At 62.3% G+C, this 56035-nt stretch carries 58 protein-coding genes and 1 tRNA gene (1 of these 59 cut by a window edge); 49 read left to right on the top strand and 10 right to left on the bottom strand.

Annotated elements, in window-relative coordinates; genetic code table 11:
* The 12 genes from cyoB to ABE456_RS15025 form a co-directional block, all read left to right on the top strand.
* Positions 1-1802, top strand: the 3' portion of a protein-coding gene (cyoB, locus tag ABE456_RS15080; protein WP_346644626.1) for a cytochrome o ubiquinol oxidase subunit I. 217 nt of this gene lie to the left of the window's left edge; 1802 of the gene's 2019 nt are visible here — the last part of the coding sequence; its start codon lies off the left edge, out of view; its stop codon occupies positions 1800-1802.
* 3 nt (positions 1803-1805) lie between these two features.
* A complete protein-coding gene (gene cyoC, locus ABE456_RS15075) occupies positions 1806-2432 on the top strand; it encodes a cytochrome o ubiquinol oxidase subunit III (protein WP_012051225.1) in 627 nt (208 codons plus the stop codon).
* Positions 2432-2764, top strand: coding sequence for a cytochrome o ubiquinol oxidase subunit IV (cyoD, locus tag ABE456_RS15070; RefSeq protein ID WP_003248599.1), 333 nt, complete (start codon positions 2432-2434; stop codon positions 2762-2764). The genes cyoC and cyoD overlap by 1 nt, the downstream gene beginning before the upstream one ends.
* Before the next feature lie 11 nt (positions 2765-2775).
* On the top strand, positions 2776-3663 hold the full coding sequence (gene cyoE / locus ABE456_RS15065) for a heme o synthase (RefSeq protein WP_346644625.1): 888 nt from the start codon (positions 2776-2778) through the stop codon (positions 3661-3663).
* Between the two features lie 336 nt (positions 3664-3999).
* Complete coding sequence (gene alaC, locus ABE456_RS15060) at positions 4000-5208, top strand: alanine transaminase (RefSeq protein ID WP_201198563.1); 1209 nt, start codon at positions 4000-4002, stop codon at positions 5206-5208.
* A 115-nt stretch (positions 5209-5323) separates the two neighbouring features.
* Positions 5324-6451 (top strand): hypothetical protein, encoded by a 1128-nt coding sequence (locus ABE456_RS15055; protein WP_346644624.1) that lies wholly within the window; start codon positions 5324-5326, stop codon positions 6449-6451.
* A gap of 126 nt (positions 6452-6577) precedes the next feature.
* Complete coding sequence (locus ABE456_RS15050; RefSeq protein ID WP_172221163.1) at positions 6578-6961, top strand: YkgJ family cysteine cluster protein; 384 nt, start codon at positions 6578-6580, stop codon at positions 6959-6961.
* Between the two features lie 485 nt (positions 6962-7446).
* Positions 7447-7668, top strand: coding sequence for a hypothetical protein (locus ABE456_RS15045; RefSeq protein WP_346644623.1), 222 nt, complete (start codon positions 7447-7449; stop codon positions 7666-7668).
* Entirely contained in the window at positions 7665-7916 is a 252-nt protein-coding gene (locus ABE456_RS15040; RefSeq protein ID WP_346644622.1) for a DUF3077 domain-containing protein, read from the top strand. The genes ABE456_RS15045 and ABE456_RS15040 overlap by 4 nt, the downstream gene beginning before the upstream one ends.
* Before the next feature lie 177 nt (positions 7917-8093).
* Positions 8094-8657: a GNAT family protein gene (locus tag ABE456_RS15035; protein ID WP_201198571.1), complete on the top strand. Its 564-nt coding sequence runs from the start codon at positions 8094-8096 to the stop codon at positions 8655-8657.
* Between the two features lie 12 nt (positions 8658-8669).
* Complete coding sequence (locus ABE456_RS15030; RefSeq protein ID WP_346644621.1) at positions 8670-9209, top strand: hypothetical protein; 540 nt, start codon at positions 8670-8672, stop codon at positions 9207-9209.
* 20 nt (positions 9210-9229) lie between these two features.
* A complete protein-coding gene (locus ABE456_RS15025) occupies positions 9230-9616 on the top strand; it encodes a lysozyme inhibitor LprI family protein (protein ID WP_346644620.1) in 387 nt (128 codons plus the stop codon).
* An 84-nt stretch (positions 9617-9700) separates the two neighbouring features.
* Here ABE456_RS15025 and mnmH read toward each other — a convergent pair whose 3' ends face one another.
* Together mnmH and selD are read right to left on the bottom strand one after the other, a co-directional pair.
* Complete coding sequence (gene mnmH / locus ABE456_RS15020) at positions 9701-10813, bottom strand: tRNA 2-selenouridine(34) synthase MnmH (protein WP_346644619.1); 1113 nt, start codon at positions 10811-10813, stop codon at positions 9701-9703.
* On the bottom strand, positions 10813-11847 hold the full coding sequence (gene selD / locus ABE456_RS15015) for a selenide, water dikinase SelD (protein WP_346644618.1): 1035 nt from the start codon (positions 11845-11847) through the stop codon (positions 10813-10815). The genes mnmH and selD overlap by 1 nt, the downstream gene beginning before the upstream one ends.
* Before the next feature lie 138 nt (positions 11848-11985).
* Here selD and ABE456_RS15010 point away from each other — a divergent pair, with 138 nt between their 5' ends.
* The 4 genes from ABE456_RS15010 to phnE are packed head-to-tail and all read left to right on the top strand — an operon-like array spanning position 11986 to position 15231.
* A complete protein-coding gene (locus tag ABE456_RS15010; protein WP_346644617.1) occupies positions 11986-12840 on the top strand; it encodes a putative selenate ABC transporter substrate-binding protein in 855 nt (284 codons plus the stop codon).
* A complete protein-coding gene (locus ABE456_RS15005; RefSeq protein WP_346644616.1) occupies positions 12837-13646 on the top strand; it encodes an ATP-binding cassette domain-containing protein in 810 nt (269 codons plus the stop codon). Before ABE456_RS15010 ends, ABE456_RS15005 begins: the two co-directional genes overlap by 4 nt.
* Positions 13640-14467 (top strand): ABC transporter permease subunit, encoded by an 828-nt coding sequence (locus tag ABE456_RS15000; protein ID WP_346644615.1) that lies wholly within the window; start codon positions 13640-13642, stop codon positions 14465-14467. The genes ABE456_RS15005 and ABE456_RS15000 overlap by 7 nt, the downstream gene beginning before the upstream one ends.
* Positions 14464-15231, top strand: coding sequence for a phosphonate ABC transporter, permease protein PhnE (gene phnE, locus ABE456_RS14995; protein WP_346644614.1), 768 nt, complete (start codon positions 14464-14466; stop codon positions 15229-15231). The genes ABE456_RS15000 and phnE overlap by 4 nt, the downstream gene beginning before the upstream one ends.
* Positions 15232-15259: 28 nt before the next feature.
* Here the strand turns inward: phnE and ABE456_RS14990 are convergent, their stop codons facing one another.
* Positions 15260-16147 (bottom strand): bestrophin family ion channel, encoded by an 888-nt coding sequence (locus ABE456_RS14990; RefSeq protein ID WP_346644613.1) that lies wholly within the window; start codon positions 16145-16147, stop codon positions 15260-15262.
* Between the two features lie 211 nt (positions 16148-16358).
* Between ABE456_RS14990 and ABE456_RS14985 the strand changes: the two genes are divergently transcribed.
* The gene (locus ABE456_RS14985; RefSeq protein WP_346644612.1) at positions 16359-16655 is read left to right on the top strand and encodes an addiction module antidote protein; all 297 of its coding nucleotides are present in this window, start codon (positions 16359-16361) and stop codon (positions 16653-16655) included.
* Here the strand turns inward: ABE456_RS14985 and ABE456_RS14980 are convergent.
* Positions 16652-17131: a GNAT family N-acetyltransferase gene (locus ABE456_RS14980; RefSeq protein ID WP_346644611.1), complete on the bottom strand. Its 480-nt coding sequence runs from the start codon at positions 17129-17131 to the stop codon at positions 16652-16654. The two genes, ABE456_RS14985 and ABE456_RS14980, sit on opposite strands and share 4 nt — an antisense overlap.
* Positions 17132-17294: 163 nt before the next feature.
* On the opposite strand from ABE456_RS14980, the gene ABE456_RS14975 reads away from it, so the two are divergent.
* The 3 genes from ABE456_RS14975 to ABE456_RS14965 all read left to right on the top strand — a co-directional run bounded on the left by ABE456_RS14975 (position 17295) and on the right by ABE456_RS14965 (position 21339).
* A complete protein-coding gene (locus tag ABE456_RS14975; protein ID WP_346644610.1) occupies positions 17295-17801 on the top strand; it encodes a sigma-70 family RNA polymerase sigma factor in 507 nt (168 codons plus the stop codon).
* Positions 17801-18742, top strand: coding sequence for a FecR domain-containing protein (locus tag ABE456_RS14970; protein ID WP_346644609.1), 942 nt, complete (start codon positions 17801-17803; stop codon positions 18740-18742). The genes ABE456_RS14975 and ABE456_RS14970 overlap by 1 nt, the downstream gene beginning before the upstream one ends.
* A 116-nt stretch (positions 18743-18858) precedes the next feature.
* Positions 18859-21339 (top strand): TonB-dependent siderophore receptor, encoded by a 2481-nt coding sequence (locus tag ABE456_RS14965; protein ID WP_346644608.1) that lies wholly within the window; start codon positions 18859-18861, stop codon positions 21337-21339.
* A gap of 62 nt (positions 21340-21401) precedes the next feature.
* On the opposite strand, the gene ABE456_RS14960 is transcribed toward ABE456_RS14965, so the two are convergent.
* The 3 genes from ABE456_RS14960 to ABE456_RS14950 form a co-directional block, all read right to left on the bottom strand.
* Positions 21402-22304: a nucleotidyl transferase AbiEii/AbiGii toxin family protein gene (locus ABE456_RS14960; protein WP_346644607.1), complete on the bottom strand. Its 903-nt coding sequence runs from the start codon at positions 22302-22304 to the stop codon at positions 21402-21404.
* On the bottom strand, positions 22291-22845 hold the full coding sequence (locus ABE456_RS14955; protein ID WP_346644606.1) for a hypothetical protein: 555 nt from the start codon (positions 22843-22845) through the stop codon (positions 22291-22293). Before ABE456_RS14955 ends, ABE456_RS14960 begins: the two co-directional genes overlap by 14 nt.
* Before the next feature lie 175 nt (positions 22846-23020).
* Positions 23021-23105 (bottom strand) — tRNA-Leu (locus ABE456_RS14950).
* Positions 23106-23212: 107 nt separating this feature from the next.
* Between ABE456_RS14950 and queA the strand changes: the two genes are divergently transcribed.
* The 6 genes from queA to ABE456_RS14920 all read left to right on the top strand — a co-directional run bounded on the left by queA (position 23213) and on the right by ABE456_RS14920 (position 29276).
* Positions 23213-24262 (top strand): tRNA preQ1(34) S-adenosylmethionine ribosyltransferase-isomerase QueA, encoded by a 1050-nt coding sequence (gene queA, locus ABE456_RS14945; RefSeq protein WP_346644605.1) that lies wholly within the window; start codon positions 23213-23215, stop codon positions 24260-24262.
* Between the two features lie 14 nt (positions 24263-24276).
* Complete coding sequence (gene tgt, locus ABE456_RS14940) at positions 24277-25392, top strand: tRNA guanosine(34) transglycosylase Tgt (protein WP_346644628.1); 1116 nt, start codon at positions 24277-24279, stop codon at positions 25390-25392.
* A 42-nt stretch (positions 25393-25434) separates the two neighbouring features.
* Positions 25435-25770, top strand: a complete 336-nt coding sequence (gene yajC / locus ABE456_RS14935) for a preprotein translocase subunit YajC (RefSeq protein WP_008092587.1) — start codon at positions 25435-25437, stop codon at positions 25768-25770.
* 63 nt (positions 25771-25833) lie between these two features.
* On the top strand, positions 25834-27696 hold the full coding sequence (secD, locus tag ABE456_RS14930) for a protein translocase subunit SecD (protein WP_346644604.1): 1863 nt from the start codon (positions 25834-25836) through the stop codon (positions 27694-27696).
* A gap of 10 nt (positions 27697-27706) precedes the next feature.
* On the top strand, positions 27707-28615 hold the full coding sequence (gene secF / locus ABE456_RS14925; RefSeq protein ID WP_346644603.1) for a protein translocase subunit SecF: 909 nt from the start codon (positions 27707-27709) through the stop codon (positions 28613-28615).
* A gap of 118 nt (positions 28616-28733) precedes the next feature.
* On the top strand, positions 28734-29276 hold the full coding sequence (locus ABE456_RS14920) for a glycine zipper 2TM domain-containing protein (RefSeq protein ID WP_346644602.1): 543 nt from the start codon (positions 28734-28736) through the stop codon (positions 29274-29276).
* A 103-nt stretch (positions 29277-29379) separates the two neighbouring features.
* On the opposite strand, the gene suhB is transcribed toward ABE456_RS14920, so the two are convergent.
* A complete protein-coding gene (suhB, locus tag ABE456_RS14915; RefSeq protein WP_016713212.1) occupies positions 29380-30198 on the bottom strand; it encodes an inositol-phosphate phosphatase in 819 nt (272 codons plus the stop codon).
* Between the two features lie 151 nt (positions 30199-30349).
* On the opposite strand from suhB, the gene trmJ reads away from it, so the two are divergent.
* The 21 genes from trmJ (at position 30350) to ABE456_RS14810 (ending at position 49074) form a co-directional block, all read left to right on the top strand.
* A complete protein-coding gene (gene trmJ, locus ABE456_RS14910) occupies positions 30350-31105 on the top strand; it encodes a tRNA (cytosine(32)/uridine(32)-2'-O)-methyltransferase TrmJ (protein WP_346644601.1) in 756 nt (251 codons plus the stop codon).
* A gap of 3 nt (positions 31106-31108) precedes the next feature.
* Positions 31109-31894 carry a serine O-acetyltransferase gene (cysE, locus tag ABE456_RS14905; protein WP_016501401.1) on the top strand — a complete coding sequence of 262 codons (786 nt, stop codon included), beginning with the start codon at positions 31109-31111 and terminating at the stop codon, positions 31892-31894.
* A 179-nt stretch (positions 31895-32073) separates the two neighbouring features.
* Entirely contained in the window at positions 32074-32565 is a 492-nt protein-coding gene (gene iscR, locus ABE456_RS14900; protein WP_008092572.1) for a Fe-S cluster assembly transcriptional regulator IscR, read from the top strand.
* 46 nt (positions 32566-32611) lie between these two features.
* Entirely contained in the window at positions 32612-33826 is a 1215-nt protein-coding gene (locus tag ABE456_RS14895) for an IscS subfamily cysteine desulfurase (protein ID WP_346644600.1), read from the top strand.
* Between the two features lie 46 nt (positions 33827-33872).
* Positions 33873-34259, top strand: a complete 387-nt coding sequence (gene iscU, locus ABE456_RS14890) for a Fe-S cluster assembly scaffold IscU (protein ID WP_003248539.1) — start codon at positions 33873-33875, stop codon at positions 34257-34259.
* A 28-nt stretch (positions 34260-34287) separates the two neighbouring features.
* Positions 34288-34611, top strand: a complete 324-nt coding sequence (gene iscA, locus ABE456_RS14885; protein WP_003248536.1) for an iron-sulfur cluster assembly protein IscA — start codon at positions 34288-34290, stop codon at positions 34609-34611.
* Positions 34612-34619: 8 nt separating this feature from the next.
* Positions 34620-35141, top strand: a complete 522-nt coding sequence (gene hscB, locus ABE456_RS14880) for a co-chaperone HscB (protein WP_346644599.1) — start codon at positions 34620-34622, stop codon at positions 35139-35141.
* Positions 35142-35183: 42 nt separating this feature from the next.
* Positions 35184-37046, top strand: a complete 1863-nt coding sequence (hscA, locus tag ABE456_RS14875) for a Fe-S protein assembly chaperone HscA (RefSeq protein WP_346644598.1) — start codon at positions 35184-35186, stop codon at positions 37044-37046.
* Between the two features lie 3 nt (positions 37047-37049).
* The gene (fdx, locus tag ABE456_RS14870) at positions 37050-37391 is read left to right on the top strand and encodes an ISC system 2Fe-2S type ferredoxin (protein WP_346644597.1); all 342 of its coding nucleotides are present in this window, start codon (positions 37050-37052) and stop codon (positions 37389-37391) included.
* A gap of 10 nt (positions 37392-37401) precedes the next feature.
* Entirely contained in the window at positions 37402-37602 is a 201-nt protein-coding gene (iscX, locus tag ABE456_RS14865) for a Fe-S cluster assembly protein IscX (protein ID WP_025337774.1), read from the top strand.
* Positions 37603-37690: 88 nt separating this feature from the next.
* A complete protein-coding gene (ndk, locus tag ABE456_RS14860) occupies positions 37691-38116 on the top strand; it encodes a nucleoside-diphosphate kinase (RefSeq protein WP_008092560.1) in 426 nt (141 codons plus the stop codon).
* 28 nt (positions 38117-38144) lie between these two features.
* Positions 38145-39290: a 23S rRNA (adenine(2503)-C(2))-methyltransferase RlmN gene (rlmN, locus tag ABE456_RS14855; RefSeq protein WP_346644596.1), complete on the top strand. Its 1146-nt coding sequence runs from the start codon at positions 38145-38147 to the stop codon at positions 39288-39290.
* 14 nt (positions 39291-39304) lie between these two features.
* Complete coding sequence (gene pilW, locus ABE456_RS14850; protein WP_346644595.1) at positions 39305-40066, top strand: type IV pilus biogenesis/stability protein PilW; 762 nt, start codon at positions 39305-39307, stop codon at positions 40064-40066.
* Positions 40063-41103, top strand: coding sequence for a RodZ domain-containing protein (locus ABE456_RS14845; protein WP_346644594.1), 1041 nt, complete (start codon positions 40063-40065; stop codon positions 41101-41103). The genes pilW and ABE456_RS14845 overlap by 4 nt, the downstream gene beginning before the upstream one ends.
* Before the next feature lie 3 nt (positions 41104-41106).
* A complete protein-coding gene (ispG, locus tag ABE456_RS14840) occupies positions 41107-42216 on the top strand; it encodes a flavodoxin-dependent (E)-4-hydroxy-3-methylbut-2-enyl-diphosphate synthase (protein WP_346644593.1) in 1110 nt (369 codons plus the stop codon).
* A 25-nt stretch (positions 42217-42241) separates the two neighbouring features.
* Positions 42242-43531 carry a histidine--tRNA ligase gene (gene hisS, locus ABE456_RS14835; RefSeq protein ID WP_003248516.1) on the top strand — a complete coding sequence of 430 codons (1290 nt, stop codon included), beginning with the start codon at positions 42242-42244 and terminating at the stop codon, positions 43529-43531.
* Between the two features lie 39 nt (positions 43532-43570).
* Positions 43571-44212: a tetratricopeptide repeat protein gene (locus ABE456_RS14830; RefSeq protein ID WP_346644592.1), complete on the top strand. Its 642-nt coding sequence runs from the start codon at positions 43571-43573 to the stop codon at positions 44210-44212.
* Positions 44213-45355: an outer membrane protein assembly factor BamB gene (gene bamB, locus ABE456_RS14825; RefSeq protein WP_346644591.1), complete on the top strand. Its 1143-nt coding sequence runs from the start codon at positions 44213-44215 to the stop codon at positions 45353-45355.
* Between the two features lie 116 nt (positions 45356-45471).
* Complete coding sequence (gene der / locus ABE456_RS14820; protein WP_346644590.1) at positions 45472-46935, top strand: ribosome biogenesis GTPase Der; 1464 nt, start codon at positions 45472-45474, stop codon at positions 46933-46935.
* 211 nt (positions 46936-47146) lie between these two features.
* The gene (locus ABE456_RS14815; RefSeq protein WP_346644589.1) at positions 47147-48295 is read left to right on the top strand and encodes a pyridoxal phosphate-dependent aminotransferase; all 1149 of its coding nucleotides are present in this window, start codon (positions 47147-47149) and stop codon (positions 48293-48295) included.
* A complete protein-coding gene (locus ABE456_RS14810; protein ID WP_346644588.1) occupies positions 48283-49074 on the top strand; it encodes an amidohydrolase in 792 nt (263 codons plus the stop codon). The genes ABE456_RS14815 and ABE456_RS14810 overlap by 13 nt, the downstream gene beginning before the upstream one ends.
* Positions 49075-49204: 130 nt before the next feature.
* Here the strand turns inward: ABE456_RS14810 and ABE456_RS14805 are convergent, their stop codons facing one another.
* Both ABE456_RS14805 and ABE456_RS14800 read right to left on the bottom strand, forming a co-directional pair.
* Positions 49205-51760, bottom strand: coding sequence for a sulfite reductase flavoprotein subunit alpha (locus ABE456_RS14805; RefSeq protein ID WP_346644587.1), 2556 nt, complete (start codon positions 51758-51760; stop codon positions 49205-49207).
* Between the two features lie 257 nt (positions 51761-52017).
* The gene (locus ABE456_RS14800) at positions 52018-54291 is read right to left on the bottom strand and encodes a TonB-dependent siderophore receptor (protein ID WP_346644586.1); all 2274 of its coding nucleotides are present in this window, start codon (positions 54289-54291) and stop codon (positions 52018-52020) included.
* A 222-nt stretch (positions 54292-54513) separates the two neighbouring features.
* Between ABE456_RS14800 and ABE456_RS14795 the strand changes: the two genes are divergently transcribed.
* Positions 54514-55194 (top strand): Fe2+-dependent dioxygenase, encoded by a 681-nt coding sequence (locus tag ABE456_RS14795; protein ID WP_346644585.1) that lies wholly within the window; start codon positions 54514-54516, stop codon positions 55192-55194.
* Between the two features lie 3 nt (positions 55195-55197).
* Positions 55198-55965, top strand: coding sequence for a tetratricopeptide repeat protein (locus ABE456_RS14790; protein ID WP_346644584.1), 768 nt, complete (start codon positions 55198-55200; stop codon positions 55963-55965).
* Positions 55966-56035 lie beyond the last annotated feature (70 nt).

The raw sequence follows: 56035 nt of genomic DNA, 5'->3' as shown, positions 1-56035 counted from the left end.
TTGCCGACGCCATCATGATGCGTACCCAGCTGGCTGCCGCAACCGGTGGCTCCGAAGGCTACCTGCCGCCTGAACACTATGACCAGATCTTCACCGCTCACGGTGTGATCATGATCATCTTCATGGCGATGCCGTTCTTCACCGGCCTGATGAACCTTGCGGTTCCTCTGCAGATCGGTGCACGTGACGTTGCCTTCCCGTTCCTGAACTCCCTGAGCTTCTACCTGCTGCTGGCAGGCGTGCTGCTGGTCAACATCTCGCTGGGCGTTGGTGAATTCGCCAAGACCGGCTGGGTTGCCTATCCGCCGCTCGCGGGCATTCAGTACAGCCCTGGGGTGGGCGTTGACTACTACATCTGGGCGCTACAGCTATCCGGATTGGGTACGACGCTTACCGGCGTGAACTTCCTCGTCACCGTGATGAAGATGCGCGCACCTGGCATGAAGCTGATGGACATGCCGATCTTCACCTGGACCTGCACCTGGGCCAACGTACTGATCGTTGCTTCGTTCCCGATCCTGACTGCTGCACTCGCGCTGCTGACTGTTGACCGTTATCTGGACTTCCACATTTTCACCAACGAGCTTGGTGGGAACCCGATGATGTACGTCAACCTGTTCTGGGCGTGGGGTCACCCTGAGGTTTACATCCTGATCCTGCCGGCCTTCGGCGTGTTCTCGGAAGTAACTTCGACGTTCTCTGGCAAACGCCTGTTCGGCCACCACTCGATGATCTACGCATCGGGCGCGATCGCCATCCTCGGCTTTGCGGTATGGCTGCACCACTTCTTCACCATGGGTGCCGGCGCCAGCGTCAACACCTTCTTCGGCCTGGCGACGATGCTGATCTCCATCCCGACCGGTGTGAAGCTGTTCAACTGGCTGTTCACCATGTACCAAGGCCGTGTGCGCTTCACCGCACCGATGCTCTGGACCCTGGGCTTCATGGTCACCTTCTCCATCGGTGGCATGACCGGCGTACTGCTGGCCGTTCCGGGTGCTGACTTCGTCCTGCACAACAGCCTGTTCGTAATTGCGCACTTCCACAACGTGATCATCGGTGGCGCGGTATTCGGCTACATCGCCGGTTTCGCCTTCTGGTTCCCGAAAGCCTTCGGTTTCACCCTGAACGAGAAGTGGGGCAAAGCTGCCTTCTGGTTCTGGCTGTCGGGCTTCTACGTTGCGTTCATGCCGCTGTACGCCCTGGGCTTCATGGGCATGACCCGTCGTCTGAACCACTCCGACAACCCACTGTGGGAACCCTACCTGTACGTAGCCGTTGTCGGCGCCGTGCTGATCCTGTTCGGTATCGCTTGCCAGCTGATCCAGCTGTACGTATCGGTTCGCGACCGCAACCAGAACCTGGACGTGACCGGCGACCCATGGGGCGGCCGTACTCTGGAATGGTCCACTTCGTCGCCACCTCCGTTCTACAACTTCGCTCACATGCCTGAGCAGGTTGGCCTGGACGCATGGCACGAAACCAAGGAAAGCGGCAAGGCTTACAAGCCAGCGACCAAGTTCGACGCTATCCACATGCCGAGCAACACCTCCACCGGTTTGTTCATGGGCCTGTTCCTGACCGTCTTCGGCTTTGCCTTCATCTGGCACATCTGGTGGCTGGTTGGCGCAAGCCTGGTTGCAACCATCGCTGTCTTCGTTCGCCACGCTGCGCGTGACGACCAGGGCTACATGGTTCCGGCCGAAGAAGTGGCGCGCATCGAAGGCGAGCGTATGAAAGCGCTGGCCAAAGCAGGTGCTCTGCCTGCCGGCGCACGTGTCGAATCGTTTGAGCGGGTGTAATCAATGTCCAGTCAAGTAATGCACGGCGGCGCTGCTCATGGTCACGACCATGGGCATGACGACCACCACCACGACTCGGGCCAGATGACCGTACTGGGCTTCTGGCTGTACCTGATGACCGACTGCATCCTGTTTGCGTCGCTCTTCGCCACCTACGCGGTGCTGTCCGGCAGTTTTGCCGGCGGCCCGTCGGGTCATGACATCTTCCAGCTCGATTTCGTAGCTGTTGAAACGCTGTTCCTGCTGCTGTCCTCGATCACCTTCGGCTTCGCCATGCTGAAGATGTTCGATGGCAAGAAAGCAGGTGTACTGGGCTGGTTGGCTGTGACCTTCCTGTTCGGTGCAGGCTTCATCGCGATGGAAATCTATGAATTCCATCACCTGATCAGCGAAGGCTTCGGCCCGCAGCGCAGTGGCTTCCTGTCGGGCTTCTTCGCCCTGGTAGGTACCCACGGCCTGCACGTGACTGCTGGTCTGATCTGGATGGCAATCATGATGTACCAGATCAACAAGCACGGCATCACGCCGACCGCCAAGACCCGCATGAGCTGCCTGAGCCTGTTCTGGCACTTCCTGGACGTGGTCTGGATCTGCGTATTCACCGTCGTTTACCTGCTGGGAGTTCTGTAATGGCTAACGCACACGACACTCATCACGAAGGTAACCACGGCAGCGTCAAGTCGTACATGATCGGCTTCGTACTGTCGATCATCCTGACCGCGATCCCGTTCGGCCTGGCCATGACCGCCAGCCTGCCGAAGAACCTGACCGTTCTGATCATTGTTGCCATGGCCGTGATCCAGGTAGTTGTTCACCTGGTTTACTTCCTGCACATGGACCGCTCGAAAGAGCAACGCAACAACGTATCGACGTTCCTGTTCACCACGTTGGTGATCGCTCTGCTTGTCGGCCTGTCGCTGTGGATCATGTTCAGCATCCACTTCGAAATGTTGGCCAAGTGAGGTAAGACTGCATGTCCGTTAAGCACTTTATCCAAATCACCAAACCGGGGATCATTTTCGGTAACGTGCTTTCCGTGGCAGGCGGTTTCTTCCTTGCCTCGAAGGGCCATGTGGATTTCGCCCTGTTCCTGGCGGCGGTGATCGGTACTTCGCTGGTGGTTGCGTCCGGATGCGTGTTCAACAACTGCATCGACCGTGACATCGACCACAAGATGGAGCGCACCAAGAACCGCGTCATGGTTCAGGGCGGCATGTCGCTGCCCCTCGCGCTGATCTACGCCACCCTGCTCGGGGTGGCGGGTTTCAGCCTGCTGTATGTCCAGGCCAACCCGCTGTCGGCGTTCTGTGCGCTGATCGGCTTCATCGTCTACGTCGGTTTCTACAGCCTGTGGCTGAAGCGTAAATCGGTGCACGGCACCTTGGTCGGCAGCCTGTCGGGTGCCATGCCTCCGGTGATCGGCTACTGCGCCGTCAGCAACAGCTTCGACCTGGCTGCGGTAACCCTGCTGGTGATGTTCAGCCTGTGGCAGATGCCGCACAGCTTTGCCATCGCCATCTTCCGCTTCAAGGATTACAGCGCTGCCAACATTCCGGTCCTGCCGGTGGCGCGTGGTGTTCTCGCGGCGAAGAAGCAGATCGTGCTGTACGTGCTGGCCTTCGTGCTCGCCACCTTGATGCTTACCCTCGGCGGTTACGCCGGCCTCGGCTACCTGGCCGTGGCAGCTGCCATGGGCCTGTACTGGCTGTACATGGCTTGGGGTGGCTACAAGGCCGAGGACGACAGCAAGTGGGCCCGCAAGGTGTTCGGCTTCTCCATCCTCACCGTCACTGCCCTGAGCGTGATGATGGGTGTGGACAGCCAGACTGCTGCGGACGTGCTGATGACTTACGCACGCTGAAACTGCTGCCTGTTTCACGAAAACCCCGGCCATGTGCCGGGGTTTTTTTATGCCTGTTTTTCCTGTGCCGGCCCTTTCGCGGGCTTGCCCGCTCCCACAGGTACGGCGCAAGTCTCAGGGCCTGTGGATAACCCCGTGGGAGCGGGCAAGCCCGCGAAGAGGCCAGTACAGGAAACATAAATTTCAGTTTTTCGAAAAATACATCTGAAAAAATCTAACAAAACAGGAAATTGTCCTTTACAGGCATCCTGTTTCGGCACTATCGTCTGATCCAGGCCGCCACATCGGCCAACGTCGCTCGGACGGTTCCGGGCGCTTACGTACTCAGAGGAAGCCATGGCCAACCCAGGTTCGCCGCGCCGCTTTGCGCGCATCGATCGTCTCCCACCTTACGTCTTCAACATCACTGCCGAGCTCAAGATGGCTGCCCGCCGCCGTGGTGAGGACATCATCGACCTGAGCATGGGCAACCCCGATGGCGCCACCCCGCCGCACATCGTCGAGAAGCTGGTGCAGGTTGCCCAGCGTGAAGACACCCACGGCTATTCCACCTCGCGCGGCATCCCGCGCCTGCGCCGGGCCATCTCCAACTGGTACAAGGAACGCTACGAGGTCGACATCGACCCGGAAAGCGAAGCCATCGTTACCATCGGCTCGAAAGAGGGCCTGGCCCACCTGATGCTGGCCACCCTCGACCAGGGCGACACGGTGCTGGTGCCCAACCCCAGCTACCCGATCCATATCTATGGTGCGGTCATTGCCGGCGCCCAGGTACGTTCCGTGCCGCTGGTGCCGGGCGTGGACTTCTTCAACGAGCTTGAGCGGGCCATTCGCGAGTCGATCCCCAAGCCGAAGATGATGATCCTCGGCTTCCCGTCCAACCCTACCGCGCAGTGCGTGGAGCTGGACTTCTTCGAGCGTGTGGTGGCGCTGGCCAAGCAGTATGGCGTGCTGGTGATCCACGACCTGGCCTATGCCGACATCGTCTACGACGGCTGGAAAGCCCCGTCGATCATGCAGGTGCCAGGCGCCAAGGACATTGCGGTGGAGTTCTTCACCTTGTCCAAGAGCTACAACATGGCCGGCTGGCGGATCGGGTTCATGGTCGGTAATCCCGAGCTGGTCAGTGCCCTGGCGCGGATCAAGAGCTACCACGACTACGGCACCTTCACCCCGCTGCAGGTTGCCGCCATCGCTGCGCTGGAAGGCGACCAGCAGTGCGTGCGCGACATTGCCGAGCAGTACCGCCAGCGCCGCAACCTGCTGGTGAAAGGCCTGCACGAACTGGGCTGGATGGTCGAGAACCCCAAGGCGTCAATGTACGTGTGGGCGAAGATCCCGCCGGAGTATGCACACCTGGGGTCGCTGGAGTTTTCCAAGAAGCTGCTGGCGGAGGCCAAGGTGTGCGTGTCGCCGGGGATTGGTTTTGGAGACTATGGTGATGACCATGTGCGCTTTGCCCTGATCGAGAACCAGGACCGCATTCGCCAGGCCATTCGCGGGATCCGGCAGATGTTCCGGGCTGACGGCCTGGCCCGCAAGTAAGGCCATTGGGGCTGCAAAGCAGCCCCAAAATCTACAGCAGGGCGACTTTTCCGCCTGCATTCCCCCGCTCGGCCTACCTATCTTCAGCACTCATTTCTCACCAAAGAGATCCCCCATGAGTGTCTTCACCGCCTATTTCTGCGGCACCGGCTCGCACCGTTTCGACGACGCCAACCCCAACTTCTGGAACGGCGAACTGGTCTCGACCCTGGCCAGCAATGACCAGGGCCGCGAGTTCGCTCACTGGATCGCCGTGGATGGCCCCGGCAGCGGCAACCTGCAGGATGACAACCTGTTCGTCGAACCCGGTGGCTACTTCAACTGGACCGGCCAACTGTTTGGCCGCGGCTGGGAAGAAAACGTCAACCATGTGCTGCAAGTGATCAAGGGCGAAAGCAGCTGGCAGCGTACCAAGCTCAGCGAGGATGAATACCAGCGGCTGAAGGATGCTGGAGTGCCCATCCCGGACGCCTCTTCAACCGCCTCCTGGTTCTGGCGCACCTATGACTATGGCGACCGCTACCCAACCCCGCAGGAGCTTCAGGAGCGCATCATCAGCATGTTCCGCAAGCCGCGCCTGCCCACCCAGGTCAACCTGGTGGGCTGGAGCAGGGGAGGTATCAGCTGCCACATGCTGGCCAACGCCATGGCACAAGACCCGGTATTGCGCGGCATACCGGTGAACATCTTTGCCATCGACCCGGTGCCGGGAGTCGGCAATATACAAGCCGAGCGCGTAACGCTGGCTGATAACGTCAAGGAGTATGTAGGCTTCTACTCGCGGGATGAGCGCTCCAAAGGCTTTGCCTGCGTGATCCCTGCAGTCGCAAGCAATACGCGAATATGCATCTATCCGATGCCGGGTCGGCATGCCACGTTGGTCGGTAACGCCTCGGCTGACGGTGCGGGTGACGGCAAGGTACTGGCGGAACCGGGGCTGATCGTTCGCCATTTTGCCGAAGTCTGCCTGACCCGCTGGGGTGTTCAGTTGGACAAGCGCCTGGCCTTGGGTGACAGCCAGTTGATGAAGTATCACCAGCTCATGGCGGCTGCTGACAAGCAGTATCAGGCCATGCGCAGTGCGTCTTACACCGTACTGACAGAGGGCGAAAAGCACGACCGCCTGGTGCACTGTGGTGAAGCCCGCACGCACTTCAGCAAGGTGCAGGGTGGGGAGTACGACCCGAGCGCAGGCCTGGCTTTGCAGCGCTGGGATGCCGCTACCTATAAGGCCATCTGCTAGCCGTAGCGGGCGGTCGGATCAGCGGCAAAATTTTTTGCATTGCCCCTCTATCCAGCCGGCCCCGCTTGGAATGAAAATGGCGCCGCGGGCCAGCCCCGATAACAACAACCTTCCCTCCGTGCCATCATGTCCGAATATAACCCTTGCCTTGACTGCGGCGCCTGCTGCGGGTACTTCCGTGTGTCCTTCTTCTGGGGCGAATGCCAGTCTGCCGGGGGCGTTGTGCCGGACGATCTGGTGGTGCAGATCAACCCCACCCGCGTTGCCATGATCGGCACCGATGCCAAGCCTTGCCGCTGTGTCAGCCTTGCTGGCGAGATTGGTAAAGAGGTGGCTTGTACCATTTATGCCAACCGTTCCAGCCCGTGCCGTGAGTTTGATGCCTCGTGGGAGGGTGGGGTGCATAACCCCAGCTGTGATGATGCGCGGGCGGCGTATGGGCTGCCGCCGCTGACCCCGCCCGGGGCTAACGAGCCGCATTGGCCGGATGATGGGGCTGAGGTGGCCTGATCGTAATGGGTTAGCCAGTACCGGCCCTTTCGCGGGTGAACCCGCTCCCACAGGGATTGCGCTGCTTTCAAGGCTGGTGCAGTACCTGTAATTGCCACAGGTACAACACTGCTCTCAAGGCTGGTGCAGTACCTGTGGGAGCGGGTTCACCCGCGAAAGGGCCATCAGCTGTAAGAAGATTCTGAACTTGAAACCAAATGCTTCAGGTTGCCAGGGATTAGGAATTATCCTACGACCTCAGTCGGATGCCGTCTGATAGGCAAGTAGGATCCTCAGAGATAACGTTTCAGCGTCGCCACAATTGGCGATCGGGTGTGAGAAGCCCGGTGTTTCGAGATAGCTTGCCAGTTATGGCAGCCGTGCGCGTGCAGACTTCGGTCTGGCCGTGGGTATCGGAACACGGTCTTCTCACCCCGCGTACGGCTGCCACCTTATCTGTGAGAAGGATGCGAGTGGTTGCCTCTGAAAATATTTCCGAGATAACTATGAAAAAACTTGTACCTGACCCACCCGTCACAGACCTCACCTACCAAGCCGCCAAGTCCCAGGCCACCCAGGTCATGGACAACCTCTCCGACACCATCCTCCAATACCTCGACGCCGAAGCCCCAGCCCTGCGTTCCAGCCTGCTGGAAGCGATGTCAGCCCAGACCGATCTGCTACAAGCCCTGCTAGCCCACATGAAAGCGCAAGAGGCCAAGGCATGAGCGCCCCCCTTAAATCCCGCACCACCGCTGGCGTGGAAAAATTCCTCGAGCTGTACCGGGTAGAGCCGGGCGTGCCGCTCGACCTGGCATTCGATGAATTGTCGGTTTTGATCGGCTGCATCAAGCACCTGAACGAAGAGGCCGAGATGGAGGGCGACAAGATCGCCGGCAGCGCGGCGCGGATCCTGAGTGCCATGGCCAAGGCGCTGATCAATGATATGGAAGTGGGGTTGAATCGCGGCGCCTGAAAGATCCTGGGGCCGCTGTGCGGCCCTTTCGCGACGCAAGGCCGCTCCCACAAAAGCGACGCGGTCCCTGTAGGAGCGGCCTTGTGTCGCGATGGGCTGCAAAGCAGCCCCGGGATGCCGGAACCTTGCACATGAAGTTAAACTGTCATCTCCCCAGCAATGGACAGGAGATCCGGCGTGACCCCACCCCGCAGTTTCCCCAGTGACCTCTGCCTCGACAGCCCGCGCCTGCACTTGCGCCCCATGCGCCATGCAGATGCCGCGCAGTGGCTGGCGATCATGGCCGACCCCGAGGTCATGCGTTATTGGCACCATGCCCCCTGGCAAGACCTGGCCGAAGCCGAAAGCGCCCTGGCCGCCGACCGTGAAGCCTATGCCAACGGCGACCAGCTGAAGCTCGGCATGTATCGTCGTGACAACGGCGAGCTGATCGGCATGGTCCAGCTGTTCAACATCGACGACATGTCCCGCCGCGGCGAAATCGGCTATTGCCTGGCCAGCGCCGTGCAGGGCAGGGGCTACATGGACGAAGCGCTGACCTGCTTCATCGACTACCTCGCCCACACCCTGCACATGCGCCGCCTGGAAGGCGAGATCGACCCGCGCAACCAAGGCTCGGCACGTACCCTGGAGCGCCAGGGCTTCGTGCTCGAAGGTACGCTGCGGGCGCGTTGGTGCGTCGCTGGCGAGTTGTCCGATTCGGGTATCTATGGCCTTCTGCTAGAGCCCCCGGTTGCCTAGGAAATGACCCCCTTGCCTGTTTTCTACCTGAGCATCAGTCTGCTGCTGTACCTGCTAGCACTGTTCTTCGATGGCGCGCTGATGAGCGGCGAGCGCCACATGCCGGCCCTGCAGATGCTGCTGTACGGGCCTTGGGGCATGCCCTTCGGCTTGTACCAATGGTTTGCCAACCCGCTGCTGGCCCTGGCTATCCTTGGCCATCGGCGGTTTCGCCGGCTGGCGTTGCTGGCCGGGTTGGCGGCGACGTACCTGGCGGCCAGCAGCTTCGGCATCACTCGCTTGCCCGATAACCAGACCTATGAGTTCCATGACCTGACCGGTTTCGGGGCTGGCTTCTACCTGTGGCTGGCGGCGATGGTGGTGTTTTGCCTGGGCCAGGCCTGGCATTGCTGGAAGGCACGCAGCGCCGACGACATGCCGGGCTGGAGCTGGCTCGACGTGGCGTTGATTGCGGCGTTGGGTGTGGCACTTTATTCGGCTACGCAGATGCCATCGCTGCGCTTCGAGCCGGGCAAGGTGCTGATGCCGCCAGAACAACCGCAGACGCTGTGAAATTCACAAGGAGGATTTGCATGATCAAGCATTACCTGACAGGTCTGGCACTGGCCTGCGTGCTGCCAATGGCAGTGGCGGACGACTATACACCGGCCTATGGGCAGTGCATGGACAAGGCCTCCACTACTGTAGCCATGAGTGATTGCATCGGGACCGAGACACACGTTCAGGACCAGCGCTTGAATCGGGTGTACAAGCAACTGATGGCCAAGCTGGATACCGGGCAGCAGAAGAGCCTGCGCGATGTACAGCGCAAGTGGTTGGCCTACCGTGATGGCAATTGCCAGTTCCACGTGCAGGCCAGTGGCGGGACCATGGCGCAGCTGGAGGGTGGCAGTTGCCTGATGGACATGACCCGCGACCGCGCGGCGGAGCTGGAGCGGGTGCTTAGCCCGGGGCAGTGAGGTTGCCTGTTCCGGCCTCTTCGCGGGTGAACCCGCTCCCACAGGTTCTGTGCTGGCTTCAGGCTCATGCAATACCTGTGGGTTTTATTTGCGCGGCTCGCGCAGCGCCCGGGCCTTGAGGTACTCGCGCACTTCCACGGCATCCCCGGCAAACTCGATACGTTCGGCCTTGGCATCGCGCTGGTAGGCATACATCGGGTCGTAGTACTCGTTCAGCAAGCCTTCGATCCAGCCCCGGTGCAGGTCCACCGCGCCACTGCGCTGCTGCTCTTCCAGGGCTGCGCGCAGGATCTGCGACAAGCGCTGATGGCGCTCTCCGCCTAAACGCTTGTAGATGTTGGCCATGCTCTGCAACATGCGCTCGGCAAACAACCGGCGGCCATCTTCCTCGCCGTGTACGCTGACGAACTCGGCACTCAGGTTGACCACATAGTCGCGCAGGATGCGCTCCACGCGGCTGGCAAAGCTGTCTTCCAGCCATACCAGCGGATACTGCTGCATGCCCTGGTACAACTCCAGCGGCACCGTGCAACTGCCAACGATGCGGCCTTCATCTTCCAGTACGAACTGCTCGATGCCACGCGCGCGCTTCTTCAGCACGTCGATGGCCAACTGGTTCTCGAAATCGATCTGCGCCGGTTGCGCGGTGGCGCGCTTGCCGAAGCTGGAGCCGCGATGATTGGCGTGGCCTTCCAGGTCCAGCACGTTGCCCAGTTGGTGCAGGACATCGGTCTTGCCGGTGCCGGTCAGGCCGCCCAACAGCACGAAATCGCATTGCTCCACCGCCTGCTGGGTGGTCTCTAGCAGGAAGGTACGCATGGCCTTGTAGCCACCTTTGACACGCGGGTACTGGATGCCCGCCTCATCGCGCAGCCAGCCCTGCACGATCTGCGAACGCATGCCACCACGGAAGCAGTACAGGTAACCTTCAGGGTGGGCCTGGGCAAATGCCGCCCAGGCCTCCAGGCGCGCCTGCTTGGTGGCGCCCCTGACCAGCTGGTGGCCCAGGGCGATGGCCGCGGCCTGGCCTTGCTGCTTGTAGCATGTACCGACCTTTTGCCGCTCCTGGTCGTTCATCAGCGGCAGGTTGACCACGCCGGGGAAGGCGCCCTTGGCAAATTCGACGGGGGCGCGCATGTCCATCATCGGCACGTCGTCGAGGAACAGCTGGCGGAAATCGGTGCAGTCGGGGCGCATCAGATCACCTCGACCGCGTGGCTCTGTCGCTCGACCAGCTTGCCGATCGGCGCCAGTTGCAGGCCCAGTTCGGCCGCCACGGCGAGGAACTCGGCTTCACCCTCCGGGGTAACCGCCACCAGTAAGCCGCCGCTGGTCTGCGGGTCGCACAGCAGGTGCTTCTGGTCGTCGCTCAGTGCGCCGATCTTGTGCCCGTAGCTGTCGTAGTTGCGCAGGGTACCGCCGGGGATGCAGCCCTCGGCCATGTAATGGTCGACGCTGGGCAGGCGCGGCACGGCGGCGTAGTCCAGGTGTGCGGTGAGGCCGCTGCCTTCGGCCAGTTCTACCAGGTGGCCGAGCAGGCCGAAACCGGTGACGTCGGTCATTGCCTTGACCCCGTCGAGCTTGCCGAAGCGGCTGCCGGGGGTATTGAGGGTGCACATCCAGTCGCGGGCCAGGCCCTGGTCCTGCGCACGCAGCTTGGCCTTTTTCTCGGCAGTGGTGAGGATGCCGATGCCCAGTGGCTTGGTCAGGTACAGCTGGCAGCCGGCGCTGGCGGTGTCGTTGCGCTTGAGGTGGCGCTTGCTGACCACGCCGGTGACGGCCAGGCCGAAGATCGGTTCGGGGGCGTCGATGGAGTGGCCTCCGGCCAGCGGGATGCCAGCTTCGGCGCACACTGCACGGCCACCGCGGATCACTTCACGGGCCACTTCTGGCGGTAATACGTTGACTGGCCAGCCGAGGATGGCGATGGCCATCAGCGGGTCGCCGCCCATGGCGTAGATGTCGCTGATGGCGTTGGTGGCGGCGATACGGCCGAAGTCGTATGGGTCATCGACAATCGGCATGAAGAAGTCGGTGGTCGATACCACGCCGCGCTCGTCGTCCAGCGCATACACGGCGGCGTCGTCACGCGAGGCGTTGCCGACCCACAGTTTCGGGTCCAGGGCCTGGGTGCCGCTTTCAGCGAGGATCACGTCCAGCACCTTGGGGGAGATCTTGCAGCCACAGCCGGCACCATGGCTGTACTGGGTCAGGCGAATCGGCTCGCTCATGTGTACCTCGGCAGGTCAATTTGTTGCGCGATTGTAGCAAAGCTGGCCTTTGAGCCTGCGCCTCTTATAATTCCCATGGTCGGCGGAATTGTCGGCGGATTTGTTGGCATAGTCCCGCTATTGAACCGGAGAACACCCATGCTCAAACGCCCCCTGGCGCTCGCCGCCGGCCTCGTGCTGTCTTGCTGTGCCGTTGTCGTCCAGGCCGCTGAAACCCTGAGGGTCAGCGCCATCCCCGACGAAGCGCCAACCGAACTGCAGCGCAAGTTCAAGCCATTGGGCGAGTACCTGGCCAAACAACTGGGCATGGAAGTGAAATTCGTCCCGGTGGCCGATTACCCGGCAGTGGTCGAATCGCTGGCTTCCGACCGGCTGGACCTGGCCTGGCTGGGCGGCTTCACCTTCGTCCAGGTGCACCTGAAAGACCCGACCGCCACGCCGTTGGTGCAGCGTGAGCAGGATGCCCAGTTCACCTCCAAGTTCATCACCGCCAACCCTGAGGTGAAAAGCCTGGCCGACCTCAAGGGCAAGTCGTTTGCCTTTGGTTCCATCTCGTCCACCTCGGGCAGCCTGATGCCACGCTACTTCATGCTCAAGCAGGACAACATCAAGCCTGAAGAGTACTTCAGCCGCGTGGCCTATTCCGGCGCGCATGACGCCACTGTGGCCTGGGTGCAGGCCGGCAAGGTCGATGGCGGCGTGCTCAACGCCAGCGTGTGGCAGAAGCTGGTGGATGCCGGCAAGGTCGATACCGCCAAGGTGAAGGTGTTTGCCACAACCCCGACCTACTTCGACTACAACTGGACCGTGCGCGGCAACATGGACCCGGCGTTGAAAACCAAGATCAAGAAGGCCTTCCTCGACCTCGACCCGGCCAACCCGGAGCATAAGGCGATCCTCGACCTGCAGGCAGCCAGCCGCTTCATCGAGACCAAGCCTGAGAACTACGTGGGCACCGAGCAAGCTGCACGCGAGGCCGGCCTGCTCAAGTGACAGCTTCGAACGTGGCAATCCATCTGCACGACGCCACCCTGCGCCATGGCCAGGTGCGCGCGCTTGACGCGCTTAGCCTGCACATCGGGCAGGGTGAACGCGTCGCCATCATCGGGCCGTCGGGGGCGGGCAAGTCCAGCTTGCTGCACCTGATGGCCACGGCCATCCAACCCAGCAGCGGGCGCCTGGAGTTGCTCGGCGAGCAGCCTTGGGCGTTGTCTGCCAGGGCACGTCAGCGCCTGCGCGCGCGGGTTGGCCTGGTGCATCAGGCGCCGCCCTTGCCGCCGCGCCAACGGGTGGTCACGGCGGTACTGGCCGGGCGCCTGGGGCAGTGGGGTGCGCTGCGCGGCTTGCTCAACCTGCTGTACCCCAGTGATGTGCCGGGGGCGCGCCAGGTTCTGGCCGAGCTGGGCCTGGCCGACAAGCTGTTCGTGCAGTGCGGGCAATTGTCCGGTGGCCAATTGCAGCGGGTGGGCATTGCCCGGGCGTTGTACCAGCGGCCGCAGGTGTTGCTGACCGACGAACCGGTGTCGGCCATGGACCCGGTGCTGGCCGACCACAGCCTGGCCTTGCTCAACCGCCATGCCCAGGCCAACGGCGTGACCCTGGTGGCCAGCCTGCATGCCGTAGAACTGGCGCTGGCGCACTTCCCACGGGTGATCGGTATCCGCGAAGGGCAGGTGGCGTTCGATTGCCCGGCCGAGGCCGTTACCGAGCAGTTGCTGGACGCGTTGTACGCCAACGAACAACTGGCGTCGCCGCCAACCCAGGGCCCGACCCTGACTGTGCAGATTCCGCGATGCTGAAGGCTGACGCGCGCGACCCGGCCTTGTTGCCGCGGTTGCTGCTGACCCTGCTGGCCGTGGCCGTGCTGTGGCCTGGCATTGAGCTGAGCGAGCTGAACCCCGGAGTGCTGCTGCAGGCAGAGAACCGGCAGCAGATCGCCAGTTTTACCAGCGCCTTCTGGCCGCCGGCACACGATGCCGATTTTCTTTCGCTGCTGTACCAAGCCACCTTGCAAACCCTGGCCGTGGCTACTGCCGGCATGGCGCTGGCATTGTTGCTGGCGATCCCTGCCGGTCTGCTGGCCAGCCGCGCCTTGTCGCTGCGTGCTGCCTCCCGCGGCGGGCGGGCCGGGTTCTGGTCACGCTTGTTGCGCCTGCCGGTGCGCGGGCTGCTGATTTTCCTGCGTAGCGTGCCAGAGATTGTCTGGGCATTGCTGTTTGTGCGCGCCGTGGGCCTGGGGCCGACGGCGGGTGTACTGGCCATTGCCATCACCTACAGCGGCATGCTCGGCAAGGTTTACGCCGAAATCTTCGAGTCGGTCGACCAGCGCCCGGCGCATGCCTTGTTGCAGGCGGGCAGTGGCCGGCTGGCAGCGTTTTTCTACGGCATTCTGCCCAATGCCGCATCCGAAGTGGTGTCGTACACCGTGTACCGCTGGGAGTGCGCGGTACGGGCTTCGGTGGTGATGGGCTTTGTCGGCGCTGGCGGGTTGGGGCAGCAGATCGACCTGTCGATGCGCATGTTTGCGGGTGCCGAGGTAGCGAGCATGTTGCTGACCTTCCTGCTGCTGGTGATCCTGGCCGACCTGCTTAGCCGCCTGCTGCGCTGGAGGCTGGCATGAACCGGGCGATCAACCTGTTGCTGCTGGGCGCCATCGTGGCGGCAGTGATGGCCTCGTTCGCCTACCTGGAGTTGGACCTGCACGCGCTGGTCGGCAACGGTGGGCTGGGGCAGATGGGCGAGTACGCCGGGCGCTTCCTGCACCCGGACCTGTCTGCCGGGCACCTGCAAGCAGTGTGGCGCGGGGCGCTGGAGACCCTGGCCATGTCTGGCCTGGGCACCTTGTTGGCGATGGTGCTGGGGATGTTGCTGGCACTGCCAGCGGCGGGGCGCTTCGGTTGGCCGTTGCAGGGGGCGGCGCGGTTGCTGCTGAATGCCCTGCGGGCCATTCCGGAGCTGGTGTGGGCGGCACTGACCGTGCTGGCGGCCGGGCTTGGGCCGAATGCCGGCACCCTGGCTCTGGCGTTGCACACCGCTGGCGTGCTGGGGCGGCTGTTTGCCGAGGCCTTGGAAAATGCGTCGCCGGAACCAGCAGCGGCGATCCGCCTGCAGGGTGGCAGCCAGGTGACGGCGTTCTGCTTTGGTACCTTGCCCAACTTGTGGCCGCAATTGCTGGCCTACAGCTTGTACCGCTGGGAGAACAACATCCGCATGGCCAGCGTGCTGGGGTTTGTCGGGGCTGGGGGGTTGGGGCAGATGTTGTACACCACCTTGAGCCTGTTCCAGGAGGCCCAGGCCAGCACGGTGATCATCGGCATGCTGGTACTGGTGTTGCTGGTGGATATGTTGAGTGATGTGTTGCGCCAGCGGTATGTGCGGGCCTGACCGATAGCCGGGCCCTTGAGCTCATGTGCTAAGCCAGCTCCCCACACTGCGCCTCCCGCTGCATCGACTCCAGGTTGCGCTCAATGGTCTCACAAATGGTATCCATCTGGATCTGGTGCTCACTGAACCGAAACGGGCTCTGCAAATCCGTGCCGATCCGCTCGATAGCCAGCAACATGAACCCCACAACCGTCGAAGCCAGCGGCGTGAACCAGCCCAGCGACTCCACCAGCCCCACCGGCACGATCAGGCAGAACAGGGTGATGAACAGCCGCGGAAAATACACATAGGGGTAGGGCAACGGCGTGTTGGCAATCCGCTCCATGCCACCTTGGGCATTGGACAAGTCCACCAGCGTCGACTCCAGCCGCGCCAGGCGAATGCTGTCCAGCCGCCCGGCCTGGTATTCCCGCGCCAGCAAGGCCGCCGAGCCACCAAGAATGTCATTGGCGAAGTTGTTCGAGCGGTTGCGCCGCTCGAACTCCGCCGGCGGGATAAAGGCCATGAGTTCATCAGGGCATGGCTCACCTTTCAGGTGCGCCGCCAGGCAGTTCACATAGGCGATATGCCGGCGCAGCAGGGTGGCCTTGACCGGGTTCAGGCCCTCGTCAGGGTCATCGATCAGGGTCAGCGTCTGCCGCGCGAAACTGCGCGAACCGTTCACCAGCGCCCCCCACAACGTGCGCGCCTCCCACCAGCGGTTGTAGGCGCTGCTATTGCGAAAACTCACCAGCACCACCAGTGCCGAACCCAGCAAGGTCAACGGGATCAATGGCAGGGTGAACTTGCTGTTGAAGAACAGCATGAAGTCGATGGTGACCAGCACATCCCAGATCAGCAGCCAGAACAGTGACCAGCCGATGTAGCCGATGGTCTTCACCACCAGGCGGTACTTGCGGGCGATGACGTCTTTCACGCGGGGCTACCTCGAAACGCGGGGAATGAAGGATCGGACGTCGAGGGGCGTCGAAGGTTCGGGTGCTGAATGTTGCAAGGGATTTAGGCGCTGATTTGAAGAGAAAAGTCTGACCAAGTTATGAGAGGTGCCTGAATTCCCGTCACGGATGAGGAGCGACAGAGTTAAGCGCTTCAATATCTGGAAACCGAGCGGTGCTGAAGGAGATGAAATGAGTGAAAAACTGATTCCGTTTGATATGGCTGGCTTGCTGAGCAGTGACGAGGCGATCAGTGAGTACCTTAGTCAGGTGCTATCAGATGGTGATACCGAAGAAATCATTCGGGCATTGGGGCATACCGCGCGGGCGCGAGGGATGACCCAGATCGCTGCCGAAAGCGGCTTGGGCAGAGAAAGCCTTTACAAGGCACTGAGTCCTGGCGCAAAGCCGCGGTTTGACACTGTTTTAAAAGTCATCCGGGCCTTGGGTGTCGATCTTCTCGTTCAACCTCATGCCGCGCCCCGTTAGCTGAATACCTGCTTCATCTGCACCAGCGCCACCCGCGTGCCATCCCACGCCTGGCGTTCCTCGATGCCGAATGGCACGAAGCCCAGCTGTGGATAAAGCAGCAAGCCTGCGGTGTTGTGATTGAAGCATGACACCCAGACCTCCCGGGCAGCGTATTGCTGGCGGGCGAGGTCGATCATGGCGGTGACCAGGTGATGCGCCACGCCATGGCCGCGGGCGGCCGGGGCCACCACTACATTGCCGAGGGCGCATACGCCGCCGTATTCGGCCTTGTAGAAGTTGGCGAAGGCCAGGACAGTGCCGTTGCTTTCCACCACCGTGGAGCCGCTGCGTTGGGCGATGGCGTCGCTGAGCTGGGTGGGGGTGAGGGGGTAGCTGGCTTTGGGGAACATGTAGAACAGTTCGTCCGGGCTTTGCGGGAAGCTGCAGAGGGTGGCGACGTCGTCAGGTTGGACGGGGCGGTGGGTCAGATGCATGGTAGGTCCTTCTTGCGTTGGCTGGCAGGGGCTCTTCGCGGGTAAACCCAGTTTTACTGGATGGCGCTGATCATCAGCAACATCGGCTATAGAGCCAGTACAGGAAGAATTGATTTGATAATCGTTATCATCTAATGTGCCATCCTCGCCCGGAGGGATACCCGTGATAAACGACGATCTGAGTCAGGTTTATGCCGAGCACAACGGATGGCTCAAGCAGTGGCTTTATCGCCGGCTGGGCTGTTCGGCGCAGGCCGCCGACCTGGCACAGGACACTTTCCTGCGGATACTCCAGGCCCAGCAGAAGGCGGGCGCCAGCCTCAGCCTGCAACGCCCCCGGGCCTACCTGGCAACGGTCAGCCGGCGCCTGGTCTACGACCATTTCCGCCGCCAGTCGCTGGAACGCGCCTACCTGGAAATGCTCGCGCAACTCCCCGAGCTGTTCGCGCTGTCTGCCGAGGAGCAGTGTTCCATGCGCGAAACCCTGCAGCAACTGGACGCACTGCTCGATACCTTCAAGCCAGTGGTGCGCTCGGTATTCCTGCTGGTGCAACTGGAGGGCCTGACCTACATCGAGGTGGCGCGCCGCCTGGGCATTGGCGAGCGCACGGTCAAGCGGCACATGGCCAATGCCCTGGAAGCCTGCATCCTGTTCGACGAAGACTTCTGATGCCCAGCCAGCAGCCCCGCATTACCCCGGAAGTGGCCCGGCAGGCGGCCAACTGGCACATGCTGATGCTCGACGCAGCCGTCAGCCCGGCCCAGCGTGCTGCCTGCAGCCGCTGGCGTGCAGCCGCGCCCGAACATGAACGGGCCTGGCAGAAAGCCTTGCGGGTGCAAGCCCAGCTTGGCCTGCTGCCCCAGCAGTTGGCCATGGGCACCTTGAACCGCGAGCGCCGCCAGGTGATGAAACAAATGCTGGCGTTGGCCATCGCCGCACCGCTTGGCTACGTGGGTTATCGCCAAGTTGTACCTAATGAGGCCTACGCCACGGGCGTTGGCCAGCACCAGCAACTGACGCTGGCCGACGGTACGCTGCTGCAGTTGAATACCGACACTGCGGTGGACGTGGATTTCGACGCGGATCAACGCCTGATCAGCCTGAGCCGTGGCGAAATCATGATCGACAGCGGGCCTGACGCCCACAGCTCCCATCACCGGCCATTACGTGTCGCCAGCGAACAAGGCCTGATGGAGGCTTTGGGCACTCGCTTCCTGGTTCGCCAGCGCGAGGGCACGACACAGTTGGCGGTGTTCCAGGGCGCGGTGTTGGTCACGCCCGCCCGTGGCCCCCGGCAAACCCTTGATGCAGGCCAGCAGCTTACCTTCGATGGCTGGGGGCAGGGCGCCGTGGCACCCGCCCGTGAACAGGACAGCCAATGGACGCACGGCCAGCTGGTGGTCGACGAAATGCCGTTGCGTGAGTTCCTCCGCGAGCTGGGGCGTTATCGACCGGGCTGGCTGCGCTGCCAATCCGACGTGGGGCAGCTGTTGATCAGCGGCGCTTTCCAGCTGGAAAACACCGACGCCATCCTGGCCGCGCTGCCCGCCACATTGCCGGTGCAAGTGGATTACCGCACCCGCTACTGGGTCACCGTTGGCAAGCGTTAATGAGAATTGGCCCGTTTTCCAGACTCATCAGTCCTTACCTGTGGAACTGCCACACATAAAGGGACAATTTCTCAATGATCCGCTCTTCTTCACCTGTCGCCACGACCGATCTCGCCATGGCTAAACCACGTGTGCCCAGCTATCGACGGGTGCTCGCCCTGAGCGCCCTGGCCATCGCCCTGCAGGGTGCTGGCGTGCACGCCTTGGCCGCGCCCACCCAGGCGCCACAAGCCTATAGCATCGCGTCCGGCAGCCTGGCCCAGGTGCTTGCCCGCTTCGCCAGTGAGGGAGGGATTACCCTGCAGTACACCTCGGAGCTGACTCGTGGCTTGTCCAGCCCAGGGCTGCAGGGGCAATACGGTATCGAGGAAGGCTTCCAGCACCTGCTTGCCGGCACCGGGTTGCAGGCCGTGCGCCGTGGCAACAACGTCTATGGCCTGCAGCCCGTTCCCTTGAGCGCAGCCTCCGGCGGCGCCGCCTTGAACCTGGAGCCGCTGAACATCAACGGCGTTCAGGATCAGGCGACCACCGAGGGCTCGGGCAGCTACACCTCCAACGCCGTCACCATCGGCAAGGGCACCCAGCGCCTCAAGGACATTCCGCAGTCGGTCAGCGTGGTCACGCGCAAGGCCATGGACGACCAGCGCCTCGACACCCTGGATGAAGTGCTGGAGAAGACCACCGGTATCACCACCCTGCAGAGCCCGTCGGGCGGCAAGTACATCTACTCGCGTGGCTTCGAGGTGGAAACCATCCAGTACGATGGCGTACCACTCGACCGCCGCTACTACGCCATCGGCAGCAGCTTCACCTCCGACACCCTGCTGTACGACCGTGTCGAAATCCTGCGCGGCGCCAACGGCCTGCTGCAGGGCAGCGGTAACCCCGGCGCGGCCATCAACCTGGTGCGCAAGCGCCCGAAGGCTGAGCCGTCCCTGTCGATAACCGCCAGCGCCGGCTCCTGGGATACCTATCGCCAGACCATCGACGGCAGCGCCCCGCTCAACGCCGACGGCTCGCTGCGCGGCCGCCTGGTGGCCGGCCATGAAGACCAGAATTACTTTTACGACACTGCCGAAAGCCGCAAGAACGTGCTCTACGGCATCCTCGAATACGACCTTAGCGACGCCACCACGGTAGCGGCGGGTGCCAGCGTGGAAGACTTGCACGCCACGCCGTTCTTCAGCGGCCTGCCGCGCAACAAGGATGGTAGCGCGGTGAACGTCAGCCGCTCGACCTTCACCGGTGCCGACTGGAACAAGTGGGACAACAAGCAGACCACCTACTTCGCCGACGTGACCCACGACTTCAACGAAGACTGGCGCCTGAAAGCCTCCGGCAGCTACATGCGCGAAACCAACTACATCCTCTACAGCTTCGGCCGTGGCGCGGTAGACCCGGCCACCGGTAACGGCATGCGCTCGCGTGCCTACATGTACGACTTCGAGAACATCAACAAGGGCGGCGACATCAACCTTACCGGCAAGTGGCGCGCGTTTGGCCGCGAGCACGAAGTAGTGGTGGGCGCCAACGCCAGCGACCTGCATACCGATGACCTGCAAGCCGGGTTCCTCAACCTGGGCCCGATCAATATCTATGACCCGGTTTCGCCACAGCGCCCGAGCATGGATCAACTGCTGGGCGCAGAAGGTACCAACACCTACCCGGGTACCTCCAAGGCCAAGATCCGCCAAAGCGGGATATACGCGGTGACCCGCTACAAGCTGACCGACCCTCTGACCCTGGTACTGGGCGGGCGAACCAGCAACTACACGTACGACTACGAACTGAACCGCTTCAACGGCGTATCGCCAACCCCGGCCCATGCGCGGGAAAGCGGCGAGTTCACGCCTTATGGTGGCCTGATCTATGCGCTGAACGATCAGTGGTCGGCGTACGTGAGCTACGCCGACATTTTCAAGCCGCAGACCGAGCTGAGCGTGGATAACGCCCCGCTGAAACCCATCGTAGGTTCCAACTATGAGATGGGCCTGAAAGGTGAGTTGTTCGACGGCCGCGTCAACACCAGCTTCGCGCTGTTCCAGGTCGACCAGGAGAACCGCGCCCAGGCCACCCTGTGCGGGGATAACGGTGGCGAGAACTGCTACGTGGCGGGCGGCAAGGTGCGTACCCAGGGCTTCGACGCCGAGATCAGCGGCGAAGTGCTGGACCGCATGCAGCTGTTTGCCGGCTACACCTACACCCATACCGAATACCGCAACGACCCGCAGGATGGCGAGTCGGAGGCGGGTGGCACCTTCAACACCTACACGCCTCGGCACCTGCTGCGTTTCTGGGCCGACTACAACCTGCCGGGTCAACTGGACCAGTGGACCGTGGGCGGTGGTGCCAACATTCAGAGTCGCAACTACCACGGCAACTTTGGCGGTACCGATGGGGTAGGGAAGATCGAGCAGGCGGGGTATGCCATCTGGAATGCGCGCCTGGCCTACCAGATCAACAAGAACTTCAGCGTGTCGCTGAACGGCAACAACCTGTTCGACAAGAAGTACTACTCCAGCATTGGCTGGCTGTATGCGGCGAACTACTACGGCGATCCGCGCAACTACACCGTGACCCTGCGGGCGGATTTCTGAGGCCTGCGCGTCCTCCACTTGTCACGGATGCTCCCCGGTTCTGCGTGTGTTCCGGGGGCAATTTACATTAGAAATGCAGAGTTATTCGTGCCGCGATCTTGATCGCCGAGTTGCGTCTTCAATGCGTTGAAGTGCTCCCTGACCGTCGTTACGACGTATTCCCAGAACGCCAGGTTCTCGACCGTCTGGCTAACCACTTGCAAAGGTAAAAATCTGCGCATCTCATTCTGAAAATCTTGCCTTGTCAGCTCCAGATCCAAGCTGGCCATCCGTTCATCTCCCTGCTTGAAGAGCACTTCGGCAGTGGTCATATGATCGGCGAGCTTTTGCTCAGCTAGCGCGTAGGCGGGCGCCACGGCCCGCTGCCTCAGCCAGGCGATATCCCACAGATCACGATTTTTGATACGCCCTCGTCGCAGTGCAAATGCCAGAAGCTTGTCGACGAAGATCTCCTCCAGACTTTGCGCGTTGATGATCAAACCCTCCGTTCCCATGTCGACCCCATACGGATTCAACAAGGTCATCGGCCTGGGCTGATAGGAGGGAATGGCACAGATATCGATATGTATTTTCTGCGCTGGCAGGTGTCGGGCCTCGGGGCGCGTCTGTACGCGCAGCTTCCACGTCTCGACATTACCCTCTTCACGTGTAGGCTCGCTTACATCCACCTGCAATCCGTATTTTTCATTCAGGCTTGCAATTAGGTTTTCCTTCAGCGCAGCAAAATCCTCCCGTTTGAAATCTACGCCGCCGGTGAAGTCGAGGGCTTCGCTTAGCCGCCTGGAACCGTAGCAGGTCCGTAGGCATGTACCTCCGATGAAGCAGAGACCTTGCAACATCCCTGACTCGCTCAGAATTCGCATGATGTCGTGGTGTAGCAGCTCCTTTTCCACGACCACTTGTAGCGGGGCGAGGTCTGGTATGTTGGTCAGGGCCTGCTGGACTAGCTGGTCAAACAAGTTCATTGGCAATTTCCCAATCGATCAGGTCAAGGCTGCGCTTGGCGCGCTTCATGTCCGCGAGGGCAAGGGCCGGCTTGGCGCGCCACAACCGGCAGCGTTCGTCGTAGTCGATCTGGCCCTGAAGGTCGGCGGCCTTGCGTTTGGTGTGGATGAACTCAAGGGTGCCGAATGTACCGCAACGTATGATCTGGCTTCGCCCAGACGACATGAGGGTGATCCAGTTCAGGGGCACCTGCGAAATTACGCCTGCATCGCTGAGGGCAGATTCCAGGCTGATGTAGTTCAGGTTGTTCGCTCGCAGACGTGCAGCGGCGTGGTACAGAACAAGCCCTTGATTTGGCTTTACTGGGGTGTAGAGATAGAGGCCACGGCAGAGTCGGATCAAGGTGCTGTCGTTGGCAGCTCGGCTCAGTAGAGCCCGATAGGCGATATCGGAGAGGTCCGGGAGCAGGGCTCGCATATCTGCAGGGGTGAACAGGTAGCGTTGTGCAGTGGCTAACTGCTGCAGGCCTTTATAGAGACGTCGCAAGGGTTGTTCGCGCATGGCGGTGGCTCTACACAAAGTCACGATCAGTGACACCAAGTGTAGATCCGCAGCCTTCATGATGCACAGTAAGTTACATTTTGTGTAACTTACTGTTGAGTGAAGAGGGGCGGCGGTGCGATGGCCGATTAGCAGACGAAAAAAACCGACCATAAGGTCGGTTTTTTCCGGATTTTGGTGCCCCGAGGGAGACTCGAACTCCCACTCCTTTCGAAAACGGATTTTGAATCCGCCGCGTCTACCAATTCCGCCATCAGGGCATGTGGCGCGCAGTATAGAGAGGTGCCGCTAGTCGGTCAATCGGCTTTCATGGTCAATTTTCACACATTGGGCTAAACTTCCCGGCCCTGCCGAACCGAACATCATCATGCGCGTCGCCGATTTTTCCTTCGAACTCCCTGATTCCCTGATCGCCCGCCACCCGCTGGCCGAGCGCCATGGCAGCCGTCTGCTGGTCCTCGATGGGCCGAGCGGCGCGCTGGCGCACAGGCAATTCCCCGACTTGCTCGAATACCTGCGCCCCGGCGACCTGATGGTGTTCAACAACACCCGGGTGATCCCGGCGCGGTTGTTTGGCCAGAAAGCCTCCGGCGGCAAGCTGGAAGTGCTGGTGGAACGCGTGCTCGACAGCCACCGGGTGCTGGCCCATGTGCGTGCCAGCAAGGCGCCCAAGGAAGGCGCGGTCATCCTCATCGATGGCGGTGGCGAGGCCGAAATGGTCGCGCGCCACGACACGCTGTTCGAACTGCGCTTCACCGAAGAGGTGCTGCCACTGCTCGACCGTGTCGGCCATATGCCGCTGCCGCCCTACATCGACCGCCCCGACGAGGGCGCCGACCGTGAGCGCTACCAGACCGTGTACGCCCAGCGCGCTGGTGCGGTTGCCGCGCCTACCGCAGGCCTGCACTTCGATGAGGCGCTGCTGGAAAAGATCGCCGCCAAGGGCGTCGAGCGGGCCTTCGTCACCTTGCACGTGGGCGCGGGTACCTTCCAGCCGGTACGGGTCGACAAGATCGAAGACCACCACATGCATAAAGAATGGCTCGAAGTGGGCCAGGATGTGGTCGATGCCATCGAGGCCTGTCGCGCCCGTGGCGGCCGGGTGATCGCGGTCGGCACCACCAGCGTGCGCTCGCTGGAGAGCGCGGCGCGTGACGGCGTGCTCAAGGCCTTCAGTGGCGACACCGATATCTTCATCTACCCTGGCCGGCCGTTCCATGTGGTCGATGCCCTGGTCACCAACTTCCACCTGCCGGAGTCCACGCTGCTGATGCTGGTCTCGGCCTTCGCCGGCTACCCCGAGACCATGGCCGCCTACGCGGCGGCGGTCGAGCAGGGGTACCGCTTCTTCAGTTACGGTGATGCCATGTTCATCACCCGCAATCCGGCGCCACGCGGCCCCGAGGATCAAGCATGAGTCGCACCTGTCGAATGTCCTTCGAATTGCTGGCCACCGACGGCAAGGCCCGTCGTGGTCGCATCACCTTCCCACGTGGCACCGTGGAAACCCCGGCGTTCATGCCGGTGGGTACCTATGGCACGGTCAAGGGCATGCTGCCACGCGATATCGAGGCCATTGGCGCCGAGATGATCCTCGGCAACACCTTCCACCTGTGGCTGCGCCCGGGCACCGAGGTGATCAAGAAACACAACGGCCTGCACGACTTCATGCAATGGAAAGGCCCGATCCTCACCGACTCCGGCGGCTTCCAGGTGTTCAGCCTGGGTGCCATGCGCAAGATCAAGGAAGAGGGCGTGACCTTCGCCTCGCCGGTCGATGGCTCCAAGGTATTCATGGGCCCGGAAGAGTCGATGCAGGTACAGCGTGACCTGGGCTCGGACGTAGTGATGATCTTCGACGAGTGCACCCCATACCCGGCCGAGCACGATGTGGCGCGCACCTCCATGGAGCTGTCGCTGCGCTGGGCCCAGCGCTCGAAGAATGCCCACGCCGACAACACCGCGGCGCTGTTCGGCATCGTCCAGGGCGGCATGTACCAGGACCTGCGCATGCGCTCGCTGGAAGGCCTGGAAAACATTGGCTTCGACGGCCTGGCCATCGGCGGCCTGTCGGTGGGCGAGCCCAAGCACGAAATGATCAAAGTGCTGGATTACCTGCCGGACCAGATGCCTGCTGACAAACCTCGTTACCTTATGGGGGTAGGCAAACCGGAAGATCTCGTTGAGGGTGTGCGCCGCGGCGTCGACATGTTCGACTGCGTGATGCCCACGCGTAACGCACGCAACGGTCATCTGTTTGTCGATACAGGGGTGATCAAGATCCGCAATGCGTTCCATCGCCATGATGATTCGCCGCTGGATCCGACCTGTGACTGCTATACCTGCACCAACTTCTCGCGCGCCTATCTGCATCACCTGGACAAGTGCGGCGAAATGCTGAGCAGCATGCTGAATACCATCCACAACTTGCGCCATTACCAGCGCTTGATGGCCGGTTTACGCGAGGCTATTCAACAGGGTAAATTGGCCGCCTTTGTCGACGCCTTCTACGCCAAGCGCGGGCTTCCCGTACCGCCCTTGGGCTGACTGTCCGCATCCATTATTAGAAAATTACATTAGGAGTGCCCAATGAGCTTCTTGATCCCCGCCGCATACGCGGACGCTGCAGCACCTGCCGCCGGCCCAGCCGGTACCGGCTTCGAGTGGATTTTCCTGGTCGGTTTCCTGGTCATCTTCTACCTGATGATCTGGCGCCCACAGGCCAAACGTGCCAAAGAGCAGAAGAACCTGCTGAGCAACTTGCAGAAAGGTGACGAAGTTGTCACCAATGGCGGCATCGCCGGCAAGATCGTCAAGGTTTCCGATGACTTCGTGGTACTGGAAGTTTCCGACACTGTCGAGCTGAAGTTCCAGAAGGGCGCGATTGCCGCGACCCTGCCAAAAGGTACGCTCAAGGCTATCTGAGTTACCGGTTTTATTTTCCAGTCGGGGCGCGCAACGCGCCCCGCGTCTTGAACGGGCGGCGTGATGCTGAACAAATACCCTCTGTGGAAATATGCACTGATCGTGCTGGTACTGGTGGTCGGTTTCATTTATTCCGCTCCCAACCTGTACCCGGATGACCCGGCGGTGCAGATCAGTGGTGCCAGCTCGGCGCTGCATGTTAACCAGGCCGACCTCGATCGCGTCAGCAAGGCGCTGGTCGATGCCAAGATCGCCGTAAAAGGCGCAAGCCTGGGTGAGAAGGGCAGCGGGCTGATCCGCCTGACCAGTCAGGAAGACCAGCTGCCAGCCAAGGATGTAGTGCGCAAGGCACTGGGCGATGATTACGTCGTGGCCCTGAACCTGGCCCAGACTACCCCGCAATGGCTGCGCAGCCTGGGTGCAAGCCCGATGAAGCTGGGCCTGGACCTGTCCGGTGGTGTGCACTTCCTGCTGGAAGTGGACATGGACAAGGCCATGAGCGCCCGCATGAAAGTCTACGAAGGCGAGGTCAAGACCTTGCTGCGCAAAGAGCGCATCCGCTACCGCAGCCTGCCCCAGCAGGATGGCGGCATCATGCTGGGCTTCGCTGACGATGCTACCCGCGAACAGGCACGTGCCCTGATCCGCAAGAATTTCAATGACTTCGACCTGACCACCACCGAGCGCAACGAGCTTGCGGTGCTGCGTCTGGCGCTGACTCAGGCGAAAGTCGCCGAGATCCGCGAATACTCGATCAAGCAGAACCTCACCACCGTGCGCAACCGCGTGAACGAGCTGGGCGTGGCCGAGCCGCTGGTACAGCGCCAGGGCGCCAACCGTATCGTGGTCGAGCTGCCAGGCGTGCAGGACACTGCCGAAGCCAAGCGTATCCTCGGTAAAACCGCCAACCTGGAGTTCCGCTTCGGTGCCGAGCCGGGTGCATCCAAGGCCACTACCGAGGTGTTCGAGTTCCGTGAGGGCGGCCGTTCCGCACCGGTCGAGCGCGGCCTGATCATCACCGGTGACCAGGTTACCGACGCCCAGGCCAGCTTCGACGAACACGGCCGCCCGCAGGTGAACATCCGCCTGGATGGCCACGGTGGCGAGCTGATGAGCCGTGCTACCCGTAGCAACGTCGGCCGCAGCATGGCGGTGATCTTCATCGAGCAGAAGCCGGTTACCCGCTACGTCAAGCAGACTGTCGATGGCGTCGAGAAGGACGTTGCCGTACAAAGCTTCGTCGAAGAAAAGAAAATCATCAGCCTGGCGACCATCCAGTCGCCGCTGGGCAGCCAGTTCCGCATCACCGGCCTGAACGGCCAGGGCGAATCGTCGGAACTGGCCCTGCTGCTGCGTGCCGGTGGTCTGGCCGCGCCAATGTACTTCGCCGAAGAACGTACCATTGGCCCAAGCCTGGGTGCCGACAACATCACCAAGGGTATCGATGCGTCGCTGTGGGGCATGCTGTTCGTCTCGCTGTTCATCATCGCCATCTACCGCGGCTTCGGCGTGATCGCCACCATCGCCCTGGCGGGCAACATGGTCCTGCTGCTGGCGCTGATGTCGCTGCTGGGCGCTACCCTGACCCTGCCGGGTATTGCCGGTATCGTGTTGACCATGGGTATGGCGGTAGACGCCAACGTGCTGATCTTCTCGCGTATCCGCGAAGAGCTTAATGCTGGCATGTCGGTGCAGCGCGCCATCCACGAAGGCTTCAACCGCGCCTACACCGCGATCATCGACGCCAACCTGACCAGCCTGCTGGTTGGCGGCATCCTGTTCGCCATGGGTACCGGCCCGGTCAAAGGCTTTGCGGTCACCATGTCCCTCGGGATTTTCACCTCGATGTTCACCGCCGTCATGGTGACCCGTGCAATGGTCAACCTGACCTGCGGCGGGCGTGACATCAAGAAGCTGTGGGTTTGAGGGAGCTGCGATGAAAACCATCAACTTCATGGGCGTGCGCAATGTCGCGTTCGCCATTACCTTGCTCCTCACCGTGCTGGCGTTGTTCAGCTGGTGGCAGAAGGGCCTGAACTTTGGCCTGGACTTCACCGGCGGTACGCTGATCGAGCTGACCTACGAGCGCCCGGCCGACCTCAAGGCGGTACGTGCCGAGTTGGTCGACTCAGGCTTCCACGAGGCTGTGGTGCAGAGCTTTGGCGCTACCACCGACCTGTTGGTGCGTATGCCGGGTGATGACCCGCAGCTGGGCAACAAGGTAGCCGCAGCCCTGCAAAAGGCTGGCGGCGACAACCCGGCCACAGTCAAGCGCGTCGAGTTCGTCGGCCCGCAGGTGGGTGAAGAGCTGCGCGACCAAGGTGGCATGGGCATGCTCCTGGCACTGGGCGGCATCCTCATCTACCTGGCCTTCCGCTTCCAGTGGAAGTTCGCCGTGGGTGCGATCATCTCGCTGATCCACGACGTGGTGGTGACCCTGGGTATCCTGTCGTTCTTCCAGATCACCTTCGACCTGACGGTTCTGGCGGCGGTGCTGGCGATCATCGGCTACTCGCTGAACGACACCATCGTCGTGTTCGACCGGGTACGTGAGAACTTCCGCGTCATGCGCAAGGCCTCGCTGATCGAGAACATCAACGTTTCCACCACCCAGACCCTGCTGCGCACCATCGCCACCTCGGTTTCGACCTTGCTGGCCATTGCTGCGCTGCTGTTCTTCGGTGGTGACAACCTGTTCGGTTTCTCGCTGGCCCTGTTCATCGGCGTCATGGCCGGTACCTACTCGTCGATCTACATCGCCAACGTGGTACTGATCTGGCTCAACCTGAGCAGTGAAGACCTGATCCCGCCAGCCAAAGCCGAGGGTGTGGACGAGCGCCCGTAAGCGTTTTTTACACACCGTTTGGCGGCATGAAGGCGCGAGTGTTGAACTCGCGCCTTTTTTTTCGCTCCAAGGCTGGGAGAAGGCGGGTTGGACCCGCGGGTATGATCAGGAGGTTCATGTGAACAAATCAATGCTAGTGGGTGCGGTACTGGGTGCTGTCGGTGTGACTGCCGGAGGTGCTGTCGCGACCTACAGCTTGGTCAACAAGGGGCCTGAGTATGCGCAGGTCACTGACGTGCAGCCGATCAAACAACAGGTAAAAACCCCGCGCGAGGTCTGCAAGGACGTCGCTGTGACCCGTCAGGCGCCAGTCAAGGACCAGCACCAGATCGCCGGTACAGTGGTGGGCGCTATAGCCGGTGGCCTGCTGGGTAACCAGATTGGTGGTGGTACCGGCAAGAAGATCGCCACCGTGGCCGGTGCGGTCGGTGGTGGTTACGCCGGTAACAAAGTGCAGGAAGGCATGCAGGAGCGTGACACCTATACCACCACGCAAACCCGCTGCAACACGGTCAACGACATCAGCGAGAAGGTGGTGGGCTACAACGTGAAGTACACCATTGGTGACCAGGTGGGGCAGGTGAAGATGGACCGCGAGCCCGGCTCGACCATTCCGCTGGACAAGAATGGCAAGCTGATCCTCAGCGAAGCTGGCCAGTGATGTTGTTGCCTGTACCGGCCTCATCGCCGGCACAGGCGGCGCAAATCATCAGGTATAAAAAAAGCACCCCGAGGGGTGCTTTTTGTTTGGCGGCAACCTGCGCTTAGCGCTTCATGCTCTCTGGCAGGTGCGGCTGGATAGCGGTCAGCACGGCCTTGAAGCACTTGATGTTGCCCGCAACGATATGGCCCTTGTCGAGGAAGTCATGGCCACCGTTGAAGTCGCTGACCAGGCCGCCAGCTTCCTGGATCAGCAGCACGCCGGCTGCCATGTCCCATTCGGACAGGCCCGACTCCCAGAAGGCGTCGAAGCGGCCTGCGGCCACGTAGGCCAGGTCCAGGCTGGCGGAGCCGGCGCGGCGGATGCCGGCGGTCTGGCCAGTCAGGGCGCGGAACATGCCCAGGTAGTTGTCCATGTCGGCCATCTGGTTGTCACGGAACGGGAAGCCGGTACCCAGCAGGGCGCCTTCCAGGCTGGTGCGCGAGCTGACGCGCAGGCGGCGGCCGTTGAGCTGGGCGCCCCGGCCACGGCTGGCGGTGAATTCTTCCTGGCGAACCGGGTCGACGATCACGGCGTGTTCAAGGCGGCCACGGTATTTGCAGGCGATGCTGACGGCGAAGTGCGGGATGCCACGCAGGAAGTTGGTGGTGCCGTCCAGTGGGTCGATGATCCACAGGTAATCCTTGCCTTCTTCGCCGCTACCCGCGTGCAGGCCGGTTTCCTCGCCCTGGATGGAGTGGTTCGGGTAGGCCTTGCGCAGGGCGTTGACGATGCTCTGCTCGGCGGCGCGATCGACTTCGGAAACGTAGTCCTTGGCCTCTTTCTCATCGACCTTGATGCTATCCAGGCGTTCGATGGAGCGGAAAATCAGTTCACTGGCGCTGCGAGCGGCGCGCAGGGCGATATTCAGCATAGGCTGCATGGGCGGGTCACCTGGAGATGTTAAAGAAGAAAGCCGATCATTCTAGCAGAAAACTTTGGCGGCAGAAGTGTCACATTTGCTTTCATGGCGTTACGTCTGTCGGTTCTGTAAGATCGAAGGCCCTGATTCCTGCATCTGTGAGCACAACACCTTGCTGCAAAATATTCGTGTTGTTCTGGTCAATACCAGCCACCCCGGCAACATCGGCGGCGCTGCGCGTGCCATGAAAAACATGGGCTTGTCGCGCCTGGTGCTGGTGCAGCCGAAAGAGTTCCCCGCCGTGGATGCCAGTGCCCGTGCTTCGGGCGCCGACGATGTGCTGGACAACGCCCTGGTGGTCGACAGCCTCGAACAGGCACTGGTTGGCTGCAACCTGGTAATGGGTACCAGCGCCCGCGAGCGCAGCATCCCCTGGCCGCTGATCGGCCCGCGCGAGTGTGGTGCCAAGGCGGTGGAGCATGCCAACGGTGGCGAAGAGATCGCCCTGGTGTTCGGGCGTGAACACGCCGGCCTGACCAACGAAGAACTGCAGCGATGTCACTTCCACGTGCACATTCCCTCCAACCCCGACTTCAGCTCGCTGAACCTGGCGGCCGCCGTGCAGGTGCTCTCTTATGAGGTGCGCATGGCCTGGCTGGCCGCCGGTGCAGCGCCGGGCAAAGTCGAGAAGGTTGACGCCAGCGAGCTGGCGACCATGGACGAAATGGAGCTGTTCTACGACCACCTGGAGAAAACCCTCGTGGGCATCGGCTTCCTCGACCCCGAGAAGCCCAAGCACCTGATGCCGCGCCTGCGCCGGCTGTATGGGCGGGTGGCGGTCGAGCGTTCGGAAATGAGCATTTTGCGCGGCATCCTTACCGAGACCCAGAAGGTGGTCCGGGGCGAGCCGCATAAACGGAAGGACTGACAGATGTTTGAACGCCTGCGTGAAGATATTCAAAGCGTATTCCACCGTGACCCGGCTGCGCGCAATGCCTTCGAGGTGCTCACCTGCTACCCGGGCATGCATGCCATCTGGCTGCACCGCCTGGGCAATGCCCTGTGGAAGCGTGATTTCAAGTGGCTGGCCCGGTTGGTGTCGAACTTCGGCCGCTGGCTGACCGGTATCGAGATCCACCCGGGTGCCACCATTGGCCGGCGCTTCTTTATTGACCATGGCATGGGCATCGTTATTGGCGAAACTGCCGAGATCGGTGATGACGTCACCCTTTACCAGGGTGTGACCCTGGGCGGCACCAGCTGGAATAAAGGCAAGCGTCACCCCACCCTGGAAAACGGCGTGGTGGTAGGGGCGGGGGCCAAGGTGCTGGGCCCGTTCACGGTCGGCGCCGGGGCCAAGATCGGCTCCAATGCGGTGGTGACCAAGGCGGTGCCGGCCGGCGCCACCGCGGTGGGCATCCCGGGGCGGATCATCGTCAAGAGCGAAGACACAGAAGTCGAGGCCAAGCGCAAGGCCATGGCCGAGAAGATCGGTTTCGACGCCTACGGTGTCAGTGGCGACATGCCCGACCCGGTGGCTCGCGCCATCGGCCAGATGCTCGACCACCTGCAGGCAGTCGACGAGCGGCTGGAGGGTATGTGTGGCGCGCTGACCAAGATGGGCAGTGACTACTGTGCCAAAGAGCTGCCGGCGCTGCCGGAAGACGACTTCACCGAAGTTGCCCAGGTGGCCCAGCGCGACACTCAGTCGCATTGATTGCGCCGTGCTGAAATCATAGTGACATACGGGGCGTGTGCTCACGCCCCTCGTCTGCTACAATCGCGCCCGCCTCCCCGATGCAAACCCGACTAAAGCACTAGGTCTAATAGTTGACTTAAATGCTCGGGAATCGCATACTCGCACACATCCCGAAACTCCCGTGGTACCCAATAGCCATGCGACTGACTACCAAAGGCCGATACGCCGTGACCGCCATGCTCGACCTGGCGTTGCACGCGCAGCATGGGCCGGTGTCTTTGGCCGACATTTCCGAGCGCCAGGGCATTTCCCTCTCTTATCTGGAACAGCTGTTCGCCAAGCTGCGCCGCAGCAGCCTGGTTTCCAGCGTGCGTGGTCCAGGCGGTGGCTACCAGCTGTCGCGGGGCATGGAAACCATCCAGGTGGCCCAGGTCATCGATGCGGTCAACGAATCGGTCGATGCTACCCGCTGCCAGGGCCTCGGGGACTGCCATGCCGGTGATACCTGCCTGACCCACCACCTGTGGTGCGACCTCAGCCAGCAGATCCATGAATTCCTCAGCGGCATCAGCCTGGCCGACCTCGTCATGCGCCGTGAGGTGCAGGAAGTCGCCCAGCGCCAGGACCTGCGTCGTGTCGCAGGCCGAACCGCCCAGCTGGACAAGATTGAGACGTCCGCCGTCGATTGATCCCCCTGGGACGACGAGCGACGCCACCGCCTGATAGGAGAGACAAATGAAGTTGCCGATCTACCTCGATTACTCCGCGACCACCCCGGTCGACCCACGCGTGGCCCAGAAGATGGCCGACTGCCTGCTGGTTGACGGGAACTTCGGTAACCCGGCTTCGCGCTCCCACGTCTTCGGCTGGAAGGCCGAGGAAGCGGTCGAGAACGGTCGTCGCCAGGTTGCCGAGCTGATCAACGCCGATCCGCGCGAAATCGTCTGGACCAGTGGTGCCACCGAGTCCGACAACCTCGCACTGAAAGGCGTCGCGCACTTCTATCAGACCAAAGGCAAGCACATCATCACCTCCAAGATCGAGCACAAGGCGGTCCTCGACACCGCTCGCCAGCTGGAGCGTGAAGGTTTTGAAGTCACCTACCTAGAGCCAGGCGAAGACGGCATCGTCACCCCGGCCATGGTAGAAGCGGTGCTGCGCGACGACACCATCCTGGTCTCGCTGATGCACGTGAACAACGAAGTCGGCTCGATCAACGACATCGCTGCCATCGGTGAGCTGACCCGCTCGCGCGGCGTGCTGTTCCACGTTGACGCCGCGCAATCGGCTGGCAAGGTTGAAATCGACCTGCAAAAGCTGAAAGTCGACCTGATGTCGTTCTCGGCGCACAAGGTCTACGGCCCGAAAGGCATCGGCGCGCTGTACGTCAGCCGCAAGCCTCGCGTACGCCTGGAAGCCATCATTCACGGTGGTGGCCATGAGCGCGGCATGCGTTCGGGCACCCTGCCGACTCACCAGATCGTCGGCATGGGCGAAGCCTTCGCCATCGCCAAGCAGGAAATGGCCACTGAAAACGCGCGCATCAAGGCCCTGAGCGACCGCTTCTTCAAGCAGGTCTCCAACCTTGAAGAGCTGTACGTCAACGGTAGCCAGACCGCCCGCGTGCCACACAACCTGAACCTGAGCTTCAACTACGTCGAAGGCGAATCGCTGCTGATGTCGCTGAAGGACATCGCCGTTTCGTCCGGTTCGGCCTGCACCTCCGCTTCGCTCGAGCCGTCGTACGTACTGCGCGCTCTGGGCCGCAACGACGAGCTGGCGCACAGCTCGATCCGCTTCTCCTTCGGCCGCTTCACCAGCGAAGAAGAAGTCGACTACGCCGCGCAGAAAGTCTGCGAGGCGGTAAACAAACTGCGTGAGCTGTCGCCGCTGTGGGACATGTACAAAGACGGCGTTGACATCTCCAAGATCGAGTGGGCCGCCCACTAAGCAGTCGCCGGCAAGAGCGGCTCCCTGATGAGGAAGGAATTGCACCATGGCATACAGTGAAAAGGTCATCGACCACTACGAAAACCCACGCAACGTCGGCAAGATGAATGCCGAGGACCCGGATGTCGGTACCGGCATGGTCGGTGCCCCAGCGTGCGGTGACGTGATGCGTCTGCAAATCAAGGTCAACGAGCAGGGCGTTATCGAAGACGCCAAGTTCAAGACCTACGGCTGCGGTTCGGCCATCGCTTCCAGCTCCCTCGCCACCGAGTGGATGAAGGGCAAGACCCTGGACGAAGCCGAAACCATCAAGAACACCCAGCTGGCCGAAGAACTGGCGTTGCCGCCGGTCAAGATCCACTGCTCGGTACTCGCCGAAGATGCCATCAAGGCAGCCGTACGCGATTACAAGCAGAAGAAAGGCTTGATCTAAGTCGCTTGTTGCGAGGTAAGGAGTTCTGATGGCTATCAGCATGACAGAAGCCGCCGCCAACCACATTCGCCGCTCCCTCGACGGGCGCGGCAAAGGTGAGGGCATTCGCCTGGGCGTGCGCACCACCGGTTGCTCGGGCCTGGCCTACGTGCTGGAGTTCGTCGACGAACTGGCGGACGAAGACCAGGTGTTCGAGAACCACGGCGTCAAGGTGATCATCGATCCCAAGAGCCTGGTTTACCTCGATGGCACCGAGCTGGACTTCGTCAAGGAAGGGTTGAACGAAGGCTTCAAGTTCAACAACCCCAACGTGCGCGGTGAGTGTGGCTGCGGCGAAAGCTTCAACGTTTGAGGCTGGCTGTGGGTACTCCTTGTCATTACGCATTGTTTGACCTCCAGCCAAGCTTCCGTCTGGATCTCGACAAGCTGGCCACTCGCTATCGCGAGCTGGCCCGCGAGGTCCATCCCGACCGCTTTGCCGACGCCTCCGAGCGTGAGCAGCGCGTGGCGCTGGAAAAGTCCGCAGCGCTCAACGACGCCTACCAGACCCTGCGCAGTGCGCCGCGTCGGGCCCGCTACCTGCTGGCCATCAGCGGCCACGAAGTGCCCCAGGAAGTCACGGTCCACGACCCGGAATTCCTGTTGCAGCAGATGCAGTTGCGTGAAGAGCTCGAAGAGTTGCAGGACGAAGCCGACCTTGACGGTGTCGGTGTGTTCAAGAAGCGCCTGAAGGTCGCCCAGGACACGCTGAACGAGGACTTTGCCGCCTGCTGGGATGCCCCCGGCGAGCGCGACAAGGCCGAACGCCTGATGCGACGCATGCAGTTCCTCGACAAGCTCGCCCAAGAAGTGCGCCAACTGGAAGAGCGCCTCGACGATTAACCCGGTGCTGCCCGTGATGGCACCTAAGGTATTCAGATAAGCATGGCCCTACTGCAGATTGCCGAACCCGGTCAAAGCCCTCAGCCGCACCAGCGCCGCCTGGCGGTGGGGATCGACCTGGGTACTACCAACTCTCTGGTCGCTGCACTGCGCAGCGGCCGTAGCGAGCCCCTGCCCGACGCGCAGGGCAACGTCATTCTGCCGTCCGCGGTGCGCTACCTCGAAGGGCGCAACGAAGTGGGGCAGGCTGCGCGTGATGCCGCTTCCAGCGACCCGTTGAACACCGTGCTGTCGGTCAAGCGCCTGATGGGGCGTGGCCTGGCCGACGTCAAGCAACTGGGTGAGCAGCTGCCGTACCGCTTTGTTGGCGGTGAGTCGCACATGCCGTTCATCGACACCGTGCAGGGGCCGAAAAGCCCGGTGGAAGTGTCTGCCGACATCCTCAAGGTGCTGCGTGAGCGTGCCGAAGCTACCTTGGGTGGCGAGCTGGTAGGCGCGGTGATCACCGTGCCGGCCTATTTCGACGATGCCCAGCGCCAGGCCACCAAGGACGCTGCGCGCCTGGCCGGCCTGAACGTATTGCGCCTGCTCAACGAGCCGACCGCAGCTGCCGTGGCCTACGGCCTGGACCAGAACGCCGAAGGCGTGGTGGCCATCTATGACCTGGGTGGCGGTACGTTCGATATTTCCATTCTGCGCCTGACCGCTGGCGTGTTCGAAGTGCTGGCCACCGGTGGCGATACCGCCCTGGGCGGTGACGATTTCGACCACGCCATTGCCGGCTGGATCATCGAGCAGGCCGGCCTGTCCTCCGACCTGGACCCGGCTACCCAGCGCGCGCTGCTGCAAACCGCCTGCGCGGCCAAGGAAGCCCTGACCGACGCCGACGTGGTCGCTGTCAGCCATGGCACCTGGCAGGGTGAGCTGAGCCGCGCCGCCTTCGAAGCCATGATCGAGCCACTGGTCGCCCGCAGCCTCAAGGCTTGCCGTCGCGCTGTGCGTGATAGTGGCGTGGAGCTGGAAGAAGTCAGCGCCGTGGTCATGGTCGGTGGTTCGACCCGCGTGCCGCGTGTGCGTGAAGCGGTGGGCGCGCTGTTCGGCCGTACCCCGCTGACCTCGATCGACCCCGACCAGGTGGTGGCCATCGGTGCTGCCATCCAGGCCGATACCCTGGCTGGCAACCGCCGCGAAGGTGGCGAACTGCTGTTGCTCGATGTCATCCCGCTGTCGCTTGGCCTTGAGACCATGGGCGGGTTGATGGAGAAGGTGATCCCGCGCAATACCACCATTCCGGTGGCGCGTGCCCAGGAATTCACCACCTATAAAGATGGCCAGTCGGCCATGATGATCCATGTGCTGCAGGGCGAGCGCGAACTGATCAGCGACTGCCGCTCGCTGGCACGCTTCGAGCTGCGCGGCATTCCGGCCATGGTCGCCGGTGCGGCGAAAATCCGCGTCACCTTCCAGGTCGATGCCGATGGCCTGCTCAGTGTTGGCGCCCGCGAACTGGGTTCGGGCGTGGAAGCCAGCATCCAGGTCAAGCCGTCCTACGGCCTGACGGACGGCGAAATCACCCGCATGCTCAAGGACTCCTTCGAACACGCAGGTTCCGACAAGCAGGCTCGCCAGCTGCGCGAGCACCAGGTGGACGGCGAGCGCCTGCTCGAAGCAGTACAGGGCGCCCTGGACGCCGACGGTGAGCGCCTGCTCAGCAGTGACGAGCGCGACGCCATCGAATACCAGATGCAAGAACTACGTGATTTGCTGGCCGGCACCGATGGCGCAGCCATCGAGCAACAGACCAAGCGTCTGTCGCAGGTGACCGACGCATTTGCCGCCCGTCGCCTTGATTCGACGGTCAAAGCCGCACTGGCCGGGCGCAACCTGAATGAGATCGAGGAGTAATCGATGCCGCTGGTGACATTCCTGCCGCATGAGAAGTTCTGCCCCGAAGGGCTGACCGTGGAAGTCAAGACCGGGACCAATATCCTGGAACTGGCCCACGACCACCACATCGAGATGGAAAGCGCCTGCGGCGGCGTCAAGGCCTGTACCACTTGCCACTGCATCGTGCGCAAGGGCTTCGATTCGCTCGAAGAAGCCGACGAGCTGGAAGAGGACATGCTGGACAAGGCCTGGGGCCTGGAGGCGCAGTCGCGCCTGGGCTGCCAGGTGGTCGTCGGTGACGAAGACCTGGTCATCGAGATCCCCAAGTATTCGCTCAACCACGCCGCCGAAGCGCCGCACTGAGGTTTGCCCCATGAGCCTGAAATGGATTGATGTACTTGAGATCGCCATCCAGCTTGCAGAAAGCAAGCCAGAGGTCGATCCTCGTTATGTGAATTTCGTCGACCTGCACAGCTGGGTGCTGGCATTGCCAGAGTTCAGCGACGATCCGTCACGCGGCGGTGAGAAAGTGCTCGAGGCAATCCAGGCTGCCTGGATTGACGAAGCCGACTAAGCGTCATCTGCAGGTTAGGCAATCCCCCGGAACCCGCGTATAATTCGCGGGTTTAATTTTTCGTAACACTCATATTCTGGAGTTTTCCATGGCTGTTCAACGTACTTTCTCGATCATCAAGCCTGACGCAGTTGCCAAAAACGTTATCGGCAAGATCACTACTCGCTTCGAAGAAGCTGGCCTGAAAATCGTTGCCTCGAAAATCAAGCAACTGTCCAAAGCCGAAGCCGAAGGCTTCTACGCCGAGCACAGCGCTCGTGGCTTCTTCGGTGACCTGGTTGCCTTCATGACTTCCGGCCCGGTTGTTGTTCAGGTTCTGGAAGGCGAAAACGCCATCGCTCTGAACCGTGAGCTGATGGGCGCCACCAACCCTAAAGAAGCTGCTGCCGGCACCATCCGTGCTGACTTCGCCGAGTCGATCGACGCCAACGCCGTTCACGGTTCGGACTCCGAAGCTGCTGCTGCTCGCGAAATCGCTTACTTCTTCGCTGCTACCGAGGTAACCACTCGCTAAGCGAAAGCTTACGGGTGAGGGTGAATCCATGACGACATCTACTGGCAAAATCAACCTGTTGGGTCTGACCCAGCCGGAAATGGAACAATTCTTCGACTCAATCGGGGAGAAGCGCTTCCGTGCCGGCCAGGTGATGAAATGGATTCACCATTTTGGCGTGTCCGACTTTGCGGCCATGACCAACGTAGGCAAGGTCTTGCGCGAAAAGCTCGAGGCCGTTGCCGAGATTCGCCCCCCGGAAGTGGTCAGTGAAGACATTTCCGCCGACGGCACCCGCAAGTGGGTGATCCGCGTTGCCTCCGGCAGCTGCGTCGAGACCGTCTACATTCCTACCGACGACCGCGGCACCCTGTGCGTGTCGTCGCAAGCCGGCTGTGCCCTGGACTGCAGCTTCTGCTCCACCGGCAAGCAAGGCTTCAACAGCAACCTCACCGCCGCCGAAGTGATCGGCCAGGTGTGGCTTGCCAACAAATCCTTCGGGACCGTCCCTGCCAAGATCGATCGCGCGATTACCAACGTGGTCATGATGGGCATGGGCGAGCCCTTGCTGAACTTCGACAACGTCATCGCCGCCATGAAAATCATGATGGATGACCTGGGCTATGGCATTTCCAAGCGTCGCGTCACCCTGTCCACTTCGGGCGTGGTGCCGATGATCGACGAGCTGGCCAAGCACATCGACGTGTCGCTGGCCCTGTCGTTGCACGCACCGAACGACGAGCTGCGCAACAAGCTGGTACCGATCAACAAGAAGTACCCGCTGAAGATGCTGCTGGAATCGTGCATGGGCTACATGTCCACCCTGGGTGGCAAGCGTGTCCTCACCATCGAGTACACCTTGCTCAAGGACGTCAACGACCAGCCAGAGCATGCCGCGCAGATGATCGAACTGCTGCGCGACGTGCCATGCAAGATCAACCTGATTCCGTTCAACCCGTTCCCGCATTCGGGCTACGAGCGGCCAAGCAACAACGCCATTCGTCGCTTCCAGGACCTGCTGCACCACGGTGGCTTCAACGTCACCACCCGTACCACCCGTGGCGACGACATCGATGCCGCCTGTGGTCAGCTGGTTGGCCAGGTCAACGACCGCACCCGCCGCAGTGAGCGCTACATCGCCGTGCGTCAGCTTTCCGCGGACGTCGAGCTGCAAGACAGCACCGCGCGCCACTGACCGGGACGTTGCCCATGAGCCTGCGCGCCGCGCTGTCGATCCTTGCGCTTTCGCTGCTGGCCGGCTGCGTGTCGGGCGGCGCGGGCGACCCTCTGGCCAGTCGCCAGGGCAGGGTAGAGGCGGGGCGGGCCTATGTGCAGCTTGGCTTGGGTTATTTGCAACAGGGTTTGACCGAGCAGGCCAAGGCGCCGCTGGGCAAGGCCCTGGCCCTCGATAGCGTTGATGCCGACGCGCACGCCGCCCTGGCGCTGGTGTTCCAGGCCGAAGGTGAGCCGGCGTTGGCCGAAGCGCACTTTCGCAAGGCCCTGCAGGCCCGCAGCGGTGACACGCGAATACGCAACAATTACGGCAGTTTCCTTTATGCTCAGGGGCGATTTGCCGAGGCTGAGCAGATGTTTCGCCTGGCCAGTGCCGATACCCTGTATCCTGAGCGCTCACGGGTGTATGAGAACCTGGGCCTGACTGCCCTGAAGCTCGAACGCCGCGACCAGGCGCACACGTACCTGCTGAAAGCTCTGCAACTCAACCAGCGGCAACCGAAAGCGTTGCTGGAAATGGCTGAGTTGTCCTACGAAAACAGGCATTATGTGCCGGCCCGGGACTACTACGATCGTTTCAGCCAGTTGAGCGACCACGATGCCCGTAGCCTGCTGCTGGGCAGCCGCCTTGCCAGGGTGTTCGACGAGCAGGGCACACTGGCCGAGCTGGGCCAGCAATTACAACGACTTTATCCCGGTACGCCGGAATATCAGCAATACCTGTCGGAGCAACGATGAAAGCCGCGCATCCCGAAGTAGCAGTAGCGCCTGGCCAGAACCCCGGTGAGCTTTTGCGTCAGGCCCGTGAGAACCGGGACTGGTCACAAGCCGAGGTGGCCCGCAAGCTCAACCTCACTGTCAGCTCGTTGAACCATGTAGAAACCGGCGCCTTCGACAAGCTGCCGGGGCACACCTTTGCCCGTGGCTACATCCGCGCCTACGCCAAGTTGATGGACCTCGACCAGGCCGCCCTGGTGGATGCCTTCGACCGCTATACCGGTACCCACGCCAAAGGCAGCGACGTGCATTCGCTGGGCCGTATCGAAGAGCCGGTGCGCCTGTCGCACAATATCCTGCGTGGTGTCAGCCTGTTGTTGCTGGTGGCCGTGGTCGGCGGCGGCTTCGTCTGGTGGCAGGACCAGGGTAGCCTGCGTGGCAAGGACCTGGCCAAGATTGCCCTGGAGCACGTCGAAGTCGAGAGCGCCGACGGCACCACCCAGATTCACCCGCTTGATGAACCTGAAGACCAGGCCGTTTCCGCTGGCCAGCAGCCCGAAAGCGCGCCGCTGCCGCTGGCGCAGGGCGCTGCCGAGCAGCCTGCCGCCGAACAGGCGCCGGCAAGCCCGCCACCCGCCGCTACCGCAGCGCCAGCCCCGGCACAGGCCCAGCCGGCACCTGTGCAACCCGCCGTCAGTGCACCTGCCGCCACGCCCGCCCCGGTAGCACCGGCTATTCCGGCCGCCGCTGCGCCTGTTGCGGGTGCACCGGCTGTGGCCGCTGCCGCGCCGGTGACGCCAGCCGTAGTGCCGGCAGGCAGCGCCAAGGTTGCCATCCAGTTCACCGCCGATTGCTGGACCCAGGTCAGCGACGGCAACGGCAAGGTGCTGTTCAGCGCCGTCAAGCGCAAGGGGGACAACCTCGAGCTGACCGGCAAGCCGCCGTTCGCGGTACGCCTGGGCTTTGCCCGTGGCGCCCAGGTCAGCTACAACGGCCAGGCCGTCGATGTTGCCCCGTTCACCAGTGGCGAGACCGCTCGCCTGAAGTTGGGACAGTAAGTCATGCACGGCGAATCTCCGATCAAACGTCGCGAATCCCGCAAAATCTGGGTCGGCAATGTGCCGGTGGGTGGTGATGCGCCCATCGCGGTGCAGAGCATGACCAACACCGACACCAACGATGTGGCCGCCACCGTGGCGCAAATCCAACGCCTGGTCGATGCCGGCGTGGACATCGTGCGCGTCTCGGTACCCGACATGGACGCCGCCGAGGCGTTCGGCCGCATCAAGCAGCAGGTCAGCGTGCCACTGGTCGCCGACATCCACTTCGACTACAAGATCGCCCTGCGCGTGGCCGAACTGGGTGTCGACTGCCTGCGTATCAACCCAGGCAACATCGGCCGTGAAGACCGTGTACGCGCCGTGGTCGATGCCGCCCGTGACCGTGGCATCCCGATCCGCATCGGCGTGAACGCCGGTTCCCTGGAAAAGGACCTGCAGAAGAAGTACGGCGAGCCGACCCCGGCGGCGCTGGTCGAGTCGGCCCTGCGCCACGTCGAGCACCTCGACCGCCTGAACTTCCAGGACTTCAAGGTCAGTGTGAAGGCCTCCGACGTGTTCATGGCCGTCGAAGCCTACCGCTTGCTGGCCAAGCAGATCGTGCAGCCGCTGCACCTGGGCATCACCGAAGCCGGTGGCCTGCGTTCGGGGACGGTGAAATCCGCCGTCGGCCTCGGTATGCTGCTGGCCGAAGGCATTGGCGATACCATCCGTATCTCGCTGGCGGCCGACCCGGTCGAAGAAGTGAAAGTCGGCTACGACATCCTCAAGTCGCTGCACCTGCGCTCGCGTGGCATCAATTTCATCGCCTGCCCGAGCTGCTCGCGGCAGAACTTCGATGTGGTCAAGACCATGAACGAGCTGGAAGGGCGCCTGGAAGACCTGCTGGTGCCGCTGGACGTGGCGGTGATCGGTTGTGTGGTCAACGGCCCGGGTGAAGCCAAGGAAGCCCATGTAGGGTTGACCGGCGGTACGCCGAACCTGATCTACATCGACGGCAAGCCTGCGCAAAAGCTGACCAATGACAACCTGGTCGATGAGCTGGAAAAGCTCATCCGCCAGAAAGCGGCCGAAAAGGCCGAAGCTGACGCGGCGCTGATCGCCCGTGGCTGACACACAGAATTCGTAAGGACTATTCGTGAGCAAATCGCTGCAAGCCATCCGTGGCATGAACGACATCCTGCCTGAACAGTCGCCGCTGTGGCGCTACTTCGAAGGCACCGTGGCCGGCCTGCTGGACACCTACGGGTACAGCCAGATCCGCACGCCGATCGTCGAGTTCACCGAGCTGTTCAAGCGCTCCATCGGTGAAGTGACCGATATCGTCGAAAAAGAGATGTACACCTTCGAGGACCGCAACGGCGATTCGCTGACCTTGCGCCCGGAAGGTACCGCTGCCTGCGTGCGTGCCGTGCTGGAGCACGGTATCACCGGCAACGGCCAGGTGCAGAAGCTGTGGTACATCGGCCAGATGTTCCGCCACGAGCGCCCGCAGAAGGGCCGCTACCGCCAGTTCCACCAGATTGGCGTGGAAGTGTTCAACCTGGACGGCCCGGACATTGATGCCGAGCTGATCATGCTGACCTGGCGCCTGTGGGGCCTGCTGGGCATCCAGGACGCGGTCAAGCTCGAACTCAACAGCCTGGGCACCAGCGAAGCCCGCGCGCGCTACCGTGACGCGCTGGTCGAGTTCCTTTCGGCGCGCCTGGAGCAGCTGGACGAAGACAGCCAGCGCCGCCTGAAGAGCAACCCGCTGCGCATCCTCGACAGCAAGGACCAGAACACCCAGGCGGTGCTGGTTGGCGCGCCGAAGCTGGAAGACTACCTGGACGAAGAATCGCGCGTGCACTTCGAGGGCCTCAAGGCCCGCCTCGATGCCGCCGGCATTCCATTCGTGATCAATACCAAGCTGGTACGTGGCCTGGACTACTACAGCAAGACGGTGTTCGAGTGGGTGACCGACAAACTCGGCGCCCAGGGCACTGTGTGCGCTGGTGGCCGCTACGACGGCCTGGTCGAACAGATGGGCGGCAAGCCGACTACCGGCGTTGGTTTCGCCATGGGCATCGAGCGCCTGATCCTGCTGTTGGAAACCCTGGGCAAGGTGCCAGAGTCCATCAGCCGCCAGATCGACGTCTACCTGTGCGCCTTTGGCGAGCAGGCGGAGCTGGCCGGCCTGCGCCTGTCCGAAGGCCTGCGCGATCGCCTGCCGGGCCTGCGCCTGGCGGTGAACGCCGGTGGTGGCAGCTTCAAGAGCCAGTTCAAGAAAGCCGACAAGAGCGGCGCACTGTTCGCCTTGATCCTCGGCGACGACGAGCTGGCCAAGCAAGAAATCGGCTTGAAGCCCCTGCGTGGTCAGGGCGAACAACAGAACATTGCCTGGGATGCTCTGGCAGAGCACCTGGAAACCGCGATCGCTCAGGCGTAACGCGGTTCAACAAGCGAATAGGCGAAAAGGAGTATTGGGGTGTCGAGTACCGATGATGATGACCTGGCAGGGGTCAAGGACTGGTGGAACCGTAACGGCAAGCCGCTGCTGACCGGCGCCCTGCTGGCCGGCGTGGTAGTGTTGGGCTGGAATACCTGGCACAAGTACCAGAACAACCAGTCGCAAGGTGCCTCGCAGCTGTATCAGGCTTTGCTTGAAACCAGCCTGACGCCGACTGGCCAGCCAGACGCCACCAAGGTCGCGGAACTGGCCAGCAAGCTCAAGAGCGAGTTCGGCGGTACCGCCTATGCCCAGTACGGCAGCCTGTTCGTGGCCAAGGTCGCGGTCGACAGCGGCAAGCTCGACGACGCCGCTGCCGAGCTGAAGAGCGTGCTGGACAAGCCGGCCGATGCCACCCTGGGCGAAATTTCGCGCCAGCGTCTGGCACGTGTGCTGGCTGCCCAGAACAAGGCCGAGGACGCCCTCAAGCTGCTCGACGGCGATGCCGACAAAGCCTTCCTGGCCAGCCGTGAAGAGTTGAAGGGCGACCTGCTGGTACAGCTGGGTCGTGCCGCCGACGCGCACAGCGCTTACGAAAAAGCCAAGGCTGCGCTGTCCGATGAGGCGGCGGTCGGTGGCCTGCAATTGAAGCTGGATGACCTGGCCAAAGGGGACGCGTAAGTGATCGGTTGGAAACAAGCAGCAGTGCTGACCCTGGCCGTGCTGGCCGCAGGTTGCAGCAGCAACAGCAAGAAGGAACTGCCCCCGGCTGAGCTGACCAAGTTCACCGAGGAAGTGGTGCTGAAGAAGCAGTGGAGCCGTTCGATCGGTGACGGCCAGGGTGAAACCTACAACACCCTGGTGCCGGCCATCGAGAACGACCGCATCTACGCCTCCGACGTCAACGGCGAAGTCTTCGCCCTCGACCGCATCACTGGCGACGTGGTGTGGAAGAAGGACCTGGAGCTGCAGGTTTCCGGCGCTGTTGGCGTGGGCTACGGCCTGGTCATGCTCGGCACCCTCAAGGGTGAAGTCATCGCCCTGGACTCCAGCACCGGTGAGGAGCGCTGGCGCTCCCGCGTGACCAGCGAAGTGCTGGCCCCGCCTGCCAACAACGGTGACGTGGTAGTGGTGCAGACCCAGGACGACCGCCTGATCGGCCTGGATGCCGCTACTGGTGACCGTCGCTGGATCTACGAGAGCACCCCGGCAGTACTGACCCTGCGTGGCACCGGTGCACCGATTGTCACCAACCGCCTGGCCGTTGCCGGCCTGTCCACTGGTAAAGTGGTGGCGGTGGACATCAATAACGGCGTGCCGGTGTGGGAAAGCCGTGTGGCCATCCCGCAGGGCCGTTCCGAGCTGGAGCGTGTGGTCGATATCGACGGGGGCCTGCTGCTGTCCGGTGAAACCCTGTACGTCAGCACCTACCAGGGCCGCGTAGCGGGCCTGGACCTGCAAAGCGGCCGTGTGCTGTGGCAGCGCGATGCCTCCAGCTACGTGGGTGTCGCCCAGGGCTACGGCAACGTTTATGTCAGCGAAGCTTCGGGTACCGTAGAAAGCGTCGACGAGCGCTCTTCCAGCGCCCTGTGGACCAACGACACCATGGCCCGCCGCCAGCTGTCGGCACCGGAAGTGTTCTCCAGCTACGTGGCTGTGGGCGACTTCGAAGGTTACCTGCACCTGCTGAGCCAGGTGGATGGCCGCTTCGTCGGCCGTGAGCGTATCGACAGCGATGGCCTGCGCGCCCGCCCACTTGTGGTCGGCGACACCATCTATGTCTTCGGCAACAGCGGCAAGCTCGAGGCACTGACCGTTCGCTGAAGCTATGCTTGAAGCCTTGGCGGGCTTCAAGCCGCGGCGTAGGACACGCCGCCCGTACTCCGGCCGCTGCCTTGCAGCGGCCTTTGCATTTTCAAGAATTCGAGAGTGGAGAGCCGATGGTTCCCGTAATTGCCCTGGTGGGCCGCCCGAACGTCGGCAAATCCACCATGTTCAACCGCCTGACCAAAACCCGCGATGCCATCGTCGGTGACCTGTCGGGCCTGACCCGTGACCGCCAGTACGGTGATGCCAGCTGGCAGGGTCGTTCCTACATCCTGATCGACACCGGTGGTATCACCGGTGACGAAGTGGGCATGGACGAGAAAATGGCCGAGCAGTCGCTCATGGCCATCGAAGAAGCCGACTACGTGCTGTTCCTGGTCGACGCCCGCGCCGGCATGACCGCCGCCGACCAGATGATTGCCGACCACCTGCGCAAGCGCAACAAGTCGGCCATCCTGGTGGCCAACAAGATCGACAACATTGACCCGGACATCGCCCGTGCCGAGTTCTCGCCGCTGGGCATGGGTAACGCCATTCCGGTGGCTGGCTCGCAAGGCCGTGGTATCAATGCCCTGATGGAGTCGCTGCTCGGCCACCTGCCGCGTGACGCTGAAGAAGAAGCGCTTGAGCAGGACGTCGCCGAAGGCGAAGAGGCTGTACGCATTCCGGGCCCGAGCGAGAAAGATGGCATCAAGATCGCCATCATCGGCCGCCCGAACGTTGGCAAGTCGACCCTGGTCAACCGCATGCTCGGTGAAGAGCGCGTGGTGGTGTACGACGAGCCGGGTACTACCCGTGACAGTATCTACATCCCGTTCGAGCGTGATGGCGACAAGTACACCTTCATCGACACCGCTGGGGTGCGCAAGCGCGGCAAGATCCACGAAGAAGTCGAGAAGTTCTCGGTGGTGAAGACGCTGCAGGCGATCAAGGACGCCAACGTCGTCATTTTCGTCATGGACGCCCGTGAAGGGGTGGTCGACCATGACCTGAACCTGCTGGGCTTCGCCCTTGAGGCCGGCCGCGCCATTGTCATCGCCCTGAACAAGTGGGATGGCATGGAGCCGGGTGAGCGCGCTTACGTGAAGACCGAGCTGGAGCGCCGGCTGTTCTTCGTCGACTTCGCCGACATCCACTTCATCTCCGCATTGCACGGCACCGGCGTGGGCAACCTGTACAAGTCGGTGCAGGCCGCGTTCACCTCGGCTGTGACCCGCTGGCCAACCAGCCGCCTGACGCAGATCCTCGAAGATGCGGTCAGCGAGCACCAACCACCGCTGGTCAACGGCCGCCGCATCAAGCTGCGCTATGCCCACCTTGGTGGTGCCAACCCGCCGCTGATCGTGATCCACGGCAACCAGACCGAGAGTATTCCCAAGTCGTACTCGCGTTACCTGGAAAACACCTACCGCCGTGTGCTGAAGCTGGTCGGTACGCCGATCCGCATCGAGTACAAGGGCGGTGAGAACCCGTACGAGGGCAAGAAGAACACCCTCACCGACCGCCAGGTCAACAAGAAGCGCCGCTTGATGTCGCACCACAAGAAGGCCGAGAAGAAGCGCCGCGACAAGCGCTGATTCCGCGTCAGCTTCTTCGCGGGTAAACCCGCTCCCACAGGTACAGCACTGTCCTCAAGCATGGTGCGATCTCTGTGGGAGCGGGTTCACCCGCGAAGAGGCCCTTTGATCCAGCGCAAAGCCCCCATTGTTTCAACCTTTTTCCTGACCGCTCGATCCGCTATGCTCGGACTCCACCCCGTGCCGGATACACCCCAGGAAAGAGGGCTTCATGATCCGCAGCAAACTGCCGAATGTCGGCACGACCATCTTCACCACCATGTCCCAGCTCGCCGTGCAGACCGGCGCGCTCAACCTGTCGCAAGGCTTCCCCGACTTCAACGGCCCGCAGGCACTGCTCGATGCAGTGGGCCGGCATGTGGCTGCCGGGCATAACCAGTATTCGCCAATGACCGGGCTGCCGGCCCTGCGCCAGCAAGTGGCGGCCAAGGTCGAGCGCTTGTATGGGGCCAAGGTGGATGCCGACCAGGAAGTGACCATCACTCCCGGTGCCACCGAGGCGATTTTCTGTGCCATCCAGGCGGTGGTGCATGCCGGTGACGAAGTGATCGTCTTCGACCCTTGCTACGACAGCTACGAGCCGTCCGTGGAGCTGGCCGGTGGCCGCTGCGTGCATGTGCAGCTAAGTGACGGCGACTTCCGTATCGACTGGCAGAAGTTCAGCGATGCCCTGAGCCCGCGCACGCGCATGGTCATCCTCAACTCGCCGCACAACCCCAGCGGTGCGTTGATCAGCCGTGAAGACCTTGACCAGTTGGCCCGGTTGATCGCCGACCGCGATATCTACCTGGTCAGCGACGAGGTCTATGAGCACCTGGTGTACGACGGCGTGCGCCATGCCAGCGTGCTGGCCCACGAGCAGCTCTACCAGCGCGCCTTCGTGGTCAGCTCGTTTGGCAAGACCTACCACGTCACTGGTTGGAAGACTGGTTACGTGATCGCCCCGCCGGCGCTGAGCGCCGAGCTGCGCAAGGTGCACCAGTACGTCAACTTCTGTGGGGTGACGCCGCTGCAGTGCGCGCTGGCCGACTTCATGGCCGCGCACCCCGAGCATATCGATGAATTGCCGGCCTTTTACCAAGCCAAGCGTGACCTGTTCTGCGGCTTGCTGGAAGGTTCGCGCTTCAACTTTACCCGCACCACGGGCACCTATTTCCAGCTGGTGGACTACTCGCGAATCCGCCCGGACCTGAACGATGTCGACATGTCGCTGTGGCTGGCCCGTGAGCATGGCGTGGCGACCATCCCGGTGTCGGTGTTCTACCAGCAACCCATCCCCGAGCAACGCCTGGTGCGCCTGTGCTTTGCCAAACGTGAGGAGACGCTGCGTCAGGCAGCGGAAAAACTATGCGCGATCTGAGTGCACTGCCCAACCTGAAAGTCGCCTTGGTCCAGACCACCCTGGCGTGGCATGACCGTGAGGCCAACTACGCGCATTTCGAGGTACTGCTGGAGCAGGCACGTGGCGCCGACCTAGTGGTGCTGCCGGAGATGTTCACCACCGGTTTTTCCATGCAGTCGGAAAACCTGTGCGAGCCTGAGAACGGCCCGACCTACAAATGGCTAAAGGCCCAGGCCAAGCGCATCGACGCGGTGATTACTGGCAGTGTGATCATCCAGGCCGCTGATGGCAGCCACCGCAACCGCTTGCTATGGGCGCGGCCGGATGGCGAGATCCTGCATTACGACAAGCGTCACCTGTTCCGCATGGCGGGCGAGCACAAGCACTACACCCCGGGTGAGCGCCAGGTGCAGTTCGAGGTCAAGGGTTGGCGGGTACGCCCGCTGATCTGCTACGACCTGCGCTTCCCGGTGTGGAGCTGTGACGCCCAGGACACCGACCTGCTGCTGTACACCGCCAACTGGCCGGCTGCGCGTCGCCAGCACTGGAACCGCCTGCTGCCAGCGCGGGGTATCGAGAACCTGTGTTATGTGGCGGCGGTGAACCGAGTGGGCACCGATGGCAAGGGCTTTGCCTATTCCGGCGACAGCCAGGTGCTGGACTTCCAGGGGGAGAGCCTGCTTAGTGCCGGGGAAGCGGACGGGGTGTTTACCGCGGTATTGAGCGCGGCGGAGCTGGCGGCCTACCGGGCGAAGTTCCCGGCTAACCTGGATGCTGATACCTTCGAGCTCCATTGACAGCCTGTTGCGGCCTCTTCGCGGGTAAACCCGCTCCCACAGGTACTGCACAGGTTTCGAAATCTGTGAGGGCCTTGTGGGAGCGGGTTTACCCGCGAAGAGGCCGTTGAAGCCCTACATCAATTTTGAATCAGTACACATCCCGCCGATACCGCCCATCCTCGATCAGCTGCTGCACAGCGGCTTCACCCAGCATGCCATGGAGCGCCGCATCCACCCCCGCTGCCATCCCTTGCAGGCTGCCGCAGACATACACACAGGCGCCATCCGCCACCCAGCGCTTGAACTCGTCAGCCTGCTGCAGCAACACATCCTGCACATACACCTTCTCGGCCTGATCCCGCGAAAATGCCAGGTCCAGGCGCGCCAGGTCGCCGCTGGCCAGCCAGGCTTGTAGCTCGTCACCACACAACAGGTCATGCGCCCGGTTACGCTCGCCAAACAGCAGCCAGTTACGCTGCTCACCGCCATTCACCCGTGCCCGGATCAGGCTACGCAGGCCGGCCAGGCCGGTGCCGTTGCCGATCAGAATCATCGGTGCGGCACTTTCCGGCAGGTGGAAGCTGCTGTTGCGCCGCAGGCGCAGGCTCAGCGTGCCGTTCAGCGGCAGGTACTCGGTCAGCCAGCCAGAGCCCAGGCCCAGGTGGCCATCGGCGTGGCGTTCCTGACGCACGATCAGCTCCAGCACACCATCGCTGGCAATCGAGGCAATGGAGTATTCGCGGCTGCCGATCGGTACCAGCGCGTCGATCAGCGCTTGTGGCTGCAGGCCGATCAGGTGATCACGGCGCGTTGGAAGCTGGCGACCAGCGAGCGCTTGAACAAGCGTTTCGCTCAGGCCATTCACCTGCACCTGGGCACCGCCGTCCAGTGCCATGCCGTTGAGGAGCGCGTCGATCCTTGGCTGCCCATTGAGCGGCAGGATCTCTACCAGGTCGCCGGCTTCCCAGCTGGCAGGCTGTTGCGGCTGCAGGCCAAGCAGGTACACGGGCTGGCCCTGGCTGCCTGGGTTGAGCAGTTCGCGGCGCACCAGCGACCAGTTGCCGAAGCTTGGTGGCTGCCAGCCGGCCACCGGCTGGGCTCCGGTCAGTTGCGCCAACTCTTGCTGCCACTGCTGCAGGGCGGCCTGGTCGGCGTTGTCCACTTCCACCGGGCTGAACGCGTTGCTGGCACCGCGCTCAGCCAGCCACGCCTGCAAGCGGCGGGCGAAGCCGCAGAAGTGCGGGTACTGGCGGTCGCCGAGGGCGAGCAGGGCATAGTTGAGGTTGTTCAGTGCCCAAGGCTGGCCGAGCACCTTGCGCTCGAAGGCGCGGGCACTGTCGGGGGCTTCGCCGTCGCCGAAGGTGCTGACCACGAACAGCGCACGGCGGGCCTGGCGCAGGTCGCTCTCGCCCAGTTCGGCCAGGGCGCGTACCTGCACCGGCAGGCCGGCCGCCTGCAGCTGGCCGGCGCTCTGCCAGGCCAGTTGTTCGGCAAAACCGCTCTGGCTGGCAAAACCGATCAGCCAGCTGTCGCCGCTGCCGTTGCTGCTGGCGACGTTGCCACGGGCCGCGCGCACCTGGCGCTTCTTGCGGCGGCGGTCGAGGTACAGCAGCCAGCCGGTGACGAAGAACAGCGGCATGGTCAGGCTGGCAATGGTGACGATGATACGCCCGGGCAGGCCGAAGTATTCGCCGACGTGCAGGGCGTAGACGCTTTGCAGCAGCTGGGCCTTGAAGGATTTGTCGGTGTAGCGGTCATGGTTTTTCACCTGGCCGGTGGCCGGGTCCAACACCATCGTGTTGAAGGCACGTGGGTGGTCGGCGTTGTCCAGCAGGTAGAACAGGTTGGCCGGTTGCCCACCTGCCGGCGGCAGGCGCAGGTTGTACATGGCCAGGCCTGGGCCGGCGGCGTGCTTGAGGTTGGCCCAGATCGCGTCGTAGTCGACCACCAGCGGCGGGGCGTTTTTGTCGACTTTCTGCGGCCCGTGGCGGCCACGGCCTTCGCCACGTTTTTGCTGCTGGCCGGCAGCTGGCGCGTCGGCCAACAGCTTGTTCAGGCCTTCGCGGTACCACTCGTAGGACCAGAACAGCCCGGTCAGGGCGAACAGCAGGTAGAACAGCAGGCACCAGGTGCCGGCCACGGCGTGCAGGTCCCAGTTGAAGGCGCGGCCTTTCTTGGCCCAGTCGTAGGTCAGCCAGGTGCGCCAGTCCAGCGCCTTGCGCGGCCAGCGCAGGTACAGGCCGGACAGGCAGAAGAACACCAGCATCAGGGTACAGGCACCGGTGATTTGCCGGCCGGTGTCGCCCATGGCCAGGAAGCGGTGCAGGTTGAGCATGAGGTTGAAGAAGCCTTGCCCGGCCACTTCACCTTTGAGCTCGCCGGTGTACGGGTCGGCATAGCGCAGCTGGCCACGACGCTCGCCCGGCGGTGGTGTGAAGAAGACCCGTGCGGCGTTGCCGTCGCGCACGTCGACCCACAGCATCGCCACCTTGTCGTGTTGCTGGGCCTCAACCCGTTGCACCAGCTCGGCTGGCGGCAGCACGCCTTCGGCGCGCATTTCTACCTTGAGTACATCGGCGTTGAATGCGCGCAGCAGTTCTTCCTGAAACGAATACAGGGCCCCGGTAATGCCCATCAAGGCCAGCACCAGGCCAGCGGTGATGCCAAAGAACCAGTGCAATTGGAACAGTGTCTTCTTCACCACATCGATCACCTTGTGTTGCTGCCGCTAGCTGTGCGGTGTGCATTATGCCTTGATACGCAAAAGCCCCGCTCACAGGGATGAACGGGGCGGGGTGGGCTTCTTTCAGGGGAAGCCTGTACTGGCCTCTTCGCGGCTAAAGCCGCTCCCACAGGTACCGCACAGGGCTCGAGAATTGTGCCGTACCTGTGGGAGCGGGCAAGCCTGCGAAAGGGCCGCTACAGATGCAGCCTTTCTAGCGGATCAACCCAATCCCGATATCAGAAGTGGAAGCTGGTGGTCAGCAGCGTAGTCCGCCCGGCTGCCTGGTTGGCATAGTGCGCGCTGTAGGCCTTGTCGTAGTAGACCTCGTTGGTGAGGTTCTGCACGTTCAGCTGCAGGTCGACGTTCTTGGTCAGCTTGTAGCTGGCCATGGCGTCGTAGCGCCAGTACGAATCGACCATCACGCTGTTGGTGGTATTACCGAACACATCATCGACGTAGAAGGCGCCGCCACCAACGGTCAGTTTCGGCGTGACATTGTACGTGGTCCACAAGGTCAGGCTGTTGTTCGGCGTGTTAGGCAGCTGGTTGCCATCGTTGTAGCCATCGACGAACACAGTACCGACTCGCTGCGAGCCACCGTCGATGAGCTTGGCATCCATGTAGGTGTAGCCGGCGAAGACTTGCCAGGCGTCGGTCAGTTTGCCGCTGGCGCTGAGTTCGAAGCCATCTACACGGGTTTTGCCGACGTTCTGGTAGGTGTTGTTATCCACCAATACGCGGGCGTTTTCCTTCTCGGTGCGGAAAATTGCTGCGGTCAACGCCAGGCGTTCATCAAGCAGGTCCCATTTGGTACCGATTTCGTAGTTGGTGGTTTCTTCCGGTTTCAACTCGCTGGTGGTGGTTGCAGTCACCAGTGCATTGCCATCGGAACCTTCGCCGAGGGAGGCACCTGGCGGGGTGGCGGAGGTGGCATAGGACACATAGATGCTGCCGTTTTCAGCAGGCTTCCAGGTCAGGCCCAGCTGGCCGGTGACGAATTCGCTGGTGTCCTTGGTCTTGAAACTGGTTGAACCGTTGGCCAGCTTGGTCTTGGCCTTGGTGTCGAAGTGGTCATAGCGCAGGCCCATGGTCAGCAACCAGGCCGGGTCGAGCTCCAGCGTGTCGGTGAAGTAGATGGCGCGCGTGTTGCCTGCAGTATCAGCGCCGGCCAGGGTGCGGCTGATGGTCCCGTCCCACTCTTCATGCGGGTTGGGGTTCTGGAACGAGGTACAGACGCCAGAAATCTGCCCGGTTGCGCTCGAGCAGTTGCCAGAGGCGAAGCCGGTGACGTTGTAACCGGTTTTCTCCGAGGTCTCACGGCTCAGTTCGATACCGGTGGAGAAGGTGTTCTTCATGCCTCCGATGTAGAAATCGCCATACAGATCGGTCTGGTTGGTGGTGGTGCGGGTATTGGCCACACGGTTGTTCGGGCGACGCCAGACTTCACCGTTGAGGATGTTGCCCTTGCTGTCGTCTGGCTGGCTGTAGATGTAGTCCTGCAGGGTGTTGCCATGGCGCAAAGTGTTCTTGATGGTCAGCGAGTCGCTCAGGTCATGCTCGATGCTGATGGTCGAGATGTCTGCGCGGCTTTTGGAGAAATCGCGGCCGACCAGGCCGTAGTAGTTGCTGCTGCTGCCACCACCGTGAGTCGGCTTGTCCGGGTTGGCCGAGGTGCGGGCGGCCGAGCTGCCGGAGCGCAGGCTGTAGGGAATACCCGAATCCGGCAGGTCGTCGCTTTCCATGTGGTAGTAGTCAAGGCTGACGCGGGTATCGGTGCCCAGGCCAAAGACCAGCGATGGCGCTACGCCCCAACGGTCGTAGTTGACCTCGTCACGGCCGGCGACGTTGTTTTTGTGGGTCATCAAGTTGAGGCGCCCTGCAACGCTATCGCTGAACTGGTAGTTGCCATCCAGGGTGTAGCGCTGGGTCTGGTCGCTGCCCCAGGTCCAGGCGCCGTCGAGTGAGTTGCCCAGATGTGCGCGTTTGCTGACCATGTTGATGGTGCCGCCAGCCGCGCCGCGGCCACCGATCGTGGAGTTCGGGCCCTTGGCCACTTCCACCGACTCGATGGCAAAGATTTCACGGGTTTGCGAACCAGTATCGCGCACGCCGTCCAGGTACATCGAGCTTTGGCTGTCGAAGCCACGGATGAATGGACGATCGCCGGACGGGTTGCCACCTTCGCCGGCACCCATGGTGATGCCTGGCACGGTGCGCAGGGCGTCTTGCAGCGACAGGGCGTTGGTGTCCTTGATCACTTGCTGCGGGATCACGGTAACCGAGCGCGGGGTGTCTACCAGCGGCGCGGTGTACTTCTGCGAGGAGGCCTTCTCGACCTTGTAATCGGTGCTGGCCTGTTCAGCCTTGCCATTGACGCTGGTGGCGTCGAGGGTGACGGCGTTGCTGGCGGCCGGGTCGGCGGCATAGACCGACGAGGCACTAAGGGCGACACCGATGGCAGACACGATCAGGCGTGGTGAACTCACTGCAGATGGTACGTACTGGCGCATTGCTTAGGACCTTCCCCAAGGTATTGAGGCGGCGGATCTTAATGTAAGCAATTGTGACTCACAATTGAGAGTCGTTACCATTCGTGAAGAATTTACAATCTTTACAATTTGCCTTTACGGTTTCATCAAGCTGAAACGTCTTAAGCGGCGAATGGGGCTTGTGGAGCGCAAAAGGGAATCAATATCATTGGCGCCTTTACACTTCCTAACGGTGCTGCTGCCATGCTGCTTCACATCCCCGGGCTGTTCGATGCCGATGAACTGGCCCGTATCCGCGAGGCGCTGGAGCAGGCCGACTGGGCCGATGGCAAGGTCACGGCCGGCTACCAGTCGGCCAAGGCCAAGCACAACCTGCAATTGCCAGAAGGCCACCCGCTGGCCAAGGAGATCGGCAGCGCACTGATCGATCGCCTGTGGAAAAGCCCGCGTTTCATGTCGGCGGCCCTGCCGCACAAGGTGTTCCCGCCGCTGATCAACTGCTACCGCGAAGGCGGCAACTTCGGTTTCCACATCGACAATGCCCTGCGCCAGCCCAAAGGCAGCGCGGAGCGGGTGCGTACCGACCTGTCCTCGACCCTGTTCCTCAGCGACCCGGACAGCTACGACGGCGGCGAACTGGTGATCCAGGACACCTATGGCGTGCAGCAGGTGAAGCTGGCCGCCGGTGACCTGGTGCTGTACCCCGGCACCAGCCTGCACAAGGTCAACCCGGTGACCCGTGGCCAGCGTTATGCCGCGTTCTTCTGGACCCAGAGTCTGGTGCGCGAGGACAGCCAGCGGGCGTTGCTGTTCGAGATGGACAATGCCATCCAGCAACTGACTGCCGATGTGCCGGACCACCCATCCCTGCTGCAACTGACCGGCACCTACCACAACCTGCTGCGCCGCTGGGCCGAGGTTTGAGCCGTGTCTTACCAATTGCGACGTGAGGAAGTGGTGGATGTGGCCGGTTTGCAGGCCATGCTCGAAGACAGCCCCGGCAAAGCCGCCCAGGCGATTCTGGCGGCGGCGGGGCAGGGTGCGGTCGAGGCGCAGTTGCTGCTCGGGCAGATCCTGCTCGATGGCCGCGGCATCGAAGCGGATGCCAGTGTTGCCCGGCGCTGGTTTGGTATTGCCGCACAGGGTGGCAGTGCCATGGCGCACAACATGCTCGGGCGTTGCCTGGAGCATGGTTGGGGCGGTGAGGTGAATTTGGCACAGGCTGCCATGCACTATGCCCGCGCAGCCGATGCCGGGTTGGACTGGGGCCTTTACAACCTGGGCAATCTGCTGGCCACCGGGCGTGGCGTGCTGGCCAATCAGGCGCAGGCACTGATGTGTTACGAGAAGGCTGCGCAGCTGGGGCATGCCAAGTCGATGAACCTGTACGGGCGTTACCTGGAGCAGGGCATTGCCACGGCGCCCAGCCCGGCGCGGGCGGTGCGCTGGTATCGGCGCTCGGCCGAGGCGGGGGATTTTCGTGGGATGTTCAGCCTGGCGCTGGTGTTGGTCGAGCGTGGGCAGGTGACAGAGGCAGGGCCCTGGCTGGAGCGGGCGCGGGTCGAGGGCAACATGAACTTCCTGCGCGCTGCGCTGGTGACCTTGCAGGGGGCGGGGCCAGTGTTGATGGCTTTTGCGGGGCGTTATGCCGAGGAGATCGAACGGCGCGAAAAGTGCTCCAATCTGACCGGCTGACGCGGTCAAGTGTAGGAGCGGCCGTGGGTGGGGCGATCTGGGGGGGGGGGGGGCGGCGGCGGGAGGGGGA

The sequence above is a fragment of the Pseudomonas sp. TWI929 genome (assembly GCF_039673335.1).
Lineage (GTDB): Bacteria > Pseudomonadota > Gammaproteobacteria > Pseudomonadales > Pseudomonadaceae > Aquipseudomonas.
The sequence above is the reverse complement of the archived record's forward strand: the minus strand, read 5'-3'. Positions and strand labels throughout refer to the sequence as shown.

What these genes read in the sequence shown, in the direction of transcription:
- cyoC (WP_012051225.1), top strand. Translation starts at nt 1,806, where the DNA reads ATGTCCAGTCAAGTAATGCACGGCGGCGCTGCTCATGGTCACGACCAT.
- cyoD (WP_003248599.1), top strand. Translation starts at nt 2,432, where the DNA reads ATGGCTAACGCACACGACACTCATCACGAAGGTAACCACGGCAGCGTC.
- cyoE (WP_346644625.1), top strand. Translation starts at nt 2,776, where the DNA reads ATGTCCGTTAAGCACTTTATCCAAATCACCAAACCGGGGATCATTTTC.
- alaC (WP_201198563.1), top strand. Translation starts at nt 4,000, where the DNA reads ATGGCCAACCCAGGTTCGCCGCGCCGCTTTGCGCGCATCGATCGTCTC.
- ABE456_RS15055 (WP_346644624.1), top strand. Translation starts at nt 5,324, where the DNA reads ATGAGTGTCTTCACCGCCTATTTCTGCGGCACCGGCTCGCACCGTTTC.
- ABE456_RS15050 (WP_172221163.1), top strand. Translation starts at nt 6,578, where the DNA reads ATGTCCGAATATAACCCTTGCCTTGACTGCGGCGCCTGCTGCGGGTAC.
- ABE456_RS15045 (WP_346644623.1), top strand. Translation starts at nt 7,447, where the DNA reads ATGAAAAAACTTGTACCTGACCCACCCGTCACAGACCTCACCTACCAA.
- ABE456_RS15040 (WP_346644622.1), top strand. Translation starts at nt 7,665, where the DNA reads ATGAGCGCCCCCCTTAAATCCCGCACCACCGCTGGCGTGGAAAAATTC.
- ABE456_RS15025 (WP_346644620.1), top strand. Translation starts at nt 9,230, where the DNA reads ATGATCAAGCATTACCTGACAGGTCTGGCACTGGCCTGCGTGCTGCCA.
- mnmH (WP_346644619.1), bottom strand. Translation starts at nt 10,813, where the DNA reads ATGCGCCCCGACTGCACCGATTTCCGCCAGCTGTTCCTCGACGACGTG.
- selD (WP_346644618.1), bottom strand. Translation starts at nt 11,847, where the DNA reads ATGAGCGAGCCGATTCGCCTGACCCAGTACAGCCATGGTGCCGGCTGT.
- ABE456_RS15010 (WP_346644617.1), top strand. Translation starts at nt 11,986, where the DNA reads ATGCTCAAACGCCCCCTGGCGCTCGCCGCCGGCCTCGTGCTGTCTTGC.
- ABE456_RS15000 (WP_346644615.1), top strand. Translation starts at nt 13,640, where the DNA reads ATGCTGAAGGCTGACGCGCGCGACCCGGCCTTGTTGCCGCGGTTGCTG.
- phnE (WP_346644614.1), top strand. Translation starts at nt 14,464, where the DNA reads ATGAACCGGGCGATCAACCTGTTGCTGCTGGGCGCCATCGTGGCGGCA.
- ABE456_RS14985 (WP_346644612.1), top strand. Translation starts at nt 16,359, where the DNA reads ATGAGTGAAAAACTGATTCCGTTTGATATGGCTGGCTTGCTGAGCAGT.
- ABE456_RS14980 (WP_346644611.1), bottom strand. Translation starts at nt 17,131, where the DNA reads ATGCATCTGACCCACCGCCCCGTCCAACCTGACGACGTCGCCACCCTC.
- ABE456_RS14970 (WP_346644609.1), top strand. Translation starts at nt 17,801, where the DNA reads ATGCCCAGCCAGCAGCCCCGCATTACCCCGGAAGTGGCCCGGCAGGCG.
- ABE456_RS14965 (WP_346644608.1), top strand. Translation starts at nt 18,859, where the DNA reads ATGGCTAAACCACGTGTGCCCAGCTATCGACGGGTGCTCGCCCTGAGC.
- ABE456_RS14960 (WP_346644607.1), bottom strand. Translation starts at nt 22,304, where the DNA reads ATGAACTTGTTTGACCAGCTAGTCCAGCAGGCCCTGACCAACATACCA.
- ABE456_RS14955 (WP_346644606.1), bottom strand. Translation starts at nt 22,845, where the DNA reads ATGCGCGAACAACCCTTGCGACGTCTCTATAAAGGCCTGCAGCAGTTA.
- queA (WP_346644605.1), top strand. Translation starts at nt 23,213, where the DNA reads ATGCGCGTCGCCGATTTTTCCTTCGAACTCCCTGATTCCCTGATCGCC.
- tgt (WP_346644628.1), top strand. Translation starts at nt 24,277, where the DNA reads ATGTCCTTCGAATTGCTGGCCACCGACGGCAAGGCCCGTCGTGGTCGC.
- yajC (WP_008092587.1), top strand. Translation starts at nt 25,435, where the DNA reads ATGAGCTTCTTGATCCCCGCCGCATACGCGGACGCTGCAGCACCTGCC.
- secD (WP_346644604.1), top strand. Translation starts at nt 25,834, where the DNA reads ATGCTGAACAAATACCCTCTGTGGAAATATGCACTGATCGTGCTGGTA.
- secF (WP_346644603.1), top strand. Translation starts at nt 27,707, where the DNA reads ATGAAAACCATCAACTTCATGGGCGTGCGCAATGTCGCGTTCGCCATT.
- suhB (WP_016713212.1), bottom strand. Translation starts at nt 30,198, where the DNA reads ATGCAGCCTATGCTGAATATCGCCCTGCGCGCCGCTCGCAGCGCCAGT.
- cysE (WP_016501401.1), top strand. Translation starts at nt 31,109, where the DNA reads ATGTTTGAACGCCTGCGTGAAGATATTCAAAGCGTATTCCACCGTGAC.
- iscR (WP_008092572.1), top strand. Translation starts at nt 32,074, where the DNA reads ATGCGACTGACTACCAAAGGCCGATACGCCGTGACCGCCATGCTCGAC.
- ABE456_RS14895 (WP_346644600.1), top strand. Translation starts at nt 32,612, where the DNA reads ATGAAGTTGCCGATCTACCTCGATTACTCCGCGACCACCCCGGTCGAC.
- iscU (WP_003248539.1), top strand. Translation starts at nt 33,873, where the DNA reads ATGGCATACAGTGAAAAGGTCATCGACCACTACGAAAACCCACGCAAC.
- iscA (WP_003248536.1), top strand. Translation starts at nt 34,288, where the DNA reads ATGGCTATCAGCATGACAGAAGCCGCCGCCAACCACATTCGCCGCTCC.
- hscA (WP_346644598.1), top strand. Translation starts at nt 35,184, where the DNA reads ATGGCCCTACTGCAGATTGCCGAACCCGGTCAAAGCCCTCAGCCGCAC.
- fdx (WP_346644597.1), top strand. Translation starts at nt 37,050, where the DNA reads ATGCCGCTGGTGACATTCCTGCCGCATGAGAAGTTCTGCCCCGAAGGG.
- iscX (WP_025337774.1), top strand. Translation starts at nt 37,402, where the DNA reads ATGAGCCTGAAATGGATTGATGTACTTGAGATCGCCATCCAGCTTGCA.
- ndk (WP_008092560.1), top strand. Translation starts at nt 37,691, where the DNA reads ATGGCTGTTCAACGTACTTTCTCGATCATCAAGCCTGACGCAGTTGCC.
- rlmN (WP_346644596.1), top strand. Translation starts at nt 38,145, where the DNA reads ATGACGACATCTACTGGCAAAATCAACCTGTTGGGTCTGACCCAGCCG.
- pilW (WP_346644595.1), top strand. Translation starts at nt 39,305, where the DNA reads ATGAGCCTGCGCGCCGCGCTGTCGATCCTTGCGCTTTCGCTGCTGGCC.
- ABE456_RS14845 (WP_346644594.1), top strand. Translation starts at nt 40,063, where the DNA reads ATGAAAGCCGCGCATCCCGAAGTAGCAGTAGCGCCTGGCCAGAACCCC.
- ispG (WP_346644593.1), top strand. Translation starts at nt 41,107, where the DNA reads ATGCACGGCGAATCTCCGATCAAACGTCGCGAATCCCGCAAAATCTGG.
- der (WP_346644590.1), top strand. Translation starts at nt 45,472, where the DNA reads ATGGTTCCCGTAATTGCCCTGGTGGGCCGCCCGAACGTCGGCAAATCC.
- ABE456_RS14815 (WP_346644589.1), top strand. Translation starts at nt 47,147, where the DNA reads ATGATCCGCAGCAAACTGCCGAATGTCGGCACGACCATCTTCACCACC.
- ABE456_RS14810 (WP_346644588.1), top strand. Translation starts at nt 48,283, where the DNA reads ATGCGCGATCTGAGTGCACTGCCCAACCTGAAAGTCGCCTTGGTCCAG.
- ABE456_RS14800 (WP_346644586.1), bottom strand. Translation starts at nt 54,291, where the DNA reads ATGCGCCAGTACGTACCATCTGCAGTGAGTTCACCACGCCTGATCGTG.
- ABE456_RS14795 (WP_346644585.1), top strand. Translation starts at nt 54,514, where the DNA reads ATGCTGCTTCACATCCCCGGGCTGTTCGATGCCGATGAACTGGCCCGT.